The sequence below is a fragment of the Aeromonas enterica genome, from assembly GCF_054052465.1.
The window spans coordinates 1-57,671 of sequence record NZ_JBSTYL010000026.1 but is presented as its reverse complement, the minus strand read 5'-3'; the positions used below and the strand labels follow the sequence as shown (position 1 = coordinate 57,671).

45 protein-coding genes and 2 pseudogenes (1 of these 47 running past the window's edge) are annotated in these 57,671 nt (G+C 59.6%); 29 read left to right on the top strand and 18 right to left on the bottom strand.

All coding sequences use genetic code 11. The features are described 5' to 3' along the window. On the top strand, positions 1-1,613 hold the 3' portion of the coding sequence (locus tag ACW5XD_RS20390; RefSeq protein ID WP_456496449.1) for a response regulator. The gene continues 214 nt to the left of window position 1, outside the view; 1,613 of the gene's 1,827 nt are visible here — the last part of the coding sequence; its start codon lies off the left edge, out of view; it ends in the stop codon at positions 1,611-1,613. A 289-nt stretch (positions 1,614-1,902) separates the two neighbouring features. Here the strand turns inward: ACW5XD_RS20390 and ACW5XD_RS20385 are convergent. Beyond that, positions 1,903-2,159: pseudogene (locus ACW5XD_RS20385) on the bottom strand (transposase); the annotation flags it as partial. A 394-nt stretch (positions 2,160-2,553) separates the two neighbouring features. On the opposite strand from ACW5XD_RS20385, the gene ACW5XD_RS20380 reads away from it, so the two are divergent. From ACW5XD_RS20380 to fucO, 7 genes are all read left to right on the top strand, one after another. Continuing rightward, positions 2,554-3,291, top strand: a complete 738-nt coding sequence (locus ACW5XD_RS20380; RefSeq protein ID WP_456496448.1) for a DeoR/GlpR family DNA-binding transcription regulator — start codon at positions 2,554-2,556, stop codon at positions 3,289-3,291. 43 nt (positions 3,292-3,334) lie between these two features. Further along, positions 3,335-4,654, top strand: coding sequence for an L-fucose:H+ symporter permease (gene fucP / locus ACW5XD_RS20375; RefSeq protein WP_456496447.1), 1,320 nt, complete (start codon positions 3,335-3,337; stop codon positions 4,652-4,654). A gap of 9 nt (positions 4,655-4,663) precedes the next feature. After that, a complete protein-coding gene (locus ACW5XD_RS20370; RefSeq protein ID WP_456496446.1) occupies positions 4,664-6,442 on the top strand; it encodes an L-fucose isomerase in 1,779 nt (592 codons plus the stop codon). Positions 6,443-6,508: 66 nt separating this feature from the next. Continuing rightward, positions 6,509-7,957, top strand: a complete 1,449-nt coding sequence (fucK, locus tag ACW5XD_RS20365) for an L-fuculokinase (protein ID WP_456496445.1) — start codon at positions 6,509-6,511, stop codon at positions 7,955-7,957. After that, positions 7,954-8,796: a class II aldolase/adducin family protein gene (locus ACW5XD_RS20360; protein WP_456496444.1), complete on the top strand. Its 843-nt coding sequence runs from the start codon at positions 7,954-7,956 to the stop codon at positions 8,794-8,796. The genes fucK and ACW5XD_RS20360 overlap by 4 nt, the downstream gene beginning before the upstream one ends. Before the next feature lie 9 nt (positions 8,797-8,805). After that, on the top strand, positions 8,806-9,234 hold the full coding sequence (gene fucU, locus ACW5XD_RS20355) for an L-fucose mutarotase (protein ID WP_456496443.1): 429 nt from the start codon (positions 8,806-8,808) through the stop codon (positions 9,232-9,234). Positions 9,235-9,341: 107 nt separating this feature from the next. Continuing rightward, the gene (fucO, locus tag ACW5XD_RS20350) at positions 9,342-10,490 is read left to right on the top strand and encodes a lactaldehyde reductase (protein ID WP_016350002.1); all 1,149 of its coding nucleotides are present in this window, start codon (positions 9,342-9,344) and stop codon (positions 10,488-10,490) included. 241 nt (positions 10,491-10,731) lie between these two features. Here fucO and ACW5XD_RS20345 read toward each other — a convergent pair whose 3' ends face one another. Beyond that, positions 10,732-11,553: an AraC family transcriptional regulator gene (locus ACW5XD_RS20345; protein WP_456496442.1), complete on the bottom strand. Its 822-nt coding sequence runs from the start codon at positions 11,551-11,553 to the stop codon at positions 10,732-10,734. A gap of 105 nt (positions 11,554-11,658) precedes the next feature. Between ACW5XD_RS20345 and ACW5XD_RS20340 the strand changes: the two genes are divergently transcribed. Further along, positions 11,659-12,192 carry a carboxymuconolactone decarboxylase family protein gene (locus tag ACW5XD_RS20340; protein ID WP_202211778.1) on the top strand — a complete coding sequence of 178 codons (534 nt, stop codon included), beginning with the start codon at positions 11,659-11,661 and terminating at the stop codon, positions 12,190-12,192. Between the two features lie 13 nt (positions 12,193-12,205). Further along, entirely contained in the window at positions 12,206-12,640 is a 435-nt protein-coding gene (locus ACW5XD_RS20335; RefSeq protein WP_456496459.1) for a DUF417 family protein, read from the top strand. A 566-nt stretch (positions 12,641-13,206) separates the two neighbouring features. On the opposite strand, the gene ACW5XD_RS20330 is transcribed toward ACW5XD_RS20335, so the two are convergent. Together ACW5XD_RS20330 and ACW5XD_RS20325 are read right to left on the bottom strand one after the other, a co-directional pair. Then, the gene (locus tag ACW5XD_RS20330; protein WP_456496441.1) at positions 13,207-13,542 is read right to left on the bottom strand and encodes a DUF3634 family protein; all 336 of its coding nucleotides are present in this window, start codon (positions 13,540-13,542) and stop codon (positions 13,207-13,209) included. A gap of 141 nt (positions 13,543-13,683) precedes the next feature. Continuing rightward, positions 13,684-14,652, bottom strand: coding sequence for a nucleoside hydrolase (locus tag ACW5XD_RS20325; protein WP_456496440.1), 969 nt, complete (start codon positions 14,650-14,652; stop codon positions 13,684-13,686). A gap of 263 nt (positions 14,653-14,915) precedes the next feature. Between ACW5XD_RS20325 and ACW5XD_RS20320 the strand changes: the two genes are divergently transcribed. Then, complete coding sequence (locus tag ACW5XD_RS20320) at positions 14,916-15,473, top strand: HutD family protein (RefSeq protein WP_456496439.1); 558 nt, start codon at positions 14,916-14,918, stop codon at positions 15,471-15,473. A gap of 32 nt (positions 15,474-15,505) precedes the next feature. On the opposite strand, the pseudogene ACW5XD_RS20315 reads toward ACW5XD_RS20320, so the two are convergent. Both ACW5XD_RS20315 and azu read right to left on the bottom strand, forming a co-directional pair. Beyond that, positions 15,506-15,708, bottom strand: a pseudogene (locus ACW5XD_RS20315) (hypothetical protein). Between the two features lie 212 nt (positions 15,709-15,920). Then, on the bottom strand, positions 15,921-16,361 hold the full coding sequence (gene azu / locus ACW5XD_RS20310; protein ID WP_042871224.1) for an azurin: 441 nt from the start codon (positions 16,359-16,361) through the stop codon (positions 15,921-15,923). A 330-nt stretch (positions 16,362-16,691) separates the two neighbouring features. On the opposite strand from azu, the gene ACW5XD_RS20305 reads away from it, so the two are divergent. Then, a complete protein-coding gene (locus ACW5XD_RS20305; RefSeq protein WP_456496438.1) occupies positions 16,692-17,732 on the top strand; it encodes an FAD:protein FMN transferase in 1,041 nt (346 codons plus the stop codon). Between the two features lie 152 nt (positions 17,733-17,884). Here the strand turns inward: ACW5XD_RS20305 and ACW5XD_RS20300 are convergent, their stop codons facing one another. Next, the gene (locus ACW5XD_RS20300; RefSeq protein WP_456496437.1) at positions 17,885-19,090 is read right to left on the bottom strand and encodes an MDR family MFS transporter; all 1,206 of its coding nucleotides are present in this window, start codon (positions 19,088-19,090) and stop codon (positions 17,885-17,887) included. A 324-nt stretch (positions 19,091-19,414) separates the two neighbouring features. Between ACW5XD_RS20300 and ACW5XD_RS20295 the strand changes: the two genes are divergently transcribed. The 9 genes from ACW5XD_RS20295 (at position 19,415) to ACW5XD_RS20255 (ending at position 33,913) form a co-directional block, all read left to right on the top strand. Beyond that, entirely contained in the window at positions 19,415-21,061 is a 1,647-nt protein-coding gene (locus tag ACW5XD_RS20295) for a response regulator (RefSeq protein ID WP_456496458.1), read from the top strand. Between the two features lie 126 nt (positions 21,062-21,187). Then, the gene (locus ACW5XD_RS20290) at positions 21,188-22,084 is read left to right on the top strand and encodes an ion channel (protein ID WP_456496457.1); all 897 of its coding nucleotides are present in this window, start codon (positions 21,188-21,190) and stop codon (positions 22,082-22,084) included. A 236-nt stretch (positions 22,085-22,320) separates the two neighbouring features. Further along, a complete protein-coding gene (gene xthA, locus ACW5XD_RS20285; protein ID WP_456496436.1) occupies positions 22,321-23,127 on the top strand; it encodes an exodeoxyribonuclease III in 807 nt (268 codons plus the stop codon). Between the two features lie 342 nt (positions 23,128-23,469). Next, the gene (locus ACW5XD_RS20280; protein ID WP_456496435.1) at positions 23,470-24,669 is read left to right on the top strand and encodes an efflux RND transporter periplasmic adaptor subunit; all 1,200 of its coding nucleotides are present in this window, start codon (positions 23,470-23,472) and stop codon (positions 24,667-24,669) included. A gap of 9 nt (positions 24,670-24,678) precedes the next feature. After that, complete coding sequence (locus tag ACW5XD_RS20275) at positions 24,679-27,807, top strand: efflux RND transporter permease subunit (RefSeq protein WP_456496434.1); 3,129 nt, start codon at positions 24,679-24,681, stop codon at positions 27,805-27,807. 211 nt (positions 27,808-28,018) lie between these two features. Beyond that, positions 28,019-28,471 (top strand): hypothetical protein, encoded by a 453-nt coding sequence (locus ACW5XD_RS20270; RefSeq protein WP_456496433.1) that lies wholly within the window; start codon positions 28,019-28,021, stop codon positions 28,469-28,471. Between the two features lie 328 nt (positions 28,472-28,799). Beyond that, positions 28,800-30,308: an efflux RND transporter periplasmic adaptor subunit gene (locus tag ACW5XD_RS20265; RefSeq protein ID WP_456496432.1), complete on the top strand. Its 1,509-nt coding sequence runs from the start codon at positions 28,800-28,802 to the stop codon at positions 30,306-30,308. A gap of 73 nt (positions 30,309-30,381) precedes the next feature. Next, a complete protein-coding gene (locus ACW5XD_RS20260; RefSeq protein WP_456496431.1) occupies positions 30,382-33,510 on the top strand; it encodes an efflux RND transporter permease subunit in 3,129 nt (1,042 codons plus the stop codon). 46 nt (positions 33,511-33,556) lie between these two features. Next, positions 33,557-33,913, top strand: a complete 357-nt coding sequence (locus ACW5XD_RS20255; RefSeq protein ID WP_456496430.1) for a copper-binding protein — start codon at positions 33,557-33,559, stop codon at positions 33,911-33,913. A gap of 92 nt (positions 33,914-34,005) precedes the next feature. On the opposite strand, the gene ACW5XD_RS20250 is transcribed toward ACW5XD_RS20255, so the two are convergent. The 3 genes from ACW5XD_RS20250 to ACW5XD_RS20240 all read right to left on the bottom strand — a co-directional run bounded on the left by ACW5XD_RS20250 (position 34,006) and on the right by ACW5XD_RS20240 (position 37,931). Next, positions 34,006-34,794: a hypothetical protein gene (locus ACW5XD_RS20250; protein WP_456496429.1), complete on the bottom strand. Its 789-nt coding sequence runs from the start codon at positions 34,792-34,794 to the stop codon at positions 34,006-34,008. A gap of 249 nt (positions 34,795-35,043) precedes the next feature. Then, positions 35,044-36,738 (bottom strand): pyridoxal phosphate-dependent decarboxylase family protein, encoded by a 1,695-nt coding sequence (locus ACW5XD_RS20245; RefSeq protein ID WP_456496428.1) that lies wholly within the window; start codon positions 36,736-36,738, stop codon positions 35,044-35,046. Positions 36,739-36,914: 176 nt separating this feature from the next. Continuing rightward, entirely contained in the window at positions 36,915-37,931 is a 1,017-nt protein-coding gene (locus tag ACW5XD_RS20240) for a lipoate--protein ligase A (protein WP_456496427.1), read from the bottom strand. Positions 37,932-38,374: 443 nt separating this feature from the next. Between ACW5XD_RS20240 and ACW5XD_RS20235 the strand changes: the two genes are divergently transcribed. After that, on the top strand, positions 38,375-40,828 hold the full coding sequence (locus tag ACW5XD_RS20235) for a diguanylate cyclase domain-containing protein (protein ID WP_456496426.1): 2,454 nt from the start codon (positions 38,375-38,377) through the stop codon (positions 40,826-40,828). A 39-nt stretch (positions 40,829-40,867) separates the two neighbouring features. Here the strand turns inward: ACW5XD_RS20235 and ACW5XD_RS20230 are convergent, their stop codons facing one another. Genes ACW5XD_RS20230 through ACW5XD_RS20210 form a run of 5 tightly spaced genes read right to left on the bottom strand, consistent with a single transcriptional unit; the run spans position 40,868 to position 46,330 of the window. Beyond that, entirely contained in the window at positions 40,868-44,053 is a 3,186-nt protein-coding gene (locus ACW5XD_RS20230) for an efflux RND transporter permease subunit (protein WP_456496425.1), read from the bottom strand. Beyond that, on the bottom strand, positions 44,046-45,089 hold the full coding sequence (locus ACW5XD_RS20225; RefSeq protein WP_456496456.1) for an efflux RND transporter periplasmic adaptor subunit: 1,044 nt from the start codon (positions 45,087-45,089) through the stop codon (positions 44,046-44,048). Before ACW5XD_RS20225 ends, ACW5XD_RS20230 begins: the two co-directional genes overlap by 8 nt. A 41-nt stretch (positions 45,090-45,130) precedes the next feature. After that, positions 45,131-45,589, bottom strand: coding sequence for a DUF6691 family protein (locus tag ACW5XD_RS20220; protein ID WP_456496424.1), 459 nt, complete (start codon positions 45,587-45,589; stop codon positions 45,131-45,133). Positions 45,590-45,602: 13 nt separating this feature from the next. After that, the gene (locus ACW5XD_RS20215; RefSeq protein WP_456496423.1) at positions 45,603-46,016 is read right to left on the bottom strand and encodes a YeeE/YedE family protein; all 414 of its coding nucleotides are present in this window, start codon (positions 46,014-46,016) and stop codon (positions 45,603-45,605) included. After that, the gene (locus tag ACW5XD_RS20210) at positions 46,016-46,330 is read right to left on the bottom strand and encodes an ArsR/SmtB family transcription factor (RefSeq protein ID WP_456496422.1); all 315 of its coding nucleotides are present in this window, start codon (positions 46,328-46,330) and stop codon (positions 46,016-46,018) included. The genes ACW5XD_RS20215 and ACW5XD_RS20210 overlap by 1 nt, the downstream gene beginning before the upstream one ends. An 88-nt stretch (positions 46,331-46,418) precedes the next feature. On the opposite strand from ACW5XD_RS20210, the gene ACW5XD_RS20205 reads away from it, so the two are divergent. From ACW5XD_RS20205 to ACW5XD_RS20195, 3 genes are all read left to right on the top strand, one after another. Beyond that, a complete protein-coding gene (locus ACW5XD_RS20205) occupies positions 46,419-46,604 on the top strand; it encodes a YgaP family membrane protein (protein WP_456496421.1) in 186 nt (61 codons plus the stop codon). Positions 46,605-47,015: 411 nt separating this feature from the next. Next, positions 47,016-47,390, top strand: a complete 375-nt coding sequence (locus tag ACW5XD_RS20200) for a hypothetical protein (protein WP_456496420.1) — start codon at positions 47,016-47,018, stop codon at positions 47,388-47,390. 217 nt (positions 47,391-47,607) lie between these two features. Beyond that, a complete protein-coding gene (locus ACW5XD_RS20195) occupies positions 47,608-48,336 on the top strand; it encodes an MgtC/SapB family protein (protein ID WP_011898955.1) in 729 nt (242 codons plus the stop codon). A 73-nt stretch (positions 48,337-48,409) separates the two neighbouring features. On the opposite strand, the gene dnaJ is transcribed toward ACW5XD_RS20195, so the two are convergent. From dnaJ to grpE, 3 genes are all read right to left on the bottom strand, one after another. Beyond that, a complete protein-coding gene (gene dnaJ / locus ACW5XD_RS20190) occupies positions 48,410-49,552 on the bottom strand; it encodes a molecular chaperone DnaJ (protein WP_456496419.1) in 1,143 nt (380 codons plus the stop codon). 113 nt (positions 49,553-49,665) lie between these two features. Then, positions 49,666-51,591 (bottom strand): molecular chaperone DnaK, encoded by a 1,926-nt coding sequence (gene dnaK / locus ACW5XD_RS20185; RefSeq protein WP_456496418.1) that lies wholly within the window; start codon positions 51,589-51,591, stop codon positions 49,666-49,668. A 299-nt stretch (positions 51,592-51,890) separates the two neighbouring features. After that, positions 51,891-52,466 carry a nucleotide exchange factor GrpE gene (grpE, locus tag ACW5XD_RS20180; protein ID WP_456496417.1) on the bottom strand — a complete coding sequence of 192 codons (576 nt, stop codon included), beginning with the start codon at positions 52,464-52,466 and terminating at the stop codon, positions 51,891-51,893. 265 nt (positions 52,467-52,731) lie between these two features. Here grpE and nadK point away from each other — a divergent pair, with 265 nt between their 5' ends. From nadK to ACW5XD_RS20160, 4 genes are all read left to right on the top strand, one after another. Next, the gene (gene nadK, locus ACW5XD_RS20175; RefSeq protein WP_456496416.1) at positions 52,732-53,616 is read left to right on the top strand and encodes an NAD(+) kinase; all 885 of its coding nucleotides are present in this window, start codon (positions 52,732-52,734) and stop codon (positions 53,614-53,616) included. 112 nt (positions 53,617-53,728) lie between these two features. Continuing rightward, positions 53,729-55,393, top strand: coding sequence for a DNA repair protein RecN (gene recN, locus ACW5XD_RS20170; protein WP_456496415.1), 1,665 nt, complete (start codon positions 53,729-53,731; stop codon positions 55,391-55,393). Between the two features lie 470 nt (positions 55,394-55,863). Beyond that, positions 55,864-56,757, top strand: coding sequence for a DHH family phosphoesterase (locus ACW5XD_RS20165; RefSeq protein ID WP_456496414.1), 894 nt, complete (start codon positions 55,864-55,866; stop codon positions 56,755-56,757). 415 nt (positions 56,758-57,172) lie between these two features. Further along, positions 57,173-57,613: a universal stress protein gene (locus ACW5XD_RS20160; protein WP_456496413.1), complete on the top strand. Its 441-nt coding sequence runs from the start codon at positions 57,173-57,175 to the stop codon at positions 57,611-57,613. Positions 57,614-57,671 lie beyond the last annotated feature (58 nt).

Below are 57,671 nucleotides of genomic sequence, written 5' to 3'. Positions count from 1 at the left end.
AGTTTCAGCTCAGGTACGACATCCTGGTGAGTCGCATGGACTTGATACTGGAGAGCAAGGATCGCAGCCTGTTACAACAGACCCAGATATACCGACAAGCCAGCAAGGCAATCCTCAGTTACATTGCTCTGGCCGACATCTGGCTCGGACCAGACAAGGTCAAACTGCTGGACCTGACCGCGCATCGACAGTTAAACCAGGAGCTGGAAAAACTGCTCCCCCTGCTTCATCAACTGACACTGGAGGTCAACCAGCAGGCGACCTTATTCGACGTCATCCGACGTGATGGAGTGCGAGAGCAGATAATAACAACCACACTGATCGCCACCTTGCAGTTTGCCTTGCTGTTTGTGCTGGCTCTGCTCATATGGCGCCAGATGAACACATCATATCTGCACCACAAACTGATGCAGCAACTCAACGAGAAGCTACTCCAGGCCAACCGTGAAGCAGAAGCCGGTCAACGGGCCAAAAGTAGTTTTCTGGCCAATATGAGTCACGAAATCCGCACCCCCATGAACGGCATTCTTGGCATGTTGTCGCTGCTGGCGGATAGAGAAATGGCGCCCAAGGAACGAGACTATCTCGAGACCGCTCGGGAATCGGCCAACCACCTGCTGGGACTGCTCAATGACATCCTGGATATTTCCAAGTTGGAAGAGGGCCGGATCGAACTGCTCCTCGCCCCCCATCATTTACCTCATCTTTTGGAAGACATCCGGGTGCTGATGCAGAGTAGCTGCGACGAAAAGGGGATAAAACTAAACCTGACTTTGGCGCCTGATACACCGGAATGGCTGATGATGGATCCGCTGAGGGTGCGTCAGATACTGTTCAATCTACTGAGCAATGCCATCAAATTTACCCATCAGGGTGAGGTCAATATCAACATAGATAGTCAGCCACTGGATAAAGACTGCCATTCGGTCAGGATCTCGATCCAGGATACGGGTATTGGTTTGAGCAAGGCTCAGATAGACAACTTATTTCAACGCTTCTCCCAAGCCGATGTTTCCATCACCCGTCAATATGGTGGATCCGGCCTTGGCTTGGAAATATCCCGCAATCTCGCACGTCTAATGGGAGGGGACATTTTGGTCGAGAGTCAAAATGGATTGGGCAGTACCTTTACCTATATCTGGCCTGCACAAGCAACCATACCTTCCATTGTTTGCTTACCCTCCAAGTCAGTTAATCAGGAGAGCTACCGTATTTTACTGGTGGATGACAATGCCACTAATCGCAAGGTAATAGGTGCCATGCTCGATTCTGTCGGCCATCAGGTCACACTGGCGATACAAGGAGAAGAAGCATTGACCAAATTGGCACAAGCCACTTTTGATCTGATATTGATGGATGTCCAGATGCCTGTCATGGACGGTTTAGCAGCGACTACCCAGATACGACAATCCTCACAACCTTGGCACAACATTCCAATTATTGCATTAACTGCTGATGCAATGCCAGAGTCCAAGCAATACTATATGTCACACGGTATGAATGGTTACATTACTAAACCGGTCAATAAAGAAGTACTTATCAACGAAATAAATAAAAATATTTTTAGAAAAAAAATAGCCAATCGAAAAATAATGCATACGCAATCATTGTAATGATAATATCATCCTTTCAGTGGGATTTTAAATACATCTAAAATATGGAAGGGGTCATTAGTAAAACCCTCCCGAGAGTTGATGCTCAAGGATTTGAGTGAGAGTATTAAAACTTCCAAGCCTTAAATTACACGGCTATTGGAGATAGCTATGTCACATCAGCGTAGTCCAGAGACATTCAAGGCTGGCAGGTCAGGCCTGCTATTGATATCCCCTGTGCCTTTGAGAGCCAGGTGTCTTTCGTCGTACCTAACTATCTAGCTCAAATAATCTGGAGATTCTCCAACATAGCGTCATGAACATTCTCCAACGACACTTCCGCAGCCACGATATCGTGACTCACCGGGTCTACCGCCAGATACAACCTGTGCCAGACTCGCCGTTTTTTTGCCCGTTGATCCTGACTTTCCACTCACCTTCACCAAACACCCTCAGGCCAGTCGCGTCGATAATCAGGTCGGTGATATGTTTCCTGGAGGGCTGCCGATAGGCCACCTTGACCATACGGACCCGCTTGCTGACACAGCCGTAGTCTGGCGTACACAGCGCCTGTTGATAATAGGATGAAGCACCTGCCCATGAATGCTGACTCGAAAGGGATGATGGTGAGCTGATCGCCGTACTTTCAGTTAGTTCCATTCAAGCTGCCTCGATTTGGGCAACAACACCTTTCAATTGATAAAACAAAACCTTTGTGAGCCAATTCAATTTTCTGCATTTGAAAGTTGCCTGATTTTGGGTATTTCACCTGAAAACGGGCAAGTTTATTTTCCGATCAATCATATATATTTCAATACGATAAGGTCACTGACGGTGTGACTATATGCCCGTTTTGCCAAGCTTTCACCCGTTTCACAACTGGGAAAGTCTGCGCCAGATCACATATATATCAAGAGTCATCACCATATAATCAATGCACCCTAACACGCCAAGGATAATTATGTTGTCACCTCGAATTGTTGATATGGAAAAATATATTGTTCAGGCTGGTTCAGTCACAGTTAAGGAACTTTCACACCGTTTTTCTGTATCGCTAGAAACAATACGACGTGATTTGCAAGAATTGGAATCCAATGGCTCCGTAAAAAGGGTGCATGGTGGAGCTATATCGCTTGATAATGCGGATGCCGGATTGGCATTTAATAAACGTAAACATGAACGCTCGATAGAGAAAAAACTGATTGCCTATAAAGCATTGGCTCTGATTAAACCGGGAGACATGATCATGCTTGATGCCAGCTCGACTTGCTGGTATCTGGCAGAGGCACTACCGGACATATCACTGACAGTGATCACCAATTCATTCAGAAATGTACTAAGTCTGGCGGTAAAGAAAAACATAAAAACCATCGCTATTGGCGGTGAATATTCAGAAAAATATGCTGCCTTCGTGGGCACTATTGCCAGTGGCAATATCAGCCAGTATCGGGTGGATACGCTGTTTCTCTCCTGTTCAGCATACAGCTCGACTAGCGGTATCTGGGAAAATAACGAGATTAATGCCTCAACCAAGAAGGTAATGCTCGCGTCAGCCAGGCAGAAAGTATTGCTGGCAGACTCTCATAAAGAAAATCGTTCCGGCATTGTCAGGATCTGCCAGTTCAGTGATCTGGATGTGATCCTGACAGAAAAGAACGAAAGTAATGTAAGGCAGTTAAACAGATACCACAAAAAATAGAACCTCATATCCTACAAAACATGAAATAAATGGAGTTTATATTATGGCTAGTACATCCCAAGCTACTGTTTGCGAAAACAGTCGCGATGAAATTTCGCCCAAAAGTACGGGTATATCTCATCAGGTCGTACCCAAAAGCATATTGATACCGTTTATTCTGCTGACCAGTTGCTTTGCCTTATGGGGGTTGGCAAATAACATGACGGATGTCTTGATTGCACAATTCAAAAAGGTATTTACCTTGACGGACATGCAATCTGGCTTGGTGCAAACCGCTTTCTATGGTGCTTATTTTTGTCTGGCCCTGCCTGCTGCGCTCTTTATTAAGCGATTCAGTTACAAGGCAGGGGTGTTGTTGGGGCTGGGGCTATTTTGTACGGGCGCACTGATGTTCTACCCAGCCAGTCAAATAATGACTTATGGCCCCTTCCTTGCCTCCCTTTTTGTGCTGGCTGGCGGACTCTCCATTCTGGAAACCAGTGCCAACCCTTATATCATTGCAATGGGTCCCCAAGAGACTGCCACTCGCCGTCTGAACCTCGCACAATCGTTTAACCCCATTGGTTCCATTACCGGGGTGTTGATCGGCAAGTTCTATATTCTCTCGCAACTCAATCCGGCCACCGATGCAGAGCGAGCGCTGATGTCCGCCGATGAGATTGGTCAAATTCAAACCGGTGAGCTGGCAGCAGTAATGGGGCCTTATGTGGTGGTGGCACTGGTCATTGTTGCTGTATGGCTGGCTATCGCCTTCACCCGCATGCCTGTTGCCCATGATGCCAACAACAACGGTCTTGATCTCAAGGGCAGCTTCGCCCGCCTGCTGGCCAAGGGGTACTTTGTGCGCGGAGTGCTGGGTCAGTTCTTCTATGTTGGCGCCCAGATCGGCTGCTGGTCTTACACCATCCGCTATGTCATGACAGAAGTCGGCGGCAATGAAGCCGATGCGTCGACCTACTTGCTTGCTTCCATCGTGATCTTCTCGGCATGCCGCTTCGTCTGCACCGCCCTGATGAAATTCATCTCCCCCGCCCGGTTGCTGGGTCTGCTTGCCGCTGGCGCAGTGCTTTGCCTGCTGGTGGTGATGATGGTCGGCGGTATGGCCGGCGTCTACGGCCTGATTGGGGTGTCGGCTTGTATGTCGCTGATGTTCCCCACCATTTTTGGCCTCTCGGTACATGGTCTTGGCAAGGACACCCAGTTTGGTGGCAGCTGTCTCATCATGGCCATCCTGGGAGGCGCAGTTTTGACAGCCATCATGGGTCAAATCTCGGACATGGCTGGTATTCGCATGGCATTCATCATTCCGCTTATCGGTTTTATCTACCTCATCCACTTCGGTTTCAAAGGCCACAAGGCATAAGGATCAGACATGAACAAATTAATTGGCGCATTACCCACTATCGGCATTCGTCCCACCATTGATGGTCGTCGCATGGGGGTTCGTGAATCCCTTGAAGAGCAGACCATGACCATGGCTCGCATGACCGCTGATTTCCTTAGCGAGCATCTGCGCCACCCCAGTGGTGAACATGTCAGTTGCGTCATCGCCGACGGCACCATTGGCGGCATGGCAGAATCAGCCGCCTGTGAAGAGAAGTTCAAGGCGCACAATGTTGGCCTTACCATCACGGTAACCCCTTGCTGGTGTTATGGCAGTGAGACCATTGATATGGATCCGTTCCGCCCGAAAGCCATCTGGGGTTTCAACGGTACCGAACGGCCGGGGGCTGTTTATCTGGCGGCTGCATTGGCCGGTCACAACCAGAAAGGGCTCCCCGCTTTCTCCATCTATGGTCAGGATGTGCAGGACGCGGATTGCAAAACCATCCCGCAAGATGTGCAGAATAAATTGTTGTGCTTTGCCCGCGCCGGCCTGGTGGTCGCAACCCTGCGTGGCAAGAGTTATCTCTCCCTCGGTGGCGTCTCCATGGGGATTGCCGGCTCTATCGTGGATCACACCTTCTTTGAAGAGTATTTCGGCATGAAGGTGCAGGCTGTCGACATGACAGAGCTGCGCCGCCGGATGGACAAGGGAATATATGATCCGCAGGAGCTGGATCTCGCCATGGAATGGGCTGGCCAACACTTCAATGAAGGGCCTGATCTCAACCCGCAGGAGCGGCAGTGTTCGCCGCAGCAGAAGAAGGGCGTATTGCGCGAGAGCCTGCTGATGGCGATCTGCATGCGCGACATGATGCAGGGTAATTCCAAACTGGCGGAGCTGGGATTTGGTGAAGAAGCGCTGGGTTACAACGCAATTGTGGGTGGCTTCCAGGGCCAGCGTCACTGGACGGATCAATATCCCAACGGGGATACCGCGGAGACCTTGCTCAACAGCTCTTTCGATTGGAATGGTGCCCGCGCACCACTCATCATGGGCACCGAAAACGACAGCCTCAACGCCATGACTATGCTGCTGGGTTATGGCCTGACCGGCACGGCCCAGATCTTCTGTGACGTGCGCACCTACTGGTCACCAGATGCCGTGCAGCGCGTCACTGGCCATCAGCTCGCAGGTGCCGCCGAGCACGGCATCATTCACATGATTAACTCTGGCTCTGCCGCGCTCGATGGCACTGGCCAGCAGAAAGGTGCCAAAGGCATGCCCACCATCAAACCTCATTGGGAGGTCACTCCTGAGGATATCAAAGCCTGTCTGGGGGCAACCCAGTGGTGCCCGGCTATCGATGAGTACTTCCGGGGCAGTGGTTTCTCCACCCGTTATCTGACCAAGGGTGGCATGCCCTTCACCATGAGTCGCATCAACCTGATCAAGGGGATTGGCCCTGTCTTGCAGATTGCCGAGGGGTGGAGTGTCGAGTTGCCCACCGAGGTGCATAACACCCTGGATGAGCGCACCAACTCGACCTGGCCCACTACCTGGTTTGCTCCTCGCCTGACCGGCAAGGGCCCCTTCCGTGATGTCTATTCGGTCATGGCCAACTGGGGAGCCAACCACGGCGTACTGACCATTGGTCATGTGGGTCATGAATTGGTCACCCTGGCAGCCATGCTGCGCATACCTGTCTGCATGCACAACCTGGACGAGGCGGCCTTGCTGCGCCCATCCGCCTGGGGGGCACATGGCATGGATGTCGAGGGTCAGGACTACCGCGCTTGCCAAAATTACGGCCCGCTCTACCGTTAATACCCCGTGACAGGGGGTGGCTTGTCACCACCCCCATCCTTTGGTGATTCGTTGTAAGGATCTGTTATGTCACAAGATGTTGTCATTGTTCTCGACTGCGGTGCGACCAACGTCAGGGCCATTGCGGTAGGAAATCAAGGCCAGATTATTGCCAAGGCTGCAGTTGCCAATGCCACTCAGGCGGCTGTCGAGGATAGCCATTGGCACCAATGGTCACTCGATGAAATTCTCCAACGCTTTCAAGTTTGCTGTGAGCAGCTTGTCCCCCAATTGGCGGACTTCACTATCCGGGCCGTCACGGTCACCACATTTGGCGTCGACGGTGCGCTGGTCGATCGTCAGGGACAGTTGCTTTACCCCGTTATCAGCTGGAAATGCCCACGTACCGTGGCGGTGATGGAGCAAGTCCATCGCTATCTTGACCCCGAACTATTGCAACGGGAGTCCGGTATCGGCCATTTCAGTTTCAATACCCTCTACAAACTGATCTGGCTTAAAGAGAATCAGCCCGAGCTGTTTGCACAGGCTCATGCCTGGCTGTTTATCTCTTCTCTGATCAATCACAGATTGACCGGCCGTTTTACAACGGACCGCACCATGGCGGGCACCAGCCAACTGCTTGATCTCAAGCGGGAGTGCTTTAGCTCCACCATTTTGGATGCCATCGATGTGCCTGCCAGCCTGTTTCCGACCATGGTTGAGGCTGGTGAGGTCATTGGCCCATTGCAAGGAGCGTTAGCAACTTTCTTGGGGTTACCTGAGGGTATTCCGGTCATTGCAGCAGGCCATGACACCCAGTTTGCGCTGGTAGGCTCAGGGGCCGCCGTCAACCAACCGGTTCTCTCATCCGGGACCTGGGAGATCCTGATGGTCCGCAGCCAAGCCGTCGATACTGCGACCCTGCCTGCCATTGCGGGTTCAACCTGTGAACTGGATGCCCAGGCCGGTCTGTTCAATCCGGGTTTGCAATGGCTGGCTTCCGGCGTGCTGGAGTGGATACGTCAGCTCTATTGGAAGGGGACAAACGACTATCAACAGATGATCCGTGAAGCAACGGCCATTCCTGCAGGTTGCGACGGCGTACGAATGACCCCCAATCTGCTGGCCAATGCCGAGGGGATTGGTCAGGGGGCCTTTTCAGGTCTATCGCTGAATACCACGCGTGGTCACTTTTATCGCGCGGCCCTGGAAGCCTTGGCCATGGTGTTGAAAAAACAGTTGGGCCTACTCGAACAAATAGGCCAGTTCAATACCGATCGCCTGTTGCTGGTGGGGGGCGGTTCACGCAACCCGCTTTGGAACCAAATCAAGGCTGATGTGCTCGGCATTCCGGTACTTGCCATCGATGAGTCAGAAACCACCGTGCTGGGAGCCGCCATTTATGCCATGGCCGGCTCTGGCGTACATCCCCATGTGGATGCCGCCCGCCAGGCCATCATTGCCCAGTTCACTACTTTTGAGCCCGCAGCAGACAGTGCGCGCTATCAAGCCATCTATAAGGAATTTGCACTATGAACGCACATAACGATATCCGTCAGGAGTGGAGCATTAATCCCCCCTTGCCCAATTTCATCTACCAATGGAAGGAGGGGTCTGATCCCGTTACGCCGGAGGAGGTACATGCCTTTTTCTACAGCGACGGTATCGAACTCATCAAGCAGCGTATCTGCGATATCGGCCGCCGCTTGTGGCAAAAAGAGTATGTCGATGGCAATGGCGGCAATGTCTCGGTGCGTGTCGGTGACAATCTGGTGCTCTGCACCCCAACCCTGATCAGCAAAGGATTCATGACGACGGAAGATATCTGTCTGGTTGATATGGAAGGTCGTCAGAAGGCGGGGGTTCGCCCATCAACCAGCGAGATCAAAACCCACCTCGCCATCATGAAAACCAGCGGTGCCCGCTCGTGTGTTCATGCTCATCCGGCCAACGCCAATGCCTTTTTGATCACCGGATCCGTGCCTCCCACCGGCATCATGCCTGAACCTGACATCTTCTTTGGTGAGGTAGGGCTGGCCGCCTATGCCACTCCTGGTAGCGAGCAGAATGCCCATAACGTGGGTGAGACCTCCCTCGACCATCAATGCATCTTCATGGAGAACCATGGCGTCATCGTCTGGGGTGACCATGTGGAAGATGCTTATTGGAAGCTGGAAAACGTCGATGCCTATTGCCGCATTCTGCTGCTGGCCACCGAACTGCAAAAACCCATCACCCGGGTGGATGCCGCCTCGATGCGAGACTTCATCAATATCCGGATCGCCCTGGGCATGCCTGATGCGCGAGCCAACCGCAGTGACGATGAACTGTTCAATGCCAACGAGTTTGCCGGTCGCCCGTTACAGACCCGCTAAGGAACCATGATGCTGAAAGGTATTTCTCCTCTCATCAGCCCTGATCTGCTGAAGGTATTGGCCCAGATGGGGCATGGCGATGAAATCATTCTGGCTGACGCCCATTTTCCGGCCCACAGCATGGGACCACAGGTGATCCGGATGGATGGCCTGGGTGTCGATCCCTTGCTCAAGGCAATGGCGCCGCTGTTTGAGCTCGACAGCTATGCGCCGCCGTTGGTGATGATGGCGGCGGTTGCGGGCGATGAGTTGGACCCGACTGTGGAGCGACGCTATCTCGCAGCCTTGGCCGATGCTCGCACCGGTCTGCAGGTAGAGCGGATCGAGCGGTTTGCCTTCTATGAACGCGCCAACAAGGCATTTGCCATCGTCGTCACTGGCGAGTGTGCCAAGTACGGCAACATCCTGCTTAAAAAAGGGGTCACTCCCACCAGTTAACCCTGGGAGGCGGCGCAGTAGAGCCGCCTCCCCTTCTTTCGCACAAATGTGTGGATAGCCAAGAGACGGCGGCTCTTGGCTATCGATACAACATTGAGGGAATCAAGATGAGTTTTATGCTGGCAATGCCAAAAATCAGTTTTCATGGTCAAGGCGCCATTGCAGACGCCCTGACCTATCTGCAGCAACACAGCCTGAACAAGGCGTTAGTCGTCACGGATCGCGATTTGTATCGCCTTGGTCTACTCACCCCCTTGCTCGATGTGCTGGCAGCGAAGGAGATGGATTATGCCCTCTACCACGAGGTGACGCCCAATCCGACAGTAGCCGTGGTCGATGCCGGGTATCAGGCATTTCGTGAGAATGGCTGCGATTACCTGATCGCTATCGGTGGTGGCAGCGCCATTGATGCGGCCAAGGGGATCAAGATCCTGACAGCCAATCCGGGTCCCATTACCCGCTACAGCGGGGTAGGCAAGGTTGAGCGTGAAGGCGCGTTTCTGGTGGCGATCAATACCACCGCGGGAACAGCGGCAGAAGTCACCAGCAATGCCGTCATTACCGATCCGGTACGCCAAGTGAAAGAGGTGATCATCGATACCCGGATCATTGCGGATATCGCAGTGGATGATCCGGCCATCATGCTCAACATCCCGCAGTCGGTGACGGCGGCAACCGGCATGGATGCGCTGACCCACGCGATAGAGGCTTATGTGGCAAAAGGGGCTCATCCCCTGACCGACCATTCTGCACTGGAAGCGATCCGTCTGATCAGTCGCTACCTGCCTCAGGCGGTCATGCATGGCGATGATATCGAAGGGCGTGAAATGATGGCGTTTGGACAATATCTGGCTGGCATGGCGTTCAACAGTGCCGGGCTGGGATTGGTACATGCGCTGGCCCATCAGCCTGGAGCCACCCACAACCTGCCCCATGGCGTGTGCAATGCGATATTGCTACCTGTAATTTGCGAGTTCAATCGGCCTGTTTGTGTTGCTCGCTTTGCCCGTATCGCTCAGGCCATGGGGGTTGATACCCGGCAGATGAGTGAAGAGGCCGCGAGCATGGCGGCCATTGATGCCATCAAGGCACTCTCTGCCAAGGTTGGGATCCCTGCCGGATTCGGTCTGCTGGGGATCAAGGAGAGTGATATCGATGGCTGGATCAACAAAGCATTGGCGGACCCCTGTGCGCCAGGTAATCCCAGAACTGCAGATGCCAAACAGGTAGAACACCTTTACGCCTTGGCAATGTAGTTATCGGTCATTACTTCAGAACACAGGTTATCTGCTGGGCGACCATCTACCCCGCCGGGTTCGGCGGGGTCATGACCACTAAAACATGACAGTCGCACTACACCTAATTGACAGAATCCCTCCGCATCAAGGCGCCAGTTGCGCCCCGAAACTGGCAGACAACCCTGACGTAGCGTCCACCAAAGTCCATGCTTCGTATCGTGACTCCTCACGCCCTCAGCTGTCGTCTTAAGGTGATCTGCTACCGCTGCTTTTTAAGCCAACGCCCCGGGCTCATCCCAAACTCTCGCTCGAACGCCCGACTGAACGCGACGCTACCACTGTATCCCGCCCCCAGAGCAACCTGAGTGATCGACTCCCCCGCCAATAACTGCTGACAGGCCAACAACATCCGCCACTGGGTCAGGTAGCTCAGGGGTGATAACCCTGTATGCACCTGAAAGTGGGCAGCAAAGCGGGCACGGGACATCCCCGCTTCCTTTGCCAATGTCGCCACCGTCCACCGCTCTTCTGAACGTAAATGCATGGCTGCAATCGCACGGGCCAGCCGCGGCTCGGACAGACCGGCCAACATCCCCTGTTGGCAGAGACCACGCTCCACCATATGACGCAGCAGCAAGATGACTAAGGTTTCCAACAGCCGGGTCAGAATGGGTTCTTGGCCATAGCGGTTAGCAAATGCCTCGTCGAATAACAGGGTCAGTAACGGCGCCAGTGCTGGCAGGTCGCTCAGTGGCAGCACCAGGGCATCAGGCAGTGCAAGTTGCAGCGGTGATGCGCCCCCCTGCCCGAATGAAACAGCCGCACACACCAGATCGCATCCCCCCAGTTGGCGCGGTTCCATACGGTGGGGAAGCCCTCCGGGAAAAAGGATCAGGGTCTGTTCTGTGAGTAAGCGCGGCTCGGCCCCCTCGTGATAAAGAGTGAGCTCACCGCTACGCAGCAAATGAAGATGACCACCTGCCGGATAGTCCTGGCTATGGGAGTGCTGACACAGATTTCCTGTGAAAAACAGTTGGGCACGTGGGACTGTGTGTGCAAGAAGGACGGAAAGAGGATCCATATTTGAGACGAATAGTGTGTATTTAAGGACTATGAGTGATAAACCATATCACGATGTGCGACAAACTGTCTCCCGTACCTTAATGAAACATACAGGAGCACTACCATGAGCCGCATTCAACCCGTATCCCAACCTTCCCAATCCGTTGCCCCCACCTTTGCCGCTATGCAGCGCAATCTGGGCATGGTACCCAACCTTTACGCCACGCTGGCTCACTCGCCAGTCCTGTTCAACGGCTTTTTGGCCTTTGCTGACGCACTGAGCAAGGGACGACTGACCGCCCGTCAGCGTGAGTTACTGGCTCTTGCCATAGGTCAGGCCAACAACTGCCAATACTGCTTGTCAGCGCATACCCTGCTGGCGGGCAAGGTGGGCCACACACCCGAAGCCATCAAAGCCGCTCGTCAGGGAGATGCCTCAGACCCTATCGATCATGCCTTGCTGCAACTGGCGACCTTGCTGGTCACCCAGCGCGGAGTCATCAGTGACGAGCAACTGCGCAATGCCTACAGCGCCGGGCTGGATGATGAGCTGGTGCTGGAAGTACTTGGCCAAGTGGTGATCAATACCATGACCAACTACGGCAACCATCTTGCAGCCACCGAGATCGATTTCCCGATCGTCACTCTGACCCCCTGAATGAGGAATCATGATGCAACGATACGATAAAGGCTTCCTGGTTGCTCTGGGTGGCGTGGTACTGATACTGCTCTGGATTGGTGTATTCAAGTTCACCCCAACCGAGGCAGCAGCCATTCGCCCTCTGGTGGAAAACCATCCCCTGATGAGCTGGCTTTATAGCCTCCTGTCAGAACAAGGGGTATCCAACCTGATCGGCCTGGTTGAGATAGTGACCGCCATTGGGCTGGTAGCCGGACTCTGGCGGCCACACCTCGGTTACTGGAGTAGCTGGGGAGCAATAGTCACCTTCGTGGCGACCCTGAGCTTTCTGCTGACAACACCGGGGGTTTGGAAGCTGGTCGATGGCGTGCCCACCACAGAGTTCTTCATCCTTAAAGACTGGGTGCTTCTTGGCGTGGCATGGCACTACCTGAATTTGTGCCGGGCTCAACTCGTCAGCCAATAACTCCAATGCCTTTGGCACCCTTTCGGGTGCCTTTTTTCATCATGCCATCTTGAGTGACCCAATGACGCTCATGGGCACGCAACTCGCCTCTCGCAACGCTGCACGTCTATAAGTGCGCAGAAATGAATAACAAAGGAGGGTCATGTTCGGAAGGCTCTGCAGTACCGGGGCGATAGGATGACGATGCGCTGAGCAACCGCGAGACTTGTTCACCGCTATGTAAAACGGATAACAACTTGGTGAATACAAAAGGCGAGCATAAAAAGCTACCGCCCTGGCAGTTTATCAAATTGGGTGGCACGGAAATCGCCGAGCTTGATAGAGCCGTTAAACCGGCATCAGATTTCAATTTCATCGGTCGGTACATCCGCCGCCTCTCCTAACGGCTTCCCCCAGTAAAACGCCTTCTTGCCGATGACGACCACAACACCGCATACGGTGACGCTACCAGCCAACCCTGTTGCTTGCATCAAGCGCCAGGGGAGCCCTATGTAACACTAAATTGGGACATAGCCTCAAAAAACGGGCCTCCAGTGGAGGCCCGTTTGCCGTGTGCGAGCACTACGTCAGCTCTTGCGCGGTTTTGACCCCGGCAGAGGCGTCGCCGGCTGGCGGTAATCGGCATAGGGGAAGACATTGCGAAAACGCTGGGCCACCGGCTCGGGGATGGAGCGTGAGAAGACCAGCTTGACGCCGTCTCCGTCACGCTGGCCCAGAATGCGGCCCCGCACCGTCTCGTGGCGCAGTATCTGCTTGGCATGCTCAATGAACGCGGGGGACACCTTGCCCCGCTTGACCACCAGCTTGCCAGGCTGCAACCGGATCTCGAACAGGGCGCCCCGTCCCAGCTTCATCAACCACCAGATCAGGGCAACCGCCACCAACAAGGATAACCAGGCCATCTATTTCCCTCCTAACGACTCGATATCCGCGCGCCGCTCAGGCCATCTTGTGTCCTCCCGGTCGCGCTGCTGCCAGTATAAGCCGCCATTGACCCCGATTGTTTGGCGGGGATCACAGCCACAGCGTCATTTGAGCGCCACTCAGCAATCCTTGCCCCAGGCCACCAGCGTCTCGCGATAGAGCGCCAGCAACGCCTGATCCCGCACCGCCACCCCGACCTGCTGGGCACGATAGTCGGCCCAGCCGTCGTGGGGGTGGGATTTACCATCGAATTTTTGCAGGGTATGGCCGATGGCGGGCCCCTCGTTGATGACCCGTACTGGTCCTTCCCGCAGGGTGAACAGGGTCGGATCTATCACGTAGGCGATGGCGGAGGGATCGTGCACGTGGCAGCCATCCAGACCGATGCGCTCCGAGTAGAAGCGCAGGTAGAAGCGACTCACATCCCACAGGAAGCGGCCCGGCTCGCCCGCGTCATCGCGCAGTGCATCCAGATAGGCGCTGCTGAAAAAGCTCTGCTGGGTCACGTCCAGCCCGATAATCACCACGGGCCAGTCGGCGGTAAACACCCGGTCGGCGGCATCGGGGTCGTCGTGAATATTGGCCTCGGCATAGGGAGTCACGTTGCCGCGATGGCCGTTGACGCCAAAGGCGCCCCCCATCACCACTACCTGCTTCACCAGAGCGGTGATCTCGGGCGCCTCTTGCAGTGCCAGCGCCAGGTTGGTGAGCGGCCCTATGGTGACCAGGGTGATCTCGCCAGGCGCGGCCTTCACCGCCTCGACGATATATTGCCAGGCGGGTCTGGGATCCGCCGTGATGGTCACCTCTCCCGCCTCCACGTCCCCCAGCCCGCTCGGGCCATGCACGACCGTGGTCGGCCCCACCGGCTCGCGGCGCAGCGGGGCCACGGCTCCCTGGGCCACGTCCGCCTTCATGCCATATTTCTGCTTGAGCCAGAGCGCGTTGCGGGTGCCGTTGTCTATAGTGGCATTGCCAAACACAGTGGTGATGGCGAGCAGCTCGATGGCAGGGTGCGCCTCGGCAAACAGTATTGCCATGGCGTCGTCGATACCGGGATCCGTATCCAGAATGATTTTGTGGGCCATGGGGCCTCCAGACAACAAGAGAGTTGCCAGTGTAGCGGCCTCCCGCCCGTTTAACAGCGCAGGGATCACAGCCTGAGGGTTTCACCCGATCCGGCCCCGTCGAATGGCGGTATTTTGAGCAGGCCGGGTGGCAGACAGACCAATGCGCCTAAATAGTGGCCAACCGGACGAAAGCGAAGCGCTGCCGCCTTGTGAGCCGGCCTGGGGGATGGTATCACTTGGCCTCGTTGCCCCTTCTCTCACTCCACTGCCGAGGCGCCATAGTGATCACCCTGATTAAAGAGTCTGACCAGCTGAAGATGCCCTGGAAGAACAAGCAGGGCACCACAGCCCAGATCTTCATCGCCCCCAGCGGCGCCACCCTGGACAAGCTCGACTTTGACTACCGGCTGAGCTCGGCCCCCATCAAGGGCGCCGGCCCCTTCTCCAAATTTCCCGGCTATCAGCGCATCCTGCTGCCCATCAGCGGCGCCGGCTTCGTGCTCAACGGCCACCCCTATGCCACCTTCGAGGCGGCCCACTTCAGCGGAGACGACGAGACCCACTGCGAGCTGCTGAAAAAAGAGGTGACGGATCTGGGACTCATCTATGATCCTGCGCGCATCGGCGCCAACGTGCGGGTGCTGAATCTGCCCTTCCCGCTTAGCCTCAGTCTGGATACAGACAAGACCTACCTCTGCCACCTGCTGAGCGGCCAGCTCGACGTTGAGGGCCAAGCCGTCGCGGTCAACGAGACGCTGGTGGTCACGGGGGAAGAGAGCATAAGACTGGAGTGCCAGAAGAAAACAGCCATCGCCTTCTTTACCCTGCAAGCCCGATAAGGAAGAGGCCCGCACAACCGCTGGTGTCGAGCTCAACGTTTGGGGGCGCGGCCCCGCTGTCGAGGCAGGCCTGCATGGAGTCGTAAGGGGTGTAGTGCTTGGTGCGACTGTAATAGGTGCCGCCCTGGGGGTGGCAGATGCCATTGCGGCTCTTCTTGACCGGGGGTTCTGCCGCCAGCGCCAGGGCGCACACCAGCAGCAGGCAACAGCTGACCACCCATTTGACTGTTCTCATCACTCACACCCATTCTGAGTCTGGGGCGACAGGCCCCGCTTGCGGCCTATTCTATCCCGTCCAGGGCGCGGCCACGCCTCGCCAGATCACGAAATGAACCAGTCATTCAATCGCTTGGCTCATCTGCACCGCGCGATCGACACCAGGTATCCGCATCATAAAAAAAGCCGGGGCAGCCCGGCTTTTTTCTTCATGACAACCCGACAAGCGGCTTAACCGATCTTGAAGGTGCCCTTCATCATGGCAAAGTGGCCGGGGAAGGAGCAGAAGAAGGTGAGGTCTTTACCGGCCAGGCCGTCGGTCTTGAAGGTGACGCTGGTGCTCTCGCCACCACCCACCAGCTTGGTGTGGGCCAGCACGCGGGGATCATCTTTGGGCAGGTAGTTGTTGTCGGCACCGGCACTCATACCTGCGGTGGCCACGGCCTGATAGTCGGCGGTATTCGCCAGCGCCCAGTTGTGGCCCATGGCGGTCACCGGCATCTTGCCGGTGTGATTGAGGGTCACCGTCACCTCTTTGCAGGTGGCAGGTACGCTCATCTCTTTGAGGTTGTACTGCATGGCATCATTGCCTTCGATGACCAACGCGCACTCATCGGCCAGAGCCGGGGCAGCCAGGGTACTCAGAAACAGCAGGGTAATCGCCTTTTTCATCATCCTCTCCTTTGATTGGCAATAGATGGCAACACGATTGCCTGCAGGCGAGCGCCCGAACTGGCAAAGATGCTGTCAAAATCGACCTTATTCTACTCAAATGTTGTCAATCGGCTATGGCTTTAGCGCAAAGCTGCGGGTCAGGTCACCAGATTGACCTTATTCACAACAGACGCTGAACCTGAATGGATACGCATCAACCCCTTTCCCGGCCCACCTCTGTTTAATTTTCTCCCGCCATTTTCCACACGACTACTCGCCAGCCGCCAGCCGCTTGGCTAAGCTGGCGGCCCATGGCACAAGGCCCTGTTCAAGATAGAGATATTGCTTATGTCGTTTCCCCCGGTATTGGCCCTGCGCGGCCTGCTGCTGACCCTGCTGCTGGCGCTGACCGCCTGCCAGCCTGCGCCGACCCAGACCCGCATTCAGGGCAAGACCATGGGCACCTTTTACGCGGTGACCCTGAGCGACCCCTTCCCGGGCGGCGAGCCGGCGCTGCAGCAAGAGGTCGACGCCCTGCTGGTGCGCATGAATCACGAGATCTCCACCTACGACCCGAATTCCCTCATCTCCCGCTTCAATCAGAGCACGGGCAAGCAATCCACTGTCATTCCAGCGGCCATGGCCAGGATAGTGCAGCAGGGCATGGATGCCGGGCACCTCACCCAGGGCAAGCTGGACGTGACCGTGGGCCCGCTGGTCAATCTGTGGGGATTCGGCCCGGACAAGCGTCCAATCAAGCGGCCAGATGCCGGGCAGATTGCCGCAGCCCGCCTCAAGGTGGGTATAGACAAGCTGAGCCTGACGCCAGAGGGGGATCACTTCCTGCTTGGCAAGGCAATCCCGAGTCTCTACCTCGATCTCTCCACCTTGGGTGAGGGCGCCGCCTCTGACGAAATAGCGACCCTGCTTGAAAACCAGGGGGTACACAACTACCTGATCGAAGTGGCGGGTGCCGTGCGCAGCAAGGGCAACAACGCCAAGGGCAAGCCCTGGCGAGTGGCCATCGTCGAGCCGTCCGATCAACCGGGGGCCTTCTCCGATGTGGTAAGCCCGAACGGCATGGCGCTCAGTACCGCAGGCAGCTATCGCAACTATTACGAGCTCGATGGCCAGCGCTACTCCCACATCATAGATCCCGCCACCGGCGCGCCTGTGACCCACAAGCTGGTCTCCGCCAGCGTGATCACCCCGACCGCACTGGAAGCCGATGCCCTCGACACCGCCCTCATGGTGATGGGACCCGAGCAGGCGATGGCGTTTGCCAAGACGCATCAACTGGCTGTCTACCTCATCATCAAGACGGATCAGGGCTTTCGGGCCGAATACAGCCCACAATTTGCGCCCTATCTGGTACAGAAGAAGCCATGAGAAAAGAGGCCCCGCAACGCGGAGCCTCTTCAATAGTCAGATGACGCCACTTGATGGCGTGCCGGTGTCACCGACTGTGTGGGCAACGGCAGGGTGGTGGAGCGCGCCTTCGGCGACATCAAGCAAGTGACCGCCGACAAGGTGCTCCCCGTCTAATCCTCGCAGCCGGCCGGATCGACAGATGGACGTACCGCCCGGCTGCCTGCCCCGTAGAGAACAAACACCAGCACGCAAATCGCGGTCATCACGGCGAACAGAGCCGGGCCGCCCCATACCTGCAACAGCCAGCCCCCCACCAGGGGCGAGAGCGCCCAGCCGAGCCCGGCCAGGGCGCTGGCGCCGAAGTAGCTCCCCTTGAGGTGGGCCGGCGCCATCTCGTCGATCAGCACGTTGAAGAGTGGGAACAGCACCGCCTCCCCCACGCTCAGCAAGAACACCGCCACCAGCCAGGGCCACAGCAGGGCCGGGCTCGACAGGGCAAACATCACCTGGGCGGCCGCCATCAGCAGGATGGAGAACTGCAGCCGCAGGCTCACCCGCCAGCGCCGGGTCAGGTGCAACAGCGGAAACTGCAGGGTGATGATGGTCAGCGCATTGGTGGCCACCAGCAGGGCCACCAGGGTCTCCACCTCGGGGGCGCCGGCGCGGGTCAGGTACTGGATCAGCGGCGACTCAACCTGGGCGTAGACCAGCATCATCAGCAGATTGGCGAGGATAAACAGTATGAAGGCCCGATCCCGCCCCACCACCTTGAGCATGGCCACCAGGGTGAGTCCCGCATCCGGCCGGCCGGCGCACTCGCGGCGAAAGCCGAGCAGGAAGGCGATGCCGAGCAGACCATAGCTGGCGGCCGTCACCACGAAGGTCTCCTGGCGCGCGCCAAGCCCCACCATCACGCCGATGAGGGGCCCCACTCCCGCCCCCACGTTGAGCAGGAAGTAACGCAGGTGCTGAGCCAGCTCCCGCTGCCCCTTCTCGGGCAGCAGATCCCCCATCAGCGCCTTGCCGGGGGTGTCGATGAAGGCGTAGGAGAGGCCGGAGCCAAACACCCCGAGCGCGATGAGCCAGAGGGAGTGGCCAAACCCGAGCAGCAGGTAGGCACCGCACGACAGAGCGCAGCCGAGCAGCAGTATGGTGCGCCGGCCGAGCTGGTCGGAGAGCCAGCCGACGTAGAAGCCGATGAGGCAGGAGAGCACAGCCGCGCCGCCCAGCAGCATCCCGATGCCGGACGCCGACAGGGCATATTCCCGGTAGAGCAGGATGGAGAGGAAGGGCCAGACCATGAAAAAGCTGGTACGCACCATGAAGGTGCCCAGGATCACGATCCAGACCAGCGGAGGAAAGGGGGGCAGGCGCATGGGAACTCCTTGTCGCGCAATGGCAGCTGATCCGCAGGGGAAAGCATTCAGTGGTATCAAAAGACACCTGAGCACACAATCCCCACCCTGAAAAAAGCCACCCAAAAGGACGATCTCAGCGCTGGTTGGTGGATGGCTTCGTCGTCCAGGCCAGGCAGGCGTTCGCCGTCTGCCATCCCCTCGTGCCTCCCTATTTGGTCCGGCAGAAGTCATGAACGGCGGGGCTTGGCCGAAAAACCGCGGCGCCACCCCATGTTCAATTGCCTGTCTGCGCGCTTTGGTGGCACACTTCTGTCATCCGCCCGTAGCGCCCTGACCAAACAGATGCAGACACCGGAATCCGAGCCAGAGAAAAAAGCCACACCCAAACCCAAGCGCATCCTGCTGGTCAACGAACAGCGATCCTTTCAGGTGATGATGAAGGCGATGCTGATCAACATCGGCATCAATCGCATCACTTATGTCAACTCGGCCGAGGAGGCCAGGCGTCGCTGTCAGAAAGAGACCTTTGACATCTACCTGCTCGATTACGAGTTGGGGGTCGGCGAGAATGGCCGCCAGCTGCTGGAGAGCCTGCGGGATCAGAAGCTCATCCCGCCCCAGAGCGTGGTGATCATGGTGAGTGGCGACAGCTCCCGTGCCATGGTGTTGAGCGCGCTGGAGGCCGAGCCCGACGAATACCTGATGAAGCCCTTCTCTCAGGAGCAGTTCTCGTTTCGTCTCAAACGCGCCCTCGCCCGCCGCCTGGCGCTGGAGAGCGTGTTCAGCGCCCTCGCCCAGGACGATCTGCCCACCCTGCTGGCCGCCTGCGCCGAGCGGGCCGATGCGGTGCCGCGCTTTGCCAACTTCTGCCGCTGTCTACAAGCCGATACCCAGCTCAAACTGGGGCAGGCCAAGGAGGCGCGCAGCCTGATGCGCCAGTTATTGGCCGGCCAGGAGAACAGCTGGGCCCGGCTGACACTGGGCAAGGCGTGTCACACACTGGGGCTGAACGAGGAGGCCGTGAGCCACCTGCAGGCGACCCTCAAGAACACCCCGCTGATGGTGGAGGCTCACCTCTGGCTGGCAGAATCCCAGCTGGCGCTCGGCAATGACGAGCAGGCCCAGCAGGAGCTCAGACGGGCGGTGGATATCTCCCCCCAGTCGGTACAGCTCTCCCGCCGGCTGGCAGAGGTGTGCCTGCTGCGCCACGACTACGCCCAGGCCAAGGACGTGCTGTTGTCGCTCATCGACTTGTCGCGCAACTCGATTCACCGCACCCCCCACTACCTGGGGGCCTATATCCAGGCGCTGACCCTCTACGCCCTTAACAGCAACGACATCTACCACATCGCCAACCTGCAAAAACAGGTGAACTCGGCCCTGTCGCGCATTCGCGATTCGCTGATGATGTCGGAGTTCAACTACCCGGTGTTCGAGCAGATCTGCCAGGCCAGGGTGCAGATCGCCCTGGGTGAACTGCTCAAGGGCAAGAAGATGCTCTATCGCGCCAATCAGAACTGGCTCGATCAACCGGGCACCATGCCCCCCAGCCTGCTGGGCGAGACCATACTCGCCCTCTACCAGCTCGGTGAATTTGAATACGCCGAGACGCTGCAGGCGCTGCTGGCGGAGGATGAGGACCGGCTGCTCACCACCTGCATCCAGGCCACCCGTGACGACAAGACGGTGCTGGAGCGGCGCCAGCGTTACCAGCAGCTCAACGAACTGGGTATCAAGGCTTACCAGAGCGGCGAGCTGGAGCAGGCCCTGGGCCACTTTCGCGAGGCGCTGCGCCGGGCACCGGCCAATACCGGCGCCGCCCTCAACAAGATCCAGGTGCTGCTGCAGCTGATGCAGAAAAATCGCAAGAGCCCGGAGTTTGGCGCCGAATGCAAGGAGACCCTGGAGGTGCTGGACGGCATTCCCCTCAACCCGGCGCAGCAGGACCGTTTTCGCAAGCTGCGTCAGGAGTTTACCCAGCTCAGCTGACCCAGAGGCTGTCTCGCTCGCCTATGCTGATACAGACTCGGCAAGGGGAGGAAACAGACGATGGCCATGTGTCGATATCTGGTGGCTGACGGGCGCCATTGCAGTGAATAGGCAGGGGATCACGAACTGTGCCGCTGGCACGATCCCCACGCCAACCATCAGAGTCCCCATACCGCTCGCGAGCTGGAGCACTACATTCACCAGGGCGGTCTGTGCCACGGCCTGCAACTGGCCCGCGCCAACCTGGCCGGCCTCAATCTGGTAAAGAAGGGGGCCCCGCAGGGCTTCTTGCTGGAGCAGTGCAACCTCTACCGGGCCAACCTGCAAGGGGCTCACCTTTACGGTATCCGCATCAAAGGTGGCAGCCTGATGAAGGCCGACCTCAGCGACGCCAACCTGCACTGCGCCGAGCTCGACGACGTCAACCTGCTCGGCATTCGCTGGCACAATACCCGACTCGACAACCTCAACACCGGCAAACGGCTGATGCAGGAGCGGCGCGGACGCAAGGAACGGGATCCGGTGCAGGCCCGCATCTGGCTGAAAGAGGCCGAGGAGACCTACCGGGACCTGCGCAAGGCCTCGGAGGCACAGGGCATCTTCACCATGTCCGGCCGCTACATACAGCAGGAGCTCACCATGCGCCGGCTGCAGTTGCCGCTCTGGTCGACCCAGCGCTTCACCTCCTGGATTGTCGATCTGTTCTGCGGTTACGGTGAGGCCCCCATGCGGGTGGTGCTATTCTCCCTGCTGCTCATTTTCATCTGCAGCATCTTCTACTTCTTCTTCGGCCTGAGCTTCAACGGCAACCACCTCATCTACCGGCCTGGCGCCCCCTTCGAGCAGAACGCCATCTTCCTGCTCGAATGCCTCTACTACAGCGTGGTGACCTTTACGACGTTGGGTTACGGGGACTTCACCCCCATCGGCCTGTCGCGGATCTTCGCCGCCTTCGAGGCCTTCACCGGCAGCTTCACGCTGGCGCTGTTTGTGGTGGTGTTCGTCAAGAAGATGACCCGCTGACAACCTGCCCACGATCTTGCTGCGAGGCCGTGATCAAGGCTCATGTGCTGCTCGGAATCCTCACGTATCTCTATACGCTCCGGTTCCTGCGCTGCGCTTCACCTTGCTGACAGCCTCTCGCGACAGCTCGTGAACAGGTTACCGAGCAGCTGCGCCAGTCACAGCCCCCGAACTTGCATCCACGGCGGATTCCTAGTCCAATAGCGACTTATAAAAATGACATGAGCATCCCGGACATGAAGATCATCTCTTTCAATATCAATGGCCTGCGCGCCCGTCTGCACCAGTTGCAAGCCATCATCGACAAACACCAGCCGGATGTGATCGGCCTGCAGGAGATCAAGGTACACGACGAGGCCTTCCCGCTGGCGGATGTGGAGGCCATGGGCTATCACGTGGCGTTTCACGGCCAGAAGGCCCACTACGGGGTGGCCATCATGAGCAAGCAAAAGCCGGTCAAGGTGGAGAAAGGCTTCCCCACGGATCCGGAAGATGCCCAGCGCCGGATGATCATGGCCACCTTCGAGCGAGAAGATGGCTCCCTCATCAAGGTGATGAACGGCTACTTCCCCCAGGGGGAGAGCCAGGATCACGAGACCAAATTCCCGGCCAAGCAGAAGTTCTATGAGGATCTGCAGCACTATCTGGAGACTCACCACACCCCGGACGACGCGCTGGTGCTGATCGGGGATGTGAACATCTCCCCCACCGATCTCGACATCGGCATCGGCGAGGCGAACCGCAAGCGCTGGCTGCGGGATGGCAAATGCTCCTTCCTGCCCATCGAGCGTGAATGGATGGAGCGTCTGAAAGGGTTCGGCCTGACCGACACCTTCCGCGCCGCCAACCCCACGGAGTGCGAGCGTTTCTCCTGGTTTGACTACCGCTCCAAGGGCTTTGACGAGAATCGCGGCCTGCGCATCGACCTCATCATGGCCTCCGACGCCCTCAAGGACAAGGTGACCGAGACCGGCATCGACTACGAGCTGCGCGGCATCGAAAAACCCTCCGACCACGCCCCTATCTGGGCCTGCTTCGCCTGATGAATGCACACAGTGGGGACGTTTGACGCCCCCACTGTGACCAAGCCCCCACTTCCCCGCCCTTTTCCTTCTTATAATGCCCGACAGACCACCTACGCCTCGCGCAACGCTTATTATTGAGAGCATCCATGCTCTGGACACAAGTTGTCGCTGGCTCGCCTTTATGCCCTTATTGGCACTGATAACTTTTAGCACCGAGCAGCTTGGGTTCAATATTCTTGCTTTATCATTTAAAAATTGTCAGTAATCCAATGAGTTAAATTTGTAATCATGCAGTTAACTATGTCCGTTGAAGAGAAGGTTGGGCGCAGCAATCGTGCGCCGTCCCACAGGAGTGTGATGATGAAGGTGCGAAACATCAGGGAAGATATGTTCAAACGCTGTGGCATTGCCCTGGCATTGGCCAGCCTGCTGACCGCCTGTGGCGATGACGCCAGCAGCCAGGTTCAGGCACAGCCCCCTGTGCCAGTGGTGGTCGCTGAGGTCAAACTGACCGACGTCCCACTCACCACCGAAATGGTGGGGGAAACCGCCGGTTTTCGCGAGATCGACGTGCGCTCCCGGGTGAGCGGCATCCTGCTCAAACGCACCTACGTAGAAGGCCAGCCGGTCACCGCCGGCCAGGAGTTGTTCCTGATCGACCCCGAGCCCTACAAGGTTGCGCTGGAGCAGTCCAAGGGGACTCTGGCCCAGGAGCAGGCCCGTCTCAACAAGGCCCGCGCCGATCGGGATCGCATCATTCCCCTGTTTAAACGCCAGGTGGTGAGTCGCCAGGACTATGACAACACCATCGCCAACTACGAGGCAGCCATCGCCAGTCATCAGGCAGCCCAGGCCAAGGTGAAGGAAGCAGATCTCAACCTCAGCTACACCCAGGTCACCGCTCCCATCAACGGCATGGCGAGCAAGAGCTCCCAGTCCGAAGGCAGCCTCATCTCCACCAGCGGCGAAAATGGCCTGCTCACCACCATCACCCAGTTCGACCCGCTCTACGTCAACTTTTCTTACTCGGAGCAGGACCGACTCAACTTCGAAAACTCGGTGAAAAAAGGACTGATTGAAGCCAAGGATGCCACCAACTGGCGCACCCATATTCGCCTCTCCGACGGTTCCATCTACCCCGAGGCGGGCAAACTCAACTTCTCCGACAGCCGGGTTGATCCGCAGACCGGCACCATCCGTGCCCGTGCCATCTTTGACAACAAGGCGGGCGCCCTGCTGCCCGGCCAGTTCGTGCGCATGACCATCGATCTTGGCCTGCGCAAAAATGCCATCGTGATCCCCCAGCGTGCCATCGTTCAATCCCAGGCGGATCGCATGGTGATGGTGGTCGATGCCGACAACAAGGTGGTGCCACGCCCGGTTCAGCTCGGCCAAAACGTTGACAGTGGTGTACTGATCGACAGCGGCCTCAATGCCGGTGATCGTTACATCGTCGAAGGTCTGATGAAAGCGCGCCCCGGCACCGTGGTCAAACCGGTCTCTGCCGACGAGATGAAGGCTATCACCGGCAAGGTAGTCAGCCAGTCTGCGGCCAAGTAAGGAGCTCGTATGTTTTCCAAGTTCTTCATAGAGCGCCCCATCTTCGCCAGCGTGATTTCGATCATTATCGTGCTGGGCGGGTTGGCGGCGATGCGCTCTCTCCCCATCGAGCAGTACCCCCAGATCACCCCACCCGTAGTGCAAGTCACGGCCTACTACTCGGGCGCGACTCCGGAAGTGATCTCTCAGACAGTGGCAGCGCCATTGGAGCAGCAGATCAACGGTGTAGAAAACATGATCTACATGCAGTCAGGATCAGCCTCCAACGGCCAGATGAACCTCAATATCTATTTCGATATTGGCACTGATCCGGACCAGGCCACCATCAACGTCAACAACCGGGTCTCGGCCGCCATGGCCCAGTTGCCCGATGACGTAAAAAAGCAGGGGGTCACGGTTCGCAAGAAATCGACTTCCATCCTGCAGGTGGTCACGCTGCAATCTCCGGACGGTTCGTTTGATACCACCTATCTGTCGAACTATGCCCTGCTCAACATCATTGACGAGCTCAAGCGAATTCCTGGCCTGGGTGATGCAACCCTGTTTGGCGGCACCGACTACGCCATGCGCATCTGGCTGCGACCGGACCGGCTGGCTCAGCTCGAACTGACCCCGAGCGACGTGATCAATGCCATTCGCGAGCAGAATACCCAGTTCGCGGCGGGCAAGATCGGCGCCCAACCCACCAGTGCCCCCATCGACTTCACCTACACGGTGCAGACCAAGGGGCGCCTCGAGGATGTGAAAGAGTTCCAGAACATCATCGTCCGCTCCATGCCCGATGGTTCCAAAATCCGGGTGCGCGATGTAGCCAGGGTCGAGTTGGGCGGCAAGGATTACGACGTTACCGCCAGCGTCAATGGCAAGTCAGCCATCGGTATTTTCACCTACCTGCAACCGGGTGCCAATGCGGTTCAGGTAGCGGAGGATGTTGAAAAAACCATGTCTCGGTTGCAGGAACGCTTCCCGCAGGGCCTGGAATATCGCATTCCCTATGACACCACCGAGTTTGTGAAGATCTCCATCGAGGAGGTGGTCCATACCCTGTTCGAGGCGATCGCACTGGTGTTCGTGGTGGTCTACCTCTTCTTGCAGAACTTCCGCGCCACCCTGATCCCCTGTATCGCAGTGCCGGTCTCCCTCATCGGGACCTTCGCCGGCATGTTGGTGCTGGGTTTCTCCATCAACCTGCTGACCCTGTTCGGCATGGTGCTCGCCATCGGTATCGTGGTGGATGACGCCATCGTGGTGCTGGAGAACGTCGAGCGGATAATGCAGGAGAAGAAGTGCTCGCCCAAGGAAGCGGCCATCCTCGCCATGCAGGAGGTGTCAGGCCCGGTCGTTGCCATCGTGCTGGTGCTGTGCGCCGTGTTCCTGCCGGTCGCCTTCATGGGCGGCATGACGGGGGTGATGTACAAGCAGTTCGCCATCACGGTCGCCGTCTCGGTAGCCATCTCCGGTCTTATCGCCCTGACTCTGTCGCCGGCCTTGTGCGCCGTGCTGCTCAAGGAAGGTCATCACAAACCGGCCCGCTTCTTCGTCTGGTTCAATAACAGTTTTGACAAGCTGACCAGCCGCTATGTGCGCGGTGTGGCCTTCCTCAACCGCCGGGTTGGCGTGGCCTTTTGCATCATTGCGGTGATCATTGGATCGATCGGCATTCTGCTGATGAAGGTGCCGGGTGAATTGGTGCCCGATGAAGATCAGGGCTACCTCATCTCCTCCATCATGCTGCCGGATGCGGCGTCGCTGACTCGTACCCAGGCGGTGGCCAAAGATTTCGACAAGATCATCATGAACAATCCGAACGTGCAGGATGTGGTGACTTTCTCCGGCTTCGACATTTTGTCCAACTCCATCGTCAGCAACCGCGGGCTCTCCTTCATTCCTCTGAAGGATTGGAGCGAGCGCAGCGGGGCCGGGCAAGACTCTTTCGAACTGGCCAAGAAATTCCAGGGTTATAGCGCCTTCGGGCTTGCTGACGGCTTTGTCGCCTCCTTCAACCCCCCTCCGATCCAGGGCATGTCAACCACAGGTGGTCTGGAAGGCTACCTGCAAAACCGGGGTACCGGGGATGCACTGGCTTTCTCCAGTGAAGTGGAACATTTCCTTGAGGCAGCCAAACAACGCCCCGAGCTTGCCAACGTCACCACCACGTATCGTGCCAATGTGCCCCAGGTCTACCTGGATCTGGATCGCGAGAAGGCCAAGGCGCTGGGGCTGCCCATCAATGCGGTGTTTGACACCATGCAGGCCACCTTCGGCCAGGTCTATGTCAACGACTTCAACCAGTTCGGCCGAACCTACCGGGTACAGTTGCAATCCGAAGCGGACTACCGCGCCAAGAAGAGCGATATCCGCAACGTCTATGTCCGCTCCGACAAGGGGGAGATGATACCGCTCAGCAGCCTGGTGACGGTGCGCGATGCCACAGGCCCAGAACTGGTCGAACGTTTCAACATCTTCCAGGCGGCCAAGATAATGGCGCAGCCGGCACCGGGTTACAGCTCGGGTCAGGCCATCGCCGCACTGGAAGCCGTTGCAATCAGCACCCTTGGCAACGACGCCAAACTGGAGTGGACCGGCGCTGCGTATCAGGAGAAAGCGGCCGCAGGCAGTGCCGGCACCGCGTTCGGCTTCGGCATCGTGATGATCTTCCTCATCCTGGCCGCCCAGTATGAACGCTGGAGCCTGCCGTTTGCGGTGATCACCGCAGTGCCATTCGCCCTGTTCGGCGCACTGCTCGCGACCTGGCTGGTGGGGCTCACCAACAACGTCTACTTCCAGATAGGGCTGGTGACGCTAGTCGGTCTTGCCGCCAAGAACGCCATCCTGATAGTGGAGTTCGCGGTAATGAAGCACGAGGAAGGAATGAGCCTCATCGAGTCAGCACTGGAGGCGGCGCGGCTGCGTTTTCGCCCCATCGTCATGACGTCGCTCGCCTTCATCCTCGGTTGTGTGCCGCTGGTGACGTCGAGCGGGGCTGGCGCGGCGAGCCGTCACGCCCTCGGCTGGCCGGTCATCGGCGGCATGCTGGCGGCGACCTTTATCGCCATCTTCTTCATCCCGCTCTTCTTCCGCCTTATCATGAAGCGATCGGAACGACCCCGCGCCCCCGCGCCCCAGAAGAAACAGTGACACTGACAAGCCCCCGCCGATGCGGGGGCTTTGTTATGCATACGCGCCCCCCTCCTTGCGCTTCCATCTGCGCCCTCCCATCCACGCAATCCCTTCCCTCCTCAGGCAACGCACTGGCGGGATCACAACCACGCGGATTGGCATGTACTTACCTTGACCTTACTCTCAAGGTAAGGTTTACAGTGACCCCAATCATCATCAGGACATATCCATGCTGTCATCGAGATTGCCCACTGAGCGCATTGCCCGGCTGTTGCTGGCGCTCATGCTCGTCTGCAATCTCACCCTCTGCATCAGCTGGCACGGGATCGAGGTCATCTCCCCCGCCATGGCGACCGGCAATGACAACGCAACCATGAGCGCAACCGCCATGCAGGGGCTCGCCTGCCACACAATGGCATCCGATGATGGAGCGCAGGGCAATGCCATAAGCCAGGGGGAGTGCCAGATGCACGGCGGCCTCACCTCGCCAACCGGTGCCGGCCTGCCACTGCTGGCAGCCCTGCTGACTCTGCTCGTTCTTCCTTTGTTGCTGCTGCCCCATCTGGGGGTCGCCAGCCATCTATTCGATCACTGGTTGCGGGATCCCTTCCTGCGATCTCGCGGTACTCACCCTCCCTCCTGGCCCCGCCGACATCTGATGCTGTCGGTGCTGCGCCATTAGAAAGCGCTTCTCTCGCGTGCTCGCGGCAAGGCTTATCTTGTCGCCTGCGCACGCTCTTGCCTGACCCTGTCACGACTGGCCCGGCCGGTCACAACAGGGAGCCGTGCGTCCGCTGATTCGTCAGCAACGCCCCGTTCGCCGCCCCTGCCCAAGTGTGCTGCCGTGATAACGGCAGCCATGTGCCACTCTGGCGCACATGCAACCACAGCAGCCCGGCGGCCTGACAGAAGAGAAGCCGTATCATGTCATCTGCCCGCATTCCCGGACAAAGTGCCAAGCACTGCGTCAAACCTGGTACCACCAGCCTCCCGCAAACAGGAGGTACACGATGAGCCAGAAACTGCTGGTCTCTGCCCTGCTGCTTGCCCTCGGTGCAGGTGGCGGCTACTGGGCCGCCAAACAGACAACCGACGGCGCCAGCGCCAAAGAGAAGGCTCCGCTCTACTGGGTCAATCCCATGGATCCCCGCGACAAGCGCGATGCCCCCGCCAAGGACAACATGGGGATGGACTTCATCCCCGTCTATGAGGAAAAACAGGGCGGCTCCCCCGGTACCGTCACCATCAGCCCCGAGATCCAGCAGAATCTTGGCGTGCGGCTGGCCAAGGTAGAGACACTACCCATCCACCAGCAAATAGAGACGGTGGGATACGTCGGCTATGACGAGGACAGGCTGGAGGCAATCAATGCCCGCATGGCGGGCTGGATCCGCACCCTTGCCATCAAGAGCGAAGGTCAGCGGGTCAGCAAGGGGAGCCTGATTTACGAGCTCTACGCCCCGGATCTGGTCAACGCCCAGCACGAATACCTGCTGGCACTCAACACCGCCAACCCGCTGCTGCTGCGCGCCGCCGAGGGCAAGCTCAAGTCCCTGCAGGTACCGGCAGACCAGATTGCCGCCCTCAAGCGCAGTCGTCAGGTGCAGGAGACGGTGCGTATCTATGCCCCCAGCAGCGGTTATGTGTCGGAGCTGAACGTGCGCGAAGGCCAGTATGTGGAACCCGCCGCCGCCCTCTTTAACATCAGTACCCTGCAGCAGGTATGGGTGAGCGCCGAGGTGTTCGAACGGCAGGCGGCTCAGCTGAAGGTGGGGGATCCGGTCACCATGACCCTGGACTACGCCCCCGGCCGCAGTTGGCAGGGCCGGGTGGATTACCTCTACCCCACGCTGGATGCCGCCACCCGCACCCTCAAGGTACGGTTGCGCTTTGCCAACCCGGATGAGTTCTTGAAACCCAACATGTTCGCCAAGGTAAGCATCCGCACCGGCAAGGGGGAACCCCAGATGGTGGTACCGAGCGAAGCCGTGATCCGCACCGGCAGCCAGAACCGGCTGGTGCTGGCGTTGGGGGATGGCAACTTCAAGTCGGTGGCCGTCACCCTCGGCGCCCAGTTTGGCGACAAGGTCGCTATCAAGGAGGGGGTCGAAACGGGTGACAGCATCGTCAGCTCGGCCCAATTCCTGCTCGACTCCGAATCAGCCATCGATTCGGACTTCCAGCGCATGACGGCGGTGCGCCCCACCCAGGTATGGACCCAGGGCCAGGTTGAAAGCATCGATCTGGCAAGCCGCACCCTGATGGTCTCCCACCAACCCATCCCCGAGTGGCAGTGGCCCGCCATGGAGATGGAGTTCACCGTGGCAGAGGGAGTCGATATGAGCCAGCTTGGCAAGGGTCAAACCCTGCATCTGCAGGTGGAACAGGAAGGAGATGAGTACCGCATCACCACCATCCATCAGGAGAGTGCTACGGCAAACGGCGACGCCGCCAAGCCAGCGATGGACGAGATGGAAGGGATGGACCACAGCCAGCACGACATGGGGGCCAAGCCATGATCCCGTCGATTATTCGCTGCTTGGCCGGCAACCGGCCTCTCCTGTCTATGCATCATGAGCAAGGAGCCAAGCCATGATCCCTTCCATCATTCGCTGGTCGGTCGGCAACCGCTTTCTGGTGCTGCTGCTGACCCTGATGCTCACCGCCTGGGGGCTCTGGTCGGTCAAGCAGACCCCGGTGGACGCCCTGCCGGATCTCTCCGACGTGCAGGTGATCATCAAGACCTCCTACCCGGGCCAGGCGCCCCAGGTGGTGGAGGATCAGGTGACCTACCCACTCACCACCGCCATGCTGGCGGTGCCGGGGGCCACCACGGTGCGCGGCTACTCCTTCTTCGGCGACTCCTTCGTCTATGTGCTGTTTGACGACAGCACGGATCTTTACTGGGCCCGCGCCCGGGTACTGGAGTATTTAAGCCAGGTCGCCCCCAATCTGCCGGCCGAGGCGAAACCCCAGCTTGGTCCGGATGCCACCGGGGTGGGCTGGGTTTACCAGTACGCCCTGGTGGACAGAAGCGGCAAGCACGATCTCAGCGAGCTCACTTCGTTGCAGAACTGGTTCCTCAAGTACGAGCTGCAGACCGTCAACGGTGTCTCCGAGGTGGCGACCGTGGGCGGCATGGTGCGCCAGTATCAGGTGCGGGTCGATCCGGACAAGCTGCGCGCCTATGGCATCCCGCTCTCCCTTATCGAGACCGCCATCAAGCAGGGCAACCAGGAGACCGGCGCCTCCGTCATCGAGATGGCGGAAGCGGAATACATGGTCCGCTCCAACGGCTATCTGAAGAGTGTGAAAGACCTGCAACAGATCCCGCTTGGTACTACGGTACGGGGCGCCCCGCTGCTGCTGGGTGACGTGGCGGATGTGGTCACCGGGCCCCAGAGCCGGCGCGGCATTGCCGAGCTCAACGGCGAGGGGGAAGTGGTGGGTGGCATCATCGTCATGCGTTACGGCGAGAATGCCCAGCACACCATAGACGGGGTCAAGGCGCGGCTCGCCCAGCTCAAGAGCAGCCTGCCGGAGGGGGTGGAAATCGTCACCGTCTACGACAGATCCGATCTTATCCAGCGCGCCATCGACAACCTCTCCGGCAAGCTGCTGGAGGAGTTCGCCGTGGTGGTGCTGGTCTGTCTCGCCTTCCTGTTCCACCTGCGCTCATCTCTGGTGGTGGTCATCACCCTGCCCATCGCCATCCTGACCGCCTTCATCGTCATGCACCTGCAAGGGATCAACGCCAACATCATGTCCCTCGGCGGTATCGCCATCGCCATCGGCGCCATGGTGGATGGCGCAATCGTGATGATCGAGAACGTGCACAAGCACATGGAGCGGGAGGCGCTCACCGACAAGAACCGCTGGCGCATCATCACACAAGCGAGCATAGAGGTGGGGCCCGCCATCTTCTTCTCCCTGCTCATCATCACCATGAGCTTCTTGCCGGTGTTTGCGCTGGAGGCGCAGGAGGGACGCATGTTCCATCCGCTGGCCTACACCAAGACCTACGCCATGGCGGCGGCGGCCGGGCTCGCCATCACGCTGGTGCCGGTGATCATGGGGTACTTCATTCGTGGCAAGGTGCTGGCCGAACAAGCCAACCCCCTCAACCGTGGCTTGAGCCAGGCTTATATCCCGCTGCTACAGGCCGTGCTGGCGCGCCCCAAAACCACCCTGGCCGCCGCACTGCTGGTGACAGTGGCGGGTTTCTGGCCGCTCCAGTATCTGGGCTCCGAGTTCATACCGCCGCTCGATGAGGGAGACATCATGTACATGCCCACCACGGCGGCCAACATCTCGGTGGGCAAGGCGCGGGAGATCTTGCAGCAGACCGACAAGCTCATTCGTACCGTGCCCGAGGTGCAGAACGTGTTCGGCAAGGCGGGCCGCGCCGATTCGGCCACAGACCCCGCCGATCTGGTGATGATGGAGACCAGCATCCAGCTCAAGCCTCGCGACCAATGGCGCCCCGGCATGACGCCGGAGAAGCTCAAAGAAGAGCTCGACTCCCTCATCCGCTTCCCCGGCCTCACCAACGCCTGGGTGCCCCCCATCAAGACCCGTATCGACATGCTGGCCACCGGCATCAAGACCCCGGTCGGCATCAAGATAGCCGGACCGGATCTCAAGGTGATCCAGCAAGTCGGCCAGCAGTTGGAGCAGATCGTCGGCAAGGTGGCGGGGGCAGCCTCCGTCTACGCCGAACGGGTAGCCGGTGGCCGCTACGTCAAGGTGGATATCGACCGGCTCAATGCCGCCCGTTATGGCCTCAACATCGCCGACGTGCAGGCGGTGCTTGCCACCGCAGTGGGCGGCATGGACGTGGGCCAGACCATAGAGGGTCGCGAGCGCTACCCCATCAACCTGCGCTATCCCCAGAGCTACCGCGATTCCGTTGCAAGCCTCGAATTGCTGCCGCTGGTCACTCCCAAGGGGGAGCGGATCGCGTTGGCGGACGTGGCCCGCGTCTACATCAGTGACGAGGCCCCCATGCTGCGCAGCGAGAATGCGCGCCTGAACGGCTGGGTCTACGTGGATATTCGCGGTCGCGACATCGGCACCTTCGTCGCCGAGGCCAAGGCCGAGGTAGGCAAGCAGCTGGTGCTGCCGGCGGGCTACGCCCTCACCTGGTCGGGTCAGTACGAATACATGGAACGGGCCAAGGCGCGCCTCGCCTACGTGGTGCCGCTCACGGTCGCCATTATCGTGCTGCTGCTCTATCTGGCGTTTCGCCGCATGCAGGAGGTGTTGCTGATCCTCACCACACTGCCGCTCGCCGTGGTGGGCGGGATCTGGACCGTCTGGCTGCTGGACTTCAACCTCTCGGTGGCGGTGGGGGTGGGCTTTATCGCCCTGGCCGGGGTGGCGGTGGAGACGGGTGTGCTGATGCTGGTCTACCTCAACCACGCCTGGGATGACCTGGTGGCCCAGGGCAAACCGGACAAGGCGGGCCTGCATCAGGCCGTTATTCACGGCGCCGCCCTGCGCCTGCGCCCCAAGATGATGACGGTGGTGACCATCATCGCCGGCCTGTTGCCCATCATGTGGAGCCACGGCACGGGCTCCGAGGTGATGCAGCGCATCGCCGCCCCCATGATCGGCGGCATGGTGAGCGCGCTGGTGCTGACCCTGCTGGTGCTGCCCGCCGCCTACTACCTGTGGCGCAGCCGAAGCCTTGGCAAGACCGCGAACCACGAAGCCGAATAACCCGAATTTACAACCGATTTTGAATAAACGACGGAAGGAAAACATCATGAACTACAAGACGCTGACCCTGACATTGCTGCTTGGCCTGGCCTCTCTCCAGGCCCAGGCCGAGATGACCATGAACCACGAAGGGCACGATATGTCCCAGATGGAGGGGATGGATATGCAGGCGACGGGAGTGCGCGTGATGACCCAGGGGATCATCAGCCGTATCGACGAGGCAGGCGGCAAGGTAGGGATCAAACACGAGGCCATCGAGAACCTCAAGATGCCCCCCATGACAATGGTGTTCCTGCTGGCCGATCCGGCCCTGACCAAGGGGCTCAAGGTGGGAGATGCGGTGCGCTTTCACGCCGAGAACCCGGCCGGCAAGCTGACGGTCACCCAGTTGCAGAAGCGGTGACACGCGCAACAGCAAAAACGGCGGGATCATCCCGCCGTTTTACTTTCCGTTTCCGGCATCAGGAGCCGGCGCATTCCTCACCACGAACTGACTCACCCGTTCGGATAAGCCTGGGTTATGTTGGCCTGCGCCATCCCCATCAACTGGGCCGAAATGTCCTGCAAGACATAGAGATCCCGCCGTCGGGTCCAGGGTTGAGCGGATTGCTCGTCATACCAGACGGGCAATGCGATCCCCTCCGGGGCATAGCTTTCTATCTTGCGGGCTCGGCAAGTCATGATGCAACGTTTGACATGGTCGCGATGACCGATAACGGCTGCCGTGCCGAGAGTGGCGGGATCCCCCCCTGCATACTCCCTGACGATGGCCTCGACCACCCCGTCCGTGCTCAGATAGATCAGCTTGCCCGCCTCATCCCAGTAAGGCTCGATGGAGATGACATCCCTGGCCGGAATATCCGGATAGCGGGTCGAGTCGAGGTAACGGGCTATCTCCCACTGCACATACATGGGCATGGCTTTTTGCCGATAGAGGGCGGCGCAACAGGCAGCCAGAGCCTCGTTCATGGGGCCAGGCATGGCCAGCTCATCCGGGTTGCCAGAGTCGTTGGGGCGATTGCCAAAAGCAAAGGCGATCAGGGTGCTGGTATCTGCTATCGCGATCGAGGGCGGTGTCATGTTGAAATTGGCCTCCTCGATGAAGGGGACCAGCTGGCGGGCCGTGTTCTCATCCTTCAGCTCGACCGTCAACCTGTCGGTCAGGGTGGCGCTAAAGTCGACCGGGCTCCCTTCACTGTCGTTGCTGCTGTTGCACCCGGCAAGGGTGGCAACCAGGGGGGCACTCAACAACCCCAAGGTGACTCTGCGTCTGCACTCGTCCATAACGGCTCCTTTTGATGGCATTCACGGCTAAACATCAGCCCACGGAAATCCATACCGTACTGAAAAAATGTGTCAAAAAAAGTCAGAATGAGATAAAGGCGGGCATAACTTGCGCGGTTTCACGTTTTAAGCATGAATCGCAAGCAATACCTTGCGATTCAATCGATTGGCATAGTGGAAAAGCACACGACATGACACGGGCAGCCCCTGCTCCGCCCGTGTCCCCTCTGCCAGACGGCTCGTCAGGGATCAGCCGCGAATATGGTCGATGAAGGCGTCGATCTGTTCGCGGCCGCAGGCCGGGTTCATAAAGACCGCCTTCTCCCCGGCGATGTAGGAGTACTTGCCGCGCGCATCGTACTCCGAGTGGGCGATGGCCTCCACCCAGTTGGTATAGAGCCCCACCTTGCCGCGCCCGGTGAACAGGCTGCGGTGGTAGTCGGTGTTGCGCTGCAGGCGGGCCTTGTAGGCAGGATCGCTGGAGCGCGCCAGCTCGAAGGCAAACTCGGCGTCGGGGTCCTGCACCCACTCGGGGTTGTAGATCTTGAAGCCCACGCTCGGCCCCTGGTTCTCCTGCGCCACCAGCTTGACGTTGCCGAGCTGGCTTAACCGGAAGCGGAAGTAGTTGGCGTTTTGCAGGCAGTGGGCCAGCACGGTGCGATAGCCCTCGACCCCCAGGTAGTTGAGCGCCGCATAGGCACCGAACAGACCGCTCGCGCCACGGGAACACTCGATGGTGGACTGCAGGTGGGTCTGGCCCTGAATGTCCCGCTCAAAATACGAGAAGTTCTCCGGGTCGTTCTCCATCGCCTTGAGGTCGTCCTGCTCTTTGATCATCACCAGGCTGGAGGTGTAGGGCACATAGCCCCACTTCTGGAAGTCGACGGTGAAAGAGTCTGCATATTTCAGCTCGGCAAAACGGGCCACGTTGCGCTCGATCCCCGCGAGGGTAGCGCCGTTGATGGCCAGCGGATTGGCGGCGAAGTCATAGTCCAGGAAGAAGATCATCGACCAGCCGATGGCGGCATCCACGTGGATGTGGGGCTTGACTGCCACCTCGAACCGCTCGCACAGCCTGTCCCGCAGCTCGACCACGGGTTTGACCCGATCCACCCCGAAGGTATCGGTGGTGCCCATGGTGAGCATAATGGTGGGCACCAGGTGTTTGAGGGCAAAGCAGGCGGTCAGGGTGCGCTCCAGATGGTCGAGATCGATGTCGTTGTTCTCACCCACCTGGATGCGGATGGTCTTGTTCTCTATGTCGACCCCGAGCAGGGAGAGGTTGGTGATATTGGAGTAGTGGCCGCCCTGGGAGTTGATGATGCGGTAGTCCTGATAGTGGCCCAGCCCCTTGTGCTTGGCCTGGGGCAAGCTCTTGCGAATGCCGAGCAGGTAGCCATAGAGGTTACAAAAGGTCCCCCCCTGGGTGAAGATGCCGGTGGCGCGGGCCGGGTCATAACCCGCCAGCAGCGCTATCTGGCGCACCACCTTCTTCTCCAGCTCCTCGGCCACCCCGGCGTATTCGGAGTAGACCAGGTTGGGGTTGGCCAATATGCCCATCTGGGCGCCGTAGATGGCGGGATCCGCCGACATGGTGATGACGTTCTCGACGCTGGAGGGATTCTCCCAGTCTTTGGAGAGGGCGCCGGCAAACAGCAGCTCGGTCATGGGTTCACCCGGGGTACGCATCTGTGCGGGCACCGGCATGGTCTCGCAGAGATCGGCGAGGCGGGCGCGGCCATCGGGCCAGGCGTTCAGACGGGCATCCGGCGCCAGGCCTCGGGCGCGAAACTCGTTGAGGGTGGCGAAACCGGGCTCGCGGAACACAGGCCAGAGATCGGGATTACGCGAGAAAAAGTTGGCTTTGACGGTGGCGAAACGGGTGGCGAACTCGGGGCGGACGGCATTGACGCCTTCATCTTTCAGATAAACTAAGTCACTCATTTTTATACCATTAGTACAGCAAATGTGCTGCCCTTATACCCCTGTGTCGCTGTTTGAAACAGCGACAATATCTAATGGCCTCCCCTACTTTTTGTCATGATGAGCCGTGACGTGGGCTGGCAAAAAGGCGCCTTTCGGGCGCCTCTTTTGATTTCGTGATCGGACAGGAAAAAACCTCAGCGCAGCGCGGCCAGCAACCAGCGGGAGAGTTCGTCCAGCTCGGCTTGTTGGAGCGGGAAATCGGCCCGCAATTGCGACAGCAGCGCTGCTATGGCCTCGCGGCGATAGGCAAGGCCAACCAGCCGTTCGGCCAGCGCATCCAGCGGCGCCGGATCCAGGCTGTCGCTGAAAATCTGCGCCCGGCCTATGACCCCTTTCTCCACATCGAAGTGCAGCTCGACCCCGCCCCAACCGAAGCGCTCGTCCAGCTGATGGCTGAACGCAGGCGCATGGCCGAAGTTCCACTCCCAGCTGCGCTGGCGGGCGAAGGTGTCGGCAAAGCCGGGCAGGTCGGGCAGCTGGCTCGGAGAGATGTGCTCGGGCAGAACGCGCTCGCCGTAATGGGCAAAGAAGGCCTCGCAGAGGGCGTGGCTCAGCTGGTTGTGGTCAATGCCGGGTAGCAGTTCGCACAGGTTGGCCACCCGGCTGCGCACCGAGCTGATGCCCTTGGCCGCCAGCTTCTTGGGATCCGGATTGAGGTAGTTGGCGAGCCGGCCCAGATCGGCGTCCAGCAGCAGGGTGCCGTGATGAAAGCCGCGATCCAGCGTCTCCCGATAGGCCGATCCCGACACCTTGCGATCCCCGTCCGGGGTCGCCACCAGCAGATCGTTGCGCCCGGAGGCAAACGCACTCACCCCGAGCCGTTTGAGCGCATCCAGTACGATGGCGGTGGAGATGCTCTTGTCATAACCGGGCTTGCCCGCCATGAAGGTGAAGCAGCTGTTGCCAAGGTCGTGAAACACGGCGCCGCCCCCGCTGCTGCGTCGCGCCAGGGTCACGCCATCGTCCTCCATGCGACGGGTGTTGCACTCCTTCCACGGGTTCTGGGCGCGGCCTATCACCACTGTATTGGCGTTGCGCCACAGAAAAAGCACCCGCTGGCTCGGATCCATCTGGCGAAAGATGCACTCCTCCACCGCCAGGTTGAACAGGGGATCGTGAGAGTCGGACAGCAACAGACGCAATCGGGACATGAGAAGACCTCATCGGGATGGGAGAGTCGCTATCATACCACCCGGGGTCGACGGGATCCGGTCCACTTCCACCGCTTTCGGCTTGTTACTGACTGATAACGCAACAAATAAAAAATCGACACAATCTGACAGCAATATAAATGTATCTGTTGATACGGCGACACGGGCTGACGCATTGCGCTGAAAATTAAGTAATCACTCACTGTTATTGAGGTAAACGACTGGCAAAAGCGACTAAAATGCGACCGTTTTTATTGGTCATATGGCTCCGTAATCATTCGCATAATTGCCAAAAATACCGAGCAGGAAAGCCAAATGTGATGAGTGACACAGAAATCTTTTTTTCTGCCACGGATCCCCATTCCAGCGCCCTTTCGCCCCCTTGCGGGTATCAAGGAATTGTTTGACTCTAGGACTGGCCCCGTCTCCCGAGAGGAATGTATATGACAGGCGTAAATTCCTCCCTTCATCGCTTGCTCCGGTATCTGCCAATGCTGGGAATGGCGATCTGCTACACCTTGACCTCTTCGCCCCTGAGGGCGGCGGAGCAGGTTGTGGTACAACTGCCATGGCAACACCAGTTCCAGTTCGCCGGTTATTACGCCGCCCAGTTCAAAGGCTTTTATCGTGATGCCGGTCTGAATGTCGTGCTGCGCGCCGCCACGCCACAGACCAATGTGGTCAAAGAGGTGGTGTCGGGCAATGCCCAGTTCGGGATCAGCGGCAGTGACTTGCTGCTCGCCCGTGCCGCTGGTCGTCCGGTCGTGGTGCTGGCGGCCATGCTGCAACACTCGCCGCTGGTCCTGCTCTCCCTGGAACGACCCGACATACTGCAGCCCTCGGATCTCGCGGGCAAGCGCCTGATGCTGGAGCCTGGCTCCAAAGAGTTGCAGGTCTATCTCAACCGTTATGCCAAGCCACACAGCTGGACCAGACTGCCCTATGAGCAGGGTCTGCAGGCCTTGCTGACCGGACAGGTGGATGCCATCAGCGCCTACAGCACCACAGAACCCTTCTATCTGGCACAGATGGGGATCCCCTACCGGGTATTCTCTCCCCGCGACATCGGCTTCGACTTCTACGGTGACAATCTGTTTACCTCGGAGCGTGAACTGGTGGACAGGCCGGAGCAGGTCTATGCGTTCCAGCAGGCCAGCCTCAAGGGATGGCGCTATGCCATGGAAAACCCGGAAGAGATGATCAACTGGATCATGGAGAACTATCCCAGCGGTTATGGCCGTGAGCAGCTGGAGTTCGAGTCCCGTGAAACCAGAGCGCTGATGCAGCCAGATCTTATCGAGCCCGGCTATATGCAACTCGAGCGATGGCAGCAGATTGCCAAAACCTACCTGGAGGCGGGTCTGCTCAACTCCCTGCCCGATCTGGATCGCTTCCTCTACAACCCGGATCGGGAGCGCATGCGCCAGCAGCGGCAACTGCTCGACAAAAGTGTGGCCATTGCCATGCTGATCACCTTCACCCTGCTGACCCTGCTCGGCATCTTCTGCCATCTCTATCTGCGTCTGCGCCAGGAGGCCAGGGATCGGCTGCGGCTCACCCGCGAACTGGCCCAGAGCGAACAGCACTACCGGTTCGTGGCGGAGAACAGTGCAGACGTTATCTGGACCATGGACACCGCCACCCTGCGTTTTCGCTACGTCAGCCCGGCCATCCAGCCCCTGAGCGGCTATGAGGCGATCGACATCCTCAGCCTGCCACTCAAGAAACTGATCCCGGAAACCTCCAGAAAACAGCTGCGCGATGAGCTCAGTGACTCTCTCGCCGCCTGGCAACGGGGCGATCACGAGCAGACCCGCTGCGTGTTCCGCACCCAGTTGCGGCACAGGGAGGGACATCTGGTCGCGACCGAGACCATCACTACCCTGCACGGCAACGAGAAAGGCCAGCCAGATGCCATTCTGGGAGTCACCCGTGACATCACGGAGCGCGCCGCCAGCGAGGAGATGATGCACCGCCTCGCCTTCTATGATCCGCTCACCGGCCTGCCCAACCGTCGTCTGTTGCAACAGCGTATGAAGGAAGCCATGGCCGAGGAGGGGAAAGTGCTGGCGCTGATGTTCATCGATCTGGATCATTTCAAGCCGATCAATGACACCTTTGGCCATGAGACCGGAGATGTACTGCTCAACATGGTGGCCAAACGCATGCGCCACTGCGTACGGGAGCGGGACATGGTGGCGCGCCTTGGTGGGGACGAGTTCGTGATCCTGCTGCCCGACACAGGTGACGAGGCGCTGACGGTGGCCGACCACCTGCACCAGAGCCTGCGCCATCCGTTTCGCATCGACGAGGAGCAGGAGTTGCAGATCTCCAGCAGCATAGGGGTGGCGATCTATCCGGAACATGGCACGGATCCCAAAACCCTGATGCACCACGCCGATCATGCCATGTATCAGGCCAAGGGGCAGGGTCGTGGCCGGGTCTGTCTGTTTACCGCCGGACTGGATCCCGAACTGGGCTCACTGCTGTGGCAGAGCAGCCAGGAGTGCGGCCACCCCCGCATCGATGCCGAGCATCGCCAGCTCTTCGTGCTGACCAACCGGCTGCTGGAGCGCATGAAAGACAACAGCGAGCACCCAGCCCTCTACCTGGAGAGTCTGGAAGGCTTGTTCGAGATGGTTCGCCACCATTTCGCCTTCGAGGAGCAGATGCTGGCGGAGCTGAATTATGCCGAATTGGCCAGCCACCAGCAGGATCACCAGAGGCTGCTGCACAGGGCAAACCAGCTGATGGCCGCCGCCAGGGCGGGCGATCTTGGCAACGACGAGTTGCTCAACTTCATTATTCAGGAGCTGGTTGTCGGCCACATGAGCCAGGCCGACCGACGCTACTTCCCGCTGATGAAAGGACGCGGACTCAGCACCCCAGCCACCTGAATGTGTGAAACGAGAAGGGCCACCCAGGTGGCCCTTCTGTCATTGTGCGCCCGGCTCGTTTGCCGCGATCGCTCCCCCACGGCGCGACATCAGGCTGTAGTAGAGCAGCGGGATCACCACCAGGGTGAGCAAGGTGGAGACCAGGATCCCGAAAATCAGGCTGATGGCCAGTCCGTTGAAGATGGGATCATCGAGGATAAACAGAGCCCCGATCATCGCCGCCAGCGCCGTCAGCATGATGGGTTTGGCCCGCACCTGCGCCGCTTCGATCACCGCCTGCTCGAACGCCACTCCGGCGCGGCGCTGCTGTTCGATAAAGTCCACCAGCAGGATGCTGTTGCGTACGATAATCCCGGCCAGGGCGATCATCCCGATCATCGAGGTGGCGGTAAACTGGGCCCCCAACAGGGCGTGGCCCGGCATCACCCCGATGAGGGTGAGCGGAATGGGGGCCATGATGATGAGCGGCACCAGATAGGAGCGGAACTGGGCCACCACCAGCAGGTAGATGAGGATCATCCCCACCCCGTAGGCGATGCCCATATCGCGGAAGGTCTCGTAGGTGATCTTCCACTCCCCGTCCCACAACAGCGCCACCTCCCCCAGCTTGTCGGGCTGCTGCACGTAATATTGGGGCAGGTCGATATCGGCACCGGCGGCAAACATGCCGTAGAGCGGGCTGTCGGTATGACCGCCCATATCGGCCACCACCATCACCATGGGTTGCATGTTCTTGTGCATGATATAGCTGGGGGCCACCTCATCGCGGCGGCTCACCAGCTCGGAGAGCCGCACCAGCTGGCCGCTCTGGCTGCGCACCTTGAGGGCCAGCACGCCCGCCAGATCCCGTTTGTCACCGGGGGCCAGTTCGATGCGAATCGGCACCGGATACTTGGCGCCGTGCCCCTGCAGCCAGCTGGCATCCTGATAACCCACCCCGCCATTGAGGGCATTCACCAGATCCCCGAGATCGACCCCGAGCAGGGCCGCTTTGCTGCGATCCACCACCAGCCGCCACTTGGGCTGCGGGTCGGTCAGATAGATATCCACGTCCACCAGATCCGCCGTGGCCACAAAACGGGCCTGAACGGCGCGCGCCGCAGCTTCACGGGCGGCCGGTGTCGGGCCATAGATTTCGGCAACGATGGGTGACCAGACCGGCGGGCCGGGCGGCACCTCAACGACTTTCAGGTTGCCCCCCACAGCGCTGGCGATGGCCTGCAGCGGTGCCCGGACCGACTGGGCAATCTGGTGACTGCTGCGATGGCGCTCATGCTTGTCCACCAGATTGACCTGAATATCCCCCACATTGGCGCCACTGCGGATAAAGTAGTGACGCACCAGCCCGTTGAAGTTGATGGGGGCCGCGGTACCTGCGTAGATCTGGTAGTCCTTCACCTCCGCCACCTTGGCAAGCTCTCGCCCGACCGCCAGCAGGGTGCGCTCGGTCTGCTCCAGCGTCGCCCCCTCCGGCATGTCGAGCACCAGTTGGAATTCCGACTTGTTGTCGAAGGGGAGCATCTTGAGCACCACCCACTGCACCACCGGCATGGTGGTGGCCGCCCCGACCAGCAGCAACACCACCAGCCAGAGCTTGCGTCTGGCCCTCTTGGCGCCATCACCGATCAGAAAAGGGGTCATCAGCCGCTGAAAGAGACCGGTCTTGGCCTCGCCGTGGGCGGCATGCACCTCTCCCTTGAGCAGGTGTCTCGCCAGCCAGGGGGAGAAGATAAAGGCCACCAGCAGGGAGATGAGCATCCCCATGCTGGCATTGATGGGGATGGGGCTCATGTAGGGGCCCATCAGGCCGCTGACAAAGGCCATCGGCAGCAGGGCCGCAATCACGGTCAGGGTCGCCAGTATGGTCGGCCCCCCCACCTCGTCCACCGCCCCCGGAATAAGATCCTTGAGCGCCCCCTTGCCCAAGCCGCGATGGCGGTGGATGTTCTCCACCACCACGATGGCGTCATCCACCAGAATACCGATGGAGAAGATCAGCGCAAACAGCGACACCCGGTTGAGGGTAAAGCCCCAGGCCCAGCTGGCAAACAGGGTCAGCGCCAGGGTGATGACGATGGCTACGCCAACTACCAACGCCTCGCGCCAACCCATGCTCACCAGCACCAGCAGCACCACCGCCGTGGTGGCAAAAATGAGCTTGCCGATGAGGGTGTTGGATTTGGTCTCGGCGGTAACGCCGTAGTCCCGGGTCACCGTCACCTCGACCCCAGATGGAATGAGCCGGTTCTGCAAACTCTCGACCCGCGCCTCCACCCGCTTGGCCACATCGACCGCGTTCTGACCCGGCTGCTTGCCGATGGCTAGGGTCACCGCCGGATAACTGGCCTGCCCCATCCCCATCCAGCTGCGCTTGGTCGGGGTCTCCTGACCCAAAGAGACCCTGGCCACCTCCCCCAGATAGACCGGCTTGCCGTCGTGCAGCCCCACTACCAACTCGCGTGCCTCCTGCTCGCTTTGCAGGAACTGCCCCACCTGCACCTTGATCTCCCGGTTATCCTGCTCGATCACCTGTGTCGAGCCCACCTGATTGGCGGCCGCAAGCCGCAGGCTCAGCTCGCCCCAACTGATGCTATGGGCGCTGAGGGCCGCCGGATCCGGCATTACCCGCAGCACGGCGCTCTGACTGCCCAGAGTGTAAATATCGCGAGTACCGGGAATGCGCTTGAGTTCGGTCTCCAGCTCATGGGCGACCCGGGTCAGCTCGGGGGCACCCAACTGTTTGCTCCAGAGCGTGAGGCTGACGATAGGGACATCATCGATCCCCCGGGGTTTCACCAATGGCTGACCGACCCCGATCCCCTGTGGCAGCCAGTCGCGATTGGAGTCGAGCTGGTTGTTGAGATCGACAATGGCCTGCTCGCGGCTCACCCCCACCTTGAACACCACCACCAGCAGGGCGCCATCGGGTTGGGAAAAAGAGTAGAGGGTATCGATCCCCTTTATCTGCGAAACCACCTGCTCGGCAGGGGTAGTGACGAGGGACTCCACCTCCGCCGGGCTGGCCCCCGGGAAGGGGATATAGACATCGGCGAAGGTGACATCGATCTGCGGTTCCTCCTCCTTGGGAGTCACCAGCACCGCAAACAGGCCGAGCAACAGCCCCACCAGCGCCAGCAACGGGGTGATGGCCGAGCCCTGAAACAGCGCAGCCAGCCGACCCGCAGGCCCCAGCCTCTCCCTGTTGCCGTTCAGGTCGCTACTCATGGGCTACCTCCTGCTGCTGCGCCCAGGCATCGGGGGCCAGCTTATCGCCAGCTTGCAGCCCGGCCAGGATCTCGCACTGCCCCGCCAAGCAGTGGCCGACCCTTACCGGCGTCAGGGCCCAGCCAGCGGGCTGCTGCAGATAGACACCGTTGAACTCCCCTTGCCGCAGCAGGGCGCGATCCGGCACTTGCAGCACCTGACGCTCACCCTGCTTGAGCTGCACCTTGAGCCACATGCCGGGCAATACCCCGGCGGTTTGCGGCGGCAAGTCGAGGCGCAACCTGAAGGCGTGGCTCTGGCTGTCGGCATAATTGAAGCGGGTCAATTTGAGGGGGGTAACGGTGTTGCCATCCGGCAGCAGCACCTGCACATCCGCTGGCTGACTGGCGAGGACGAGCGCAGATTGGGGCAGCTCTACATCCACCCGCAGCGCATCAAGGGAAAAGCCGGAGAGCAGCGGCGTGCCGGGAGCCACCGTCTCCCCCAGCTCCACCAGCCGCTTGGTCACCACTCCGGCGTAGGGGGCCAGAATTCGGGTATAACCGTAGGCCTCGCGGGCTTGGGTGAGGGCCGCATCGGCGGCGTTCACCTCGGCGCGGGCGGCCCGGTCAGTGGCCTGGGCATTGTCGAGCTGGGCGCGGGTGATCACCCCCTTGGCAATCAGCGCCTGAAAGCGAGCGAGCTGACGCTCGGCTTCCACCTGCTGGGCCTGTGCCCGCGCCAGTCGCGCCTCGGCCCCCGTGACGGCGGCAAACTGCTCCTTGCCGCTGATCTCAAGCAACGGTTGCCTCGCCTGCACCTGATCGTTTACATCCACCAGCATGCGGGAGACCCGGCCGCTGGTCTGGGCCGCCACCGTCCCCTGATGGATTGCACTGACGGTGCCATCCAGCGTCAACCAGTCGGTCACCGGCTGTGGTGCCACTGTCAGCAAGGGCTCTGTCAGCTCCCCTTCTGCGGCCAGGGCCTGCCCGGATGTCATGGCCTGCGATGTCATCACCAACAAGGTGAGCCCCAGCAACCGGATGTTTTCCATCATCACTCTCCTTCCCTCGCGTAATCAGTCACTTCACGGGATCAGGCGGTATGGGACTGGCACCCCTTATCCTTTTTCCGAACCAGCACCTTGGCCAGCCCTCTATCAAAGAGCAAGATCCCGGCCACCATGGCCGCAATAAACAACATTATCATGGGCTGCCCACTGGAAATGAGACTCAGAGCTGGCCCCGGGCAGATGCCCACCAGCCCCCAGCCGATGCCAAACAGTGCAGCCCCGCCGATCAGACGGCGATCCAGCCTGGGGGCCGGTACGGCGACGATGGGCTCCCCCAGCACGCTCTGGCGACGGGGTTTCACCAGCAGAAAATAACCCGGCATAAAGACCAGCAGGGCGCCCCCCATCACGAAGGCGAGGCTGGGATCCCAGGCGCCAGCCAGATCGAGAAAACCGGTGACCCGGGCGGGATCCACCATGCCGGAGATGGCCATCCCCAGCCCGAACAGCAGGCCCGCAAACAAACTTGTCAGCAACTTCATGGCGATCAACCTCTTACAACAGATGATGAGTGACGAAGACGGTGATAAAGCCGGCCGCCATAAAGGTCAGGGTGGCGACGATGGAGCGCAGGGAGAGCCGCCCCATGCCGCAGATGCCGTGGCCGCTGGTGCAGCCATTGCCAAGGCGGGTACCGATGCCGACCAGCAGACCGGCCAGCAGCACCACCGGCCAGCCGGGCAGGGCGGTAAATGCAGGCATGCTGGCCCAACCCAGGCTCAGCGCCAGCCAGGCACCGGCCCCCAGCCCCAGCAGAAACAGCACCCGCCACGGCGCACGATGTTGCAGCGCACCGGCCAGAATGCCGCTGATCCCTGCAACCCGGCCGTTGAACAACATCAGGATCAGGGCCGACAGCCCCGCCAGCATGCCGCCGTCCAGAGAGAGCAGCCATTGGCTTTCCATCATCAAGATTCCTTATTTTCTGAGTGACAAAAATGGGTTTGCAGCGCCGCCAGCACATCGGCAGCCGCCTCGCTCACCAGCGAGTAGTAGATATGCTGGGAGACCTTGCGCGAACGGATCATGCCGTAGCGTTTCAATACCGACAGTTGCTGGGAGAAGGCCGACTGGCCGAGCTGGCTGTGAGCCAGCAGCTCCCCGACGCCTTTCTCCCCCTCCACCAGCTGGCAGAGCACCATCAAGCGTTCAGGGTGAGCCAACGCCTTGAGCAGGGAGGCGGCTGCTGTCGCGTGTCTGTTCATCTCGTCGAATTGGCTCATGGGAGTAAATTAGCAATTGCTGATATTTGGTTCTATTGTATAAATAGACACTAAATTAGCAATACCTAAATTAAATAGGGAGAAGGTCATGACGGTAGATAACGGAGTCAGAGTCGTCGCGGGCTGCATGTTGCTGCTCTCGCTGCTGCTCACCGCCTGGGTTCACCCGGGCTTTGTCTGGCTGAGCGTCTTTGTCGGGGCCAATTTGATCCAGAGCGCCTTCACCGGCTTCTGTCCGGCTGCGATGCTCCTCAAGCGGCTGGGACTGAAATAGGGTGACGGGGGATGATAGGGAAAGCAGAACAGAAGGTGGAACGAGGGCAGTGATGGTGCTCACCGCTCTTTCATCGTCCTGGCGGTAGCCAGCCGGCCCCGATTTGTATCTAAATGTTGCTGAAGGGGTGATGAGGCTTTACCTCATCGCTCTGGATGAGTACCATCTGGCCGTTCATCAACAGCGGAGACCATCAGTGGGCAATTCATCAAGTGACAGTTGTAGGCCGACTCTCGTCGTCGGTAACCTGGTCGCGAGATAGCCGCAGGTCTTCCTCTGCCGCATGCTCGCAACCCTGCGAGAAGCGGAAATCCACTCCCCTCTTCTCTTTTTACACTTGACGTCAGGTGACCCAAGCCCAGGCCTGGACACCTTGCCTGCATAGTTTCTGCTTCCCACAAGGAGGCTGCTATGCGTTTTATTTCAACCAAGTCCAGATCCACTCAGGCCAACCCCCTGCTGAGCAAGCTGGGCCGTGGTTTGTTGCCACTCTGGCTGCGCGCCAAGCCGGAGCAGCACCACTACAGGTTGCAGATCCGCTGTCAGGATCGCGCCGACATGGAGCGGGTGCTCGACATGGTGACTCATACCCTGCAACCGGCCGGGCTGCGTCCCATGCAGTCCCTGAGACCAGGGCGCAGCGGGGGTCGCGAGCTGGTGCTCAATCTGCACTGCACCCCGCCCCAGCGCCGTTATCTGGTGCAGTTCGTGCATCAGGTGGGGGTACATCACCCGGTTCGCTGGGAGCTGCATCCCCGTCGCGACGCCGAGCCCCTGCTCAACTAACCGGGATCGAGTAGATCGGGGGCCAACCATGCTGGCCCCTTTCCCTCTGACCCGACTATCTGCTCGCCATGCCGAGTGCGCGGGTCTGTTTGACCCTGCGCCCGCTTTCATTTCCCATGATGGCCTTCACCGCGCGCACCTCGGCGATTCATCAGGAATGCCCACTGGCCTTCTATCCTGTATCCCGAAGGCCATCTCACACCAGAAGGAGTACGCCATGAGAATGTGGCAGCAACTTGACATGATTTCCCTGCTCGACACCCTGGCCAGCCTGTTGCTGGCCTTCGTTCTGGGCAGTCTGGTCGGGCTGGAGCGCCAGTACCGCCAACGCACCGCCGGCCTTCGCACCAACGTGCTGGTCGCCGTGGGGGCAGCCCTGTTCGTCAGCCTGGCCCAGCGCATCTATGACCTGCACGGTGGCAACTACAACGTGGTCCATGTGGTGGCCTATATCGTCTCCGGCATCGGCTTTCTCGGCGCCGGTGTCATCATGCGCGAGTCGGGCAATATCCGCGGCATCAACACGGCCGCCACCCTGTGGGGCGTGGCGGCTGTGGGCGCGGCCAGCGGGGCCGGGCTCGCCATGGAGGCAGTGCTCGGCGCCCTGTTCGTGCTGGCCGCCAACACCCTGCTGCGCCCGCTGGTCAATCAGATCAACCGCCGCCCGGTGGACAATACCGATACCGAGGTGACCTACAGGGTCACGGCCCTCGCCCAGCGCGAGTATCAGAAGGAGGTGCTGCACTGGCTCGAAGAGATGATGGAGCAGGCCAACTACCCGTTGAGCGAGCTGGACATAGAGCCGTTCGGTGAACAGGATCTGGAGATCTCCGCCGTGCTGCTGGCCACCTCCATCGACGGCGACGAGCTGGACGCCCTGATGGTGAAGCTGGCCATTCATCCCCATATCAAGCAGGTGTTCTGGCGCGCCAGCACCACGGACTAAAAGGTGGACAGGCCGCAGGGAAGCGAAAAAAGAAAGCCGGCACAGAGGCCGGCTTTGCTGGAATGCGCTGAGATCAGCGGGTCAGGTCGTCGAAGAAGCGTTTCACCCCTTCGAAGAAGCCTTCCGATCTCGGCTTGTGGGTCTTGGCGGCGGCACCGCTGAACGACTCGTCCAGCTGGCGCAGCAGCTCTTTCTGGGACTCGGTCAGCTTGACCGGGGTCTCGACCACCACCTTGCACATCAGATCCCCCACCTGGCCGGAGCGCACGGACTTGACGCCCTTGCCCCGCATGCGGAACATCTTGCCGGTCTGGGTCTCGGGAGTGACCTTGAGCTTGACGCGGCCATCCAGGGTCGGCACTTCGATCTCGCCACCGAGTGCGGCGGCGGTGAAGCTGATGGGCACTTCGCAGTAGAGGTTGTTGCCGTCACGCACGAAGATCTCGTGCTCCTTGACGTGCACCTGTACGTAGAGATCCCCGGCCGGTGCCCCGGCTTCCCCCGCTTCCCCTTCGCCGGAGAGACGGATGCGATCGCCGGTATCGACGCCCGCCGGGATCTTGACCGACAGTGTCTTGGTCTTCTGGTAGCGACCCTCGCCATGGCACTTGCGGCACGGATCCTTGATGATCTTGCCGCGACCGTGACAGTGCGGACAGGCTTGCTGCACCGCGAAGAAGCCCTGACGCATCTGCACCTGACCGGCACCGTGGCAGGTCGGACAGGTCTGGGCACTGCTGCCGGTGTGGGCACCGGAGCCGTTGCAGACCTCGCAGTGGACCAGGGTCGGCACCTTGATCTCCTTGGAGACGCCGCGCACCGCTTCTTCCAGGGTCAGCTCCATGGTGTAGCGCAGGTCTGAACCCCGGGCCGGACCACGACGACCGCCGCCGTTGCGGCCGCCAAAGATGTCGCCAAAGATGTCGCCGAACGCATCACCAAAATCGGCACCACCGCCAAAGCCACCGTGGCCACCGCCACCCTGGCTCTGATCCACGCCGGCATGACCGTACTGGTCATAGCGAGCCCGCAGATTGTCGTCGGTCAGGATCTCATAGGCTTCCTTGACCTCTTTGAACTTCTCTTCGGATGCGGCATCACCCTGATTGCGATCCGGGTGAAACTTCATCGCCAGACGCTTGTACGCCTTCTTGATCTCGCGCTCGTCGGCATCTTTCGATACCCCGAGCACTTCATAGAAATCGCGCTTTGACATACTGATCCTGTTGCTACGTAAACAGTTATGCAGACGGGCGTTGGTCACCCAACGCCCGTAAATTCATCGTTCAAGCCGATGGGCAGAGCGGACTCTACCCATCTGGGTGTGGCTTATTTCTTGTCGTCTTTCACTTCTTCGAACTCGGCGTCGACCACGTCGTCGTCAGCCTTGGCGGAAGAAGAGGACTGGCCGGCATCGGCGCCAGCACCCTGAGCCTGGGCTTGCTGCTGGGCAATTTCCATCAGCTTCTGGGAGGCTTCCATCAGCGCCTGTTGCTTGGCTTCGATGGCTGCCTTGTCATCACCCTTGATGACGGCTTCCAGCTCGCTCAATGCGGTTTCGATCTTGGTCTTGTCGTCGGCAGGCAGGGCATCACCGGCTTCGGTGACCTGCTTGCGGACCGAGTGGACCAGACCGTCAGCCTGGTTACGAGTCTGCACCAGCTCTTCAAACTTCTTGTCTTCGGCCGCGTTGGCTTCGGCTTCGCGTACCATGCGCTCGATCTCTTCATCAGACAGACCGGAGGAAGCCTGGATGGTGATCTTCTGCTCCTTGTTGGTCTCCTTGTCTTTGGCAGAGACGTGCAGGATACCGTTGGCATCGATGTCGAAGGTCACTTCGATCTGCGGCAGGCCGCGCTGAGCCGGACGGATGCCTTCCAGATTGAACTGGCCCAGAGACTTGTTGTCGCTGGCGCGCTTGCGCTCACCCTGCAGCACGTGAATGGTCACGGCAGACTGGTTGTCTTCGGCAGTAGAGAACACCTGGGACTTCTTGGTCGGGATGGTGGTGTTCTTCTCGATCAACGCCGTCATCACGCTGCCCATGGTTTCAATACCCAGGGAGAGCGGGGTCACGTCCAGCAGCAGTACGTCTGTCTTGTCACCGGACAATACGGCACCCTGGATGGCAGCACCCATGGCCACTGCTTCGTCCGGGTTGACGTCTTTGCGCGGCTCTTTGCCAAAGAACTCGGCAACAGTCTTCTGCACCATCGGCATGCGGGTCTGACCACCCACCAGGATCACGTCGTCGATCTCGCCAACCGCCAGACCGGAGTCTTTCAGGGCGGTACGGACAGGTTCGAGCGAGTCTTTCACCATATCTTCCACCAGGGATTCCAGCTTGGCGCGGGTCACCTTGATGTTCATGTGCTTCGGACCGGTGGCATCTGCAGTGATGTACGGCAGGTTCACGTCGGTCTGCTGGGCAGAAGAGAGCTCGATCTTGGCTTTCTCGGCGGCATCTTTCAGACGCTGCAGGGCCAGCTGGTCGTTGCGCAGGTCAATGCCCTGCTCACGCTTGAACTCGTCTACCAGATAGTTGATGACACGGTTGTCGAAGTCTTCACCACCCAGGTGGGTGTTACCGTTGGTCGCCAGTACTTCGAAGGTGGTTTCCCCTTCGACTTCGTCGATCTCGATGATGGAGATATCGAAAGTACCGCCACCCAAGTCATATACGGCAACCTTGCGCTCGCCCTTGACCTTGTTCACGCCGTAAGCGAAAGCCGCGGCAGTCGGTTCGTTGATGATGCGTTTTACATCCAGACCCGCGATGCGACCGGCATCCTTGGTAGCCTGACGCTGGGCATCGTTGAAGTAGGCCGGCACTGTGATAACCGCTTCGGTTACCGGCTCGCCCAGATAATCCTCGGCGGTCTTCTTCATCTTCTTCAGCACTTCGGCAGAGATCTGCGGCGGTGCCATTTTCTTGCCCTTCACTTCAACCCAGGCGTCACCGTTGTCAGCCTTGGCGATGGCGTACGGCATGATCTTCAGGTCACGCTGCACTTCTTCATCTTCGAAACGGCGACCGATCAGACGCTTGATGGCGAACAGGGTGTTCTTCGGGTTGGTGATGGCCTGACGCTTGGCCGGCTGACCAACCAGGATCTCGCCATCATCGGCATAGGCAATGATGGACGGAGTAGTACGATCGCCTTCTGCGTTCTCGATCACGCGAGCGGTGTCGCCATCCAGAATAGCGACGCAGGAGTTGGTAGTACCCAGGTCAATACCGATGATTTTACCCATTTGACGAATCTCCAAATACTTTGAATAAACTGGCGAGGAACTCGCCTTAATGCGTTAACGGCTAGGTGGGGGCAGCCAGTGTGGCTTTCAAGCTCCCGGCATCAAATTTTTTGTGCCGCCGCGACCTTGCAACCTATATGGGGTCTCAAGTTGACGCTTCAAGCCCCGCCCTCAAAAAACCGCGCATTCTTGCCCTGTTTACGGGTGAATGCTTGCCAAATGGCACCATAAAATACGCATCATGGCGCCGCTACCAATAAAAAGCCCGCCGAGCGGCGGGCTCAGCACAGCGATATGACTCAGGCCGGCGCCTTGGAGACCATCACCATGGCCGGACGGATCACCCGACCGTTGAGCTCGTAGCCCTTTTGCATCACGGCGATGACGGTGTTCGGTGCCAGCTCGCCATTCTCGATCATGCTCATCGCCTGATGGGCATTGGGATCGAACGGCTGGTTGAGCGGATCCAGCGGATTCAGACCAAACTTGCCCACCGAGCTCTGCATCGATTTGAGGGTCAGCTCGACCCCTTCGATCATCGGCTTGAGGGCATCGTTCTCTTTGTCCGCCAGCTCGATGGCGCGCTCCAGGTTGTCCAGTACCGGCAGCAGTTCGGCGGCGAATTTCTCCAGCGCAAACTTGTGGGCCTTCTCCACGTCCTGGGCGGCACGGCGACGCAGGTTTTCCATCTCGGCGACGGCACGAATGGCACGCTCGCGTTCTTCATTGGACGCCTGCAGGGCGGCGTCCAGTTGGGCCTCCAGCTCGGCAATGCGGGCCTGCTCGGCTGTCACTTCACTGTCTACATCGGTCGGCTCGACTGGCTGGACTTCCACTTGCTCCATCGCTTCAACCTTTTGTTCTTCGTGGTTCATGACATCTCCAATTTCAGGGTTGCTTGTTAGGGTCTGTTGACGTTCGGTGCGCGACAAGTCGGTAACAGACCCTGTAATGGCGCTATTATGGGGACGCAGCCCCGGCTTTCAAGGGGAAAAGGGCGCTATCGTCGCCAATGAGCCGCGCCAATGGCCAAATTGCCACTTTTGATGGCGGTATGCCCACCAGGAGACGCTGGCGGCAGACAAATCCCCCGCAAAGCGCGGTATACTCCCCCAATACTCATCCCAGACCCGACAGCATATGGATTCTCCGTTCAAAACCATTGCCCTGATTGGCAAACCCCACCACGAAGGGGCCAACCAGACCCTGACCGGCTTGCATCAATATCTCACTACCCGAGGTTTTCGGGTGCTGGTGGAGAGCCGGGTGGCCCACACCCTCGGCATCATGGACGAGAACGTGATGGATCTGGTCCAGCTCGGTGAGCTGGCGGATCTGGCCATCGTCGTCGGCGGGGACGGCAACATGCTGGGGGCGGCCCGGGTGCTGTCACGGTTCGATGTGGCGGTGATCGGCGTGAACCGGGGCAATCTCGGCTTTTTGACCGACCTGTCGCCGCAGGATTACCTGCTGCCGCTGGAACAGGTGCTCTCCGGCCACTACAAGAGTGAACACCGCTTCCTGCTAGAGGCGGCGGTCTATCGTCACGGGGAGCGCAAGTCGAGCAACCTGGCGGTGAACGAAGCCGTGCTGCACCCGGGCAAGATAGCCCACATGATCGAGTTCGAGGTCTATATCGATGGCAGCTTCATGTACAGCCAGCGCTCGGACGGCATCATAGTCGCCACCCCGACCGGCTCCACCGCCTATTCCCTGTCGGCGGGCGGCGCCATCCTCACCCCCAAGCTCAACGCCATCACGCTGGTGCCCATGTTTCCGCACACCCTCAGCAGCCGCCCCATCGTGCTGGACGCCGACAGCGAGGTGCGCCTGCTGGTCTCGCCGGACAACCAGGATGACGCCATGCAGGTGAGCTGCGACGGTCAGGTCACCCTGGCGGTGCATCCGGGGGATGAGATCCTCATCAAGAAAAGCAGCCACAAGCTGCATCTGGTACACCCGCTCGACTACAGCTACTTCCACGTGCTGCGCAACAAGCTCGGCTGGGGCAGCAAGCTGTTCTAAGCCGCTTTTCAACTCTCTTGTCCATCCTGTTGCGGGCCGACTCTTTACTGTATGTAAAACCAGTATATACTGGATGCATACACAGTAATGTTGGCCCATACAGGATGAGACCATGCTGACCCAGCTGACCGTCAACAACTTCGCTATCGTCAAGTTTCTCGAACTCGATCTGCAACCCGGCATGACCTGCATCACGGGTGAGACAGGGGCCGGTAAATCCATCGCCATAGATGCGCTCGGCCTCTGCCTCGGCGAGCGGGCCGAGGCCAGCATGGTGCGCCCCGATAGCGACAAGACAGAGGTCAGCGCCCGTTTCCTGCTGGACGGCAACCCGGCAGCCCGCGCCTGGCTCGCAGCCAACGAACTGGACAACGAAGGCGAATGCATAGTGCGGCGGGTACTCTCCGCCGAAGGGCGCTCCCGCAGCTACATCAACGGTGTGCCCGTCCCGCTCACCCAGCTCAAGAACCTGGGTCAACTGCTGGTCAACGTCCACGGCCAGCACGCCCACCAGCTCCTGCTCAAACCCGACTACCAGCTCAGCTTGCTGGATGGCTATGCCGGCCATCACCTGCTGTTGGAAGAAGTGCGCCAGCACTATCAGCTGTGGCGCCAACTGCAAAACGAGCTCAATCGCCTCAAGGCAGAACAACAACAGCGGGAGGCCCGCCGTCAGCTCATCGAATATCAGGTGCAGGAGCTGGACGAATTTGCCCTGCAACCAGGAGAGTTCGAGGCGATCGAAGAGGAACACCAGCGCCTGGCCAACGGCACCGAGCTGATGCAGGAGTGCGGCGCCTGTCTCGATCTGCTCTATGACAACGAAGAGACCACCATCGCCGGCTTGTTGCAAGTCGCCGTCGACAAGGCCGAGGGTCTGGTGGGCATGGACAGCCGGCTCACCCCTGTGCTGGAGATGTTGAACGAGGCGATGATAGGCGTGCAGGAGAGCCACAGCGAGCTGCGCAGCTATCTGGATCGGCTTGAACTGGATCCCGAACGCTTCAACGAGCTGGAAGCCCGTCTCTCCAAAGCCATTAATCTGGCCCGCAAGCACCATGTCAAACCGGCCGAGCTGGCCCTGCATCATCAGGATCTGGCCAGTGATCTTGCCCGCCTCAATTCCGATGAAGAGCGCCTCGAGGGCATGGAAGATGAACTGGCCGAGGCCCGCCTCGCCTTCGTGCAGGCCGCCGAGGCCCTGAGTCAGAGCCGCCAGCGTTACGCCCAGGAGCTCGGTACCAAGGTGACCGCCAGCATGCACGAGCTGGCGATGCCCGATGGGCGCTTCGCCATCGAGGTGCGGCCGGATGCCCAGAGCAGTCTGTCACCGCTCGGTATCGATCGGGTGGAATTCATGGTCACCACCAACCCGGGGCAACCGATCCAGCCGCTCGGCAAGGTGGCCTCGGGGGGTGAACTGTCGCGGATCAGCCTCGCCATCGTGGTGATCAGCGCCCGCAAGGTCTCGACTCCGACCCTGATTTTCGATGAAGTAGATGTGGGGATCAGCGGCCCCACCGCCGCCGTGGTGGGTCGTCTGCTACGCCAGCTTGGTGAATCCACTCAGGTGATGGTGGTGACTCACCTGCCGCAGGTGGCAGGCAAGGGACACCAGCACATGGTGGTGAGCAAGCACACGGACGGCAAGACCACCGAAACCCAGATGCAGGCGCTGGATCAGGGAGACCGCCTCAAGGAGCTGGCTCGTCTGCTGGGCGGCGACCACATCACGGACAATACCCTGGCCAACGCCCGCGAGCTGCTTGCCTCCTGAGCAAGCATGTCCAGGCAGGCAGCAAAAGGGAGAGTCAGACCCGCGGGGTTGGGCTCTCCTTTTTTATTGCTCCCCCTCATTGCCTCCTGACCTTTTCTTCTCCCACCGCCCTCTCCTCTGGCCAGCCAACATCAGCGAAGCCTCTCTGAGCCAACTCTGACACTGGCGCCAGTGGTGGACAGGACAACACCTGAGCTGCAGCCCAGTTCCCGGGTCTGGGTCTGGGTCTGGGTCTGGGTCTGGGTCTGCAACAAGGTGCTCGTTCTGAGTCTGATCCGCCCACCCACACTGCTGAGGGCAGCAAGGGGCGATCGGATCAGCCTGGTTGCCAGAAGTAGCACAGGTGCATAGAGTGAAACCAGACTGGGGGGACAAGCCCTCACTTCGTTTAGCCATCTTATCCGCGCCCCTGCCCGACCTGCGTCATCGCGAGCTCGGCCAGGCGAGCCTCCAACGTCAGGAATGTCTTTATGCTCCATGTGTTTGGCCACAAGAACCCCGATAGCGACAGCATCTGTACCGCCCTGGTCGCCGCCGACTGGCTCAATCGCCAAGGCCGACCGGCCCAGGCCTATGCTCTGGGTGAACCCATTGCCGAAACCCGCTTCATTCTGGAAACCGCCGGGGTCGATGCCCCGCCCCTGCTGCTGGGCAGCGTGGCCAACAAACCTGTGTTTCTGGTGGATTTCAGCGAACTGGAGCAGGGGCCAGAGGGGCTGGCCGAGGCCGACGTGCAGGGGCTGATCGATCACCACAGGATAGGCACACTCATCACCCGGGGCCCGCTCGATGCCTGGATCCGGGCCGTGGGGTGCAGCGCCACCGTCCTGCTGGAACTGATGGGCTATGACACCCTCTCCCGCATCCAGGCTCGCCTGCTGCTGGGGGCCATCATCAGCGATACCTTCAGCCTCACCTCGCCGACCACCACGGATCGTGACCGCGCCGCCGTCCACGCACTGCTGCCCCTGGCCGATCTGGCGCTGGAGCCCTTCGCCCAGACGCTGCTGGAGCGGCGTACCCAGCTCGGTGACGCCCCTCTGACCGAACTGCTCGTCGCCGATGAGAAGGCGTACCTGATCGGTGGCTACAAGCTCTATGTCAGCCAGATCTGCGTGATGGATCCGGCGCAGATCCACACCCGCCAGGCCGAGCTGGCGCAGGCCATGCAAGACCGGCTGGCGCAAGATGAGCTGGATGCCTATGTGCTGATGCTGACTGATCTGGCCAAGGGTGGCAGCCTGCTCTACTTCGCCAGCAATGGCATACTGCCCGAGCAGCCGACCCATCTGGCTGGTGCCGTCAGCCGCAAGAAAGAGGGGCTGCCCTGGCTGACCCAGTATCTCTCCTCAGACCCGGCTTGAGTTCAAAAGAGAGGGAGCCGGCCCACGGCTGGCTCCCTGCCTCCCCTCTCTTCGTCACCCAGTATTCCTACCGCCTCCCGCACGCCCCAAGCCGCACTCGCTCGCGATCTCATCGATGCCAAACCACAGGATCCTGGGTGTTGGCCCCCATCCACAGCGTAAACATGCTGCCCTGCCATGATTTTCACTGCCAACAGACCAATGAACCGCCAAAAAGCGGGGTTCCCTTCATTTTCCATTCAACTCAGTCTGTTATGATGATGTGAACGAACATGGCTTTGCGATGCATCACCGACAAAGAGTGACGCCAGACGCGCGAAACCGGTTTGTTCTATGCGACACATAGCGGGAACACAGTGGTAGGAGACAGACAATTTGTCCCCGGTGCCCCGCGCCATGCCAAGGAGAACTGCTTATGACCTCAACCCATATTGTGCTGTTGCTGGAAGGCAAGGATTACGAGCAGGAGACACTGGCCAAAGCAAGCCAGTTGGTACAGGGAATGGGCGGTGAATTGACCCTGCTGCACCTGACCCACAGCAGCAAGATGCGCCGCAAGAGCCTGTCACTGTCCGAAGAGGAACGCAGTGCTCAGGGCACTCTGGATGCCAAGGCCATCATCAGCGAGCTCATCACCACCCTGCAGCACCCGGTGGATTATCAGTGTCTGGTGGTCGATGACGTGGTGCCTGATCTGAAGCGCTGGCTGGATGCGCACCCGGCGGATCTGTTGCTGGTGGGCAGCCGCCACCACTGGATGGAAGGATCACTGGCCCGCCTGCTCATCTACAAGCTGCCGATCGATATCCAGATCTGCCACGAACCCTACACCGAACAGCTCAAGGCCGTCGGCTGATCTGCCTGGCGGGCCCCCCCCCCCCGGGGGGGCGCGGGCCCCCCCAGATTGTGGAGCG

Bases quoted from the DNA above. Each gene is read 5' to 3' on its own strand.
- ACW5XD_RS20205 (WP_456496421.1), top strand. From the start codon at position 46,419: ATGACGGTAGATAACGGAGTCAGAGTCGTCGCGGGCTGCATGTTGCTG.
- dnaJ (WP_456496419.1), bottom strand. From the start codon at position 49,552: ATGTCAAAGCGCGATTTCTATGAAGTGCTCGGGGTATCGAAAGATGCC.
- ACW5XD_RS20370 (WP_456496446.1), top strand. From the start codon at position 4,664: ATGAACAAATTAATTGGCGCATTACCCACTATCGGCATTCGTCCCACC.
- ACW5XD_RS20215 (WP_456496423.1), bottom strand. From the start codon at position 46,016: ATGATGGAAAGCCAATGGCTGCTCTCTCTGGACGGCGGCATGCTGGCG.
- ACW5XD_RS20280 (WP_456496435.1), top strand. From the start codon at position 23,470: ATGAAGGTGCGAAACATCAGGGAAGATATGTTCAAACGCTGTGGCATT.
- ACW5XD_RS20220 (WP_456496424.1), bottom strand. From the start codon at position 45,589: ATGAAGTTGCTGACAAGTTTGTTTGCGGGCCTGCTGTTCGGGCTGGGG.
- ACW5XD_RS20230 (WP_456496425.1), bottom strand. From the start codon at position 44,053: ATGAGTAGCGACCTGAACGGCAACAGGGAGAGGCTGGGGCCTGCGGGT.
- ACW5XD_RS20300 (WP_456496437.1), bottom strand. From the start codon at position 19,090: ATGCGCCTGCCCCCCTTTCCTCCGCTGGTCTGGATCGTGATCCTGGGC.
- ACW5XD_RS20345 (WP_456496442.1), bottom strand. From the start codon at position 11,553: ATGGATCCTCTTTCCGTCCTTCTTGCACACACAGTCCCACGTGCCCAA.
- fucU (WP_456496443.1), top strand. From the start codon at position 8,806: ATGCTGAAAGGTATTTCTCCTCTCATCAGCCCTGATCTGCTGAAGGTA.
- ACW5XD_RS20380 (WP_456496448.1), top strand. From the start codon at position 2,554: ATGTTGTCACCTCGAATTGTTGATATGGAAAAATATATTGTTCAGGCT.
- fucP (WP_456496447.1), top strand. From the start codon at position 3,335: ATGGCTAGTACATCCCAAGCTACTGTTTGCGAAAACAGTCGCGATGAA.
- nadK (WP_456496416.1), top strand. From the start codon at position 52,732: ATGGATTCTCCGTTCAAAACCATTGCCCTGATTGGCAAACCCCACCAC.
- ACW5XD_RS20275 (WP_456496434.1), top strand. From the start codon at position 24,679: ATGTTTTCCAAGTTCTTCATAGAGCGCCCCATCTTCGCCAGCGTGATT.
- recN (WP_456496415.1), top strand. From the start codon at position 53,729: ATGCTGACCCAGCTGACCGTCAACAACTTCGCTATCGTCAAGTTTCTC.
- fucK (WP_456496445.1), top strand. From the start codon at position 6,509: ATGTCACAAGATGTTGTCATTGTTCTCGACTGCGGTGCGACCAACGTC.
- ACW5XD_RS20360 (WP_456496444.1), top strand. From the start codon at position 7,954: ATGAACGCACATAACGATATCCGTCAGGAGTGGAGCATTAATCCCCCC.
- ACW5XD_RS20200 (WP_456496420.1), top strand. From the start codon at position 47,016: ATGCGTTTTATTTCAACCAAGTCCAGATCCACTCAGGCCAACCCCCTG.
- dnaK (WP_456496418.1), bottom strand. From the start codon at position 51,591: ATGGGTAAAATCATCGGTATTGACCTGGGTACTACCAACTCCTGCGTC.
- azu (WP_042871224.1), bottom strand. From the start codon at position 16,361: ATGAAAAAGGCGATTACCCTGCTGTTTCTGAGTACCCTGGCTGCCCCG.
- xthA (WP_456496436.1), top strand. From the start codon at position 22,321: ATGAAGATCATCTCTTTCAATATCAATGGCCTGCGCGCCCGTCTGCAC.
- ACW5XD_RS20330 (WP_456496441.1), bottom strand. From the start codon at position 13,542: ATGGCCTGGTTATCCTTGTTGGTGGCGGTTGCCCTGATCTGGTGGTTG.
- ACW5XD_RS20295 (WP_456496458.1), top strand. From the start codon at position 19,415: ATGCAGACACCGGAATCCGAGCCAGAGAAAAAAGCCACACCCAAACCC.
- ACW5XD_RS20340 (WP_202211778.1), top strand. From the start codon at position 11,659: ATGAGCCGCATTCAACCCGTATCCCAACCTTCCCAATCCGTTGCCCCC.
- ACW5XD_RS20325 (WP_456496440.1), bottom strand. From the start codon at position 14,652: ATGGCCCACAAAATCATTCTGGATACGGATCCCGGTATCGACGACGCC.
- ACW5XD_RS20260 (WP_456496431.1), top strand. From the start codon at position 30,382: ATGATCCCTTCCATCATTCGCTGGTCGGTCGGCAACCGCTTTCTGGTG.
- ACW5XD_RS20225 (WP_456496456.1), bottom strand. From the start codon at position 45,089: ATGGAAAACATCCGGTTGCTGGGGCTCACCTTGTTGGTGATGACATCG.
- ACW5XD_RS20245 (WP_456496428.1), bottom strand. From the start codon at position 36,738: ATGAGTGACTTAGTTTATCTGAAAGATGAAGGCGTCAATGCCGTCCGC.
- ACW5XD_RS20250 (WP_456496429.1), bottom strand. From the start codon at position 34,794: ATGGACGAGTGCAGACGCAGAGTCACCTTGGGGTTGTTGAGTGCCCCC.
- ACW5XD_RS20265 (WP_456496432.1), top strand. From the start codon at position 28,800: ATGAGCCAGAAACTGCTGGTCTCTGCCCTGCTGCTTGCCCTCGGTGCA.
- fucO (WP_016350002.1), top strand. From the start codon at position 9,342: ATGAGTTTTATGCTGGCAATGCCAAAAATCAGTTTTCATGGTCAAGGC.
- grpE (WP_456496417.1), bottom strand. From the start codon at position 52,466: ATGAACCACGAAGAACAAAAGGTTGAAGCGATGGAGCAAGTGGAAGTC.
- ACW5XD_RS20195 (WP_011898955.1), top strand. From the start codon at position 47,608: ATGAGAATGTGGCAGCAACTTGACATGATTTCCCTGCTCGACACCCTG.
- ACW5XD_RS20235 (WP_456496426.1), top strand. From the start codon at position 38,375: ATGACAGGCGTAAATTCCTCCCTTCATCGCTTGCTCCGGTATCTGCCA.
- ACW5XD_RS20255 (WP_456496430.1), top strand. From the start codon at position 33,557: ATGAACTACAAGACGCTGACCCTGACATTGCTGCTTGGCCTGGCCTCT.
- ACW5XD_RS20335 (WP_456496459.1), top strand. From the start codon at position 12,206: ATGCAACGATACGATAAAGGCTTCCTGGTTGCTCTGGGTGGCGTGGTA.
- ACW5XD_RS20210 (WP_456496422.1), bottom strand. From the start codon at position 46,330: ATGAGCCAATTCGACGAGATGAACAGACACGCGACAGCAGCCGCCTCC.
- ACW5XD_RS20240 (WP_456496427.1), bottom strand. From the start codon at position 37,931: ATGTCCCGATTGCGTCTGTTGCTGTCCGACTCTCACGATCCCCTGTTC.
- ACW5XD_RS20305 (WP_456496438.1), top strand. From the start codon at position 16,692: ATGTCGTTTCCCCCGGTATTGGCCCTGCGCGGCCTGCTGCTGACCCTG.
- ACW5XD_RS20165 (WP_456496414.1), top strand. From the start codon at position 55,864: ATGCTCCATGTGTTTGGCCACAAGAACCCCGATAGCGACAGCATCTGT.
- ACW5XD_RS20270 (WP_456496433.1), top strand. From the start codon at position 28,019: ATGCTGTCATCGAGATTGCCCACTGAGCGCATTGCCCGGCTGTTGCTG.
- ACW5XD_RS20160 (WP_456496413.1), top strand. From the start codon at position 57,173: ATGACCTCAACCCATATTGTGCTGTTGCTGGAAGGCAAGGATTACGAG.